Genomic DNA, 56,167 nt, shown 5'->3' with positions numbered 1-56,167 from the left:
ACATCTACAGTAACCGCTGGTATTGTGAGTGCCAAAGCTAGGTCCTTATCGCCGCGAAGAGCACAATCCTTTATACAAACCGATGCTGCCGTTAACCCTGGAAACAGTGGTGGTGCCCTGGTGAATACTAACGGCGACCTTATCGGCATCAACACGGCCATCACATCACAGACCGGTTCTTATGTAGGTTATGCCTTTGCCGTGCCCAGCAATATTGCCAAAAAAGTGGTGGAGGACATTATGGAGTTTGGCAATGTTCAAAAAGGGCTTTTGGGCATTAGGGGTGGAGACCTTAATCCAGAGGCAGCTACCGAAATGGGAATAGATGATTTGGAAGGCGTTTATATTGCAAGTGTGGAAGAGGAATCTGGGGCCGAGGAAGCTGGTTTGAAGGAAGGCGATATCATAAAGCAGGTAGACGATATCCAGGTAAGCAAGTTTTCTCAACTTACGGGGTACCTTTCCTCCAAAAGACCTGGTGACAAAGTAGAGGTTACATTGAACAGGGATGGAAAAAGCCTTGTGAAAAATGTGGTCCTAAAAAAACAACTCAGTGTTGTTTTGCCCGCTACAGGATTTACGGTTAAGAACTTGTCCAAAAAAGACAGGAAAACTTTTGGGGTCTCAAAAGGTGTTAAAATCACCAATGTCCCTGAATCTTATTCCAGATATGGTTTAATCAACAAGGTAATCATTGAATTGGATGGAGAACCCATAAACAATATTGATGATGCCAAGGAGCGTTTTGGCCAATTATCCAGATACGGCAGAACCAGCTTCACCATGATCAATGAAAATGGTGAAAAGGAACACATGATACTTCAGTAAAAGTGCTGAAAAAACACTTGAAAGCGTCTTTAAACAAGGCGCTTTTTTTATACCCAATATGTTTTACGAAAACGTTTGAAATATATAATTTAGCCGAAATTAATAAACTTCACAACCGCAACCATTTTCCATGAGCAACATTTCATCTTACGAAAAAGAACTTGCCTTTCAGGCAGATAGACGAAAAGCAACCACCGAATTCATAAAAATAATCAGCGACCTTTGGTACGATAAGGCCATTGAGGTGGTTTTGTTCAAAAATCAGATCATAGACAAAAATGTAAGCGACATCATTAACCTGCACGAATATGCGGGCGAATTTGTGCAAAAACCCATGTCCATTTTTGACTCTGTTGAAATACTGAGGGCCATAAACGACATCAACCTCCCTCCTGCCAAACTGGACATAGGAAAACTGACCTACGAGTATCATTCCAACCAAAGTGCCCATCTTAACGTAAAGGCCTTTGTTATCGACAAACTAAAGGATGCACAATCTTCCAAGGCCATTAAACCCAAAGATGTAGTGCTTTATGGTTTTGGGCGCATTGGCCGTTTGGTGGCGCGAGAGCTTATGGCAAAAACCGGTCGTGGTAGCCAGCTAAGGTTGCGCGCCGTTGTTATTCGAGGTGAACTGAACAAAGAAGTCCTTGAGAAAAGAGCAGCGCTTCTTAAAACTGACTCAGTACACGGCCCTTTTACCGGTACTGTGGATGTTGACGAAGAAAAACAGGCACTCGTTATCAATGGAACCACGGTGAATTTCATAAGCGCAAATCGGCCCGAGGATATTGACTACACCAAATATGGAATCTACAATGCCCTGATTATAGACAATACAGGAGCTTTTAGGGACAACAAGGAACTATCCAGACACCTAAAATCCAAAGGAGCCAGCAAAGTATTGCTTACCGCGCCCGGTAAAGAAGTGCCCAACATTGTGCACGGGGTCAACCACACCGACTTTGACCCCGATAAAACCAAGATCTATTCAGCTGCATCCTGCACCACCAATGCCATTACCCCAATTTTAAAAGTGGTCGAGGATTCCTTGGGCATCAAAAAAGGGCATTTGGAAACTATCCACGCTTATACAAACGACCAAAATTTGGTGGACAACATGCACAAAAAGTACCGCCGCGGTCGTGCAGCAGCCCTCAACATGGTGATTACCGAAACAGGGGCCGGCTCGGCCGTTGCCAAGGCACTCCCATCATTAAAGGGAAAATTGACCTCAAACGCAATCAGGGTTCCGGTTCCCAATGGTTCATTGGCCATTCTTAATTTGGAGGTAAAGAACAAAACATCTAAAGAAGGTATTGATACCATCATAAAAAAATATGCGCTGGAAGGTGATTTGGTGGAACAAATCAAGTATGCTTTGAGCAATGAATTGGTTTCTTCGGATATTGTAGGAACCACAGCGCCATCAATTTATGACAGTAAAGCCACCATAGTTTCGCCCGGAGGTAAAAATGTTGTGCTCTATATTTGGTACGATAATGAGTATGGATATTCCCATCAAGTGGTTCGATTGGCAAAATATATAGCAAAAGTTAGGCGTTATACGTATTATTAGTAGGGTACGAATTTGTTCAAAGAAGCAGTTTTCTTTTTTGAAATTTGCTATATTGATGTAATTTCGTCCCACCCTTAATCTAATATTTAATACGAGAACATTATTGAACATGAAGTATTTACGCATTTTATTTGCCTTAGCCTTACTTATCCCGTCCATCGCTATCCACGCCCAGGAAGAAGAATCCGCAGAAGAAACGGACAATACCCTAAGAGGTCAGCTGGAGGAACTGGAAAGGAAATCGGGAAACTATCGGGCCAATGGTATCCGTTATGAAGTCGTTAAGTTGTCAGATCTCTACGAAACCAAGAAGAACATTTTTGATTCCATAGAAACGGCCAACAAAACCATCAAAGATCTATCGGCAACCATTACAGCCAACGATGCCGAAATAGAGGACCTTAACGGCAAATTGCAGGAAACCACCAATAAACTGAACGCCGTTACCGAAGAAAAGGACAGTATTTCATTTTTTGGTGCCTTGATCAGCAAAGGGACCTATAATTTTATCCTGTGGTCCATCATTTTTGGACTGTTGTTGCTTTTGCTGTTCTTTATCTACCGATTTAGAAACAGTAATTTCTTGACGCAACAAGCCAAATCCGCACTTGCCGATCTAGAGGAAGAATACCAAAACCATAGGCGACGAGCTTTGGAGCGAGAGCAAAAAATAAGCCGCCAGCTTCAGGACGAGTTGAATAAGCAGAAAAAATAAGAGTTAGAGGCTGAATTCTAAGTTAAAAAGCAACAAACTTTTGGTTTTGTCAGGTTGAGCGGAGTCGAAACCTATTGCCTATCAGTAACACTTTAGGTTCTCGACTGCGCTCGAACTGACAGTTAACTAACTTTTAGAATTTAGTCCCTTTCTTTTTATATCAGAGTTATTGCCAGCATTCACTACTTTTGGGGCGAATTAATACTCAGCAGCCATGTCCATGCGGATAGACATTATAACGGTACTTCCCGAACTTTTAAAAAGCCCTTTTGAAGCCTCCATTTTAAAAAGAGCGATAGAAAAAGGGTTGGTAGAGGTGCATCTTCACAATTTGAGGGATTACGCCTCTGGAAACTACAAACAGATAGATGATTATCAGTTTGGAGGCGGTGCAGGCATGGTGATGATGATAGAACCCATCGATAAATGCATTTCCCAACTCAAATCCGAAAGGGAGTACGACGAAGTCATTTACATGACGCCAGATGGCAACACGCTCAACCAGGGAATGGCCAATGAGATTTCCATGAAAAAGAACATTATTGTGCTTTGTGGTCATTACAAAGGTGTGGACCAACGGGTAAGGGATATGTTTGTTACCCGTGAAATTTCCATTGGCGATTATGTGTTGTCAGGAGGTGAACTTGCGGCCGCCATATTGTGCGATGCCGTAATTCGATTGTTGCCCGGTGTATTGAACGATGAAACCTCTGCCCTTACCGATACGTTTCAGGATAATCTATTGGCTCCGCCCGTATACACACGCCCGGCGGACTACAAAGGTAAAGAGGTGCCTAAAATTTTATTGAGCGGCAACTTCCCCGAGATTGAAAAATGGCGGGAACAACAAGCTTTGGAGCGCACCCAGCAAAGAAGACCCGACCTTTTGGAGAAATAAAGCGATCAGGAGTCCAAAAACAAAAAAACCACTTGTTATTTATAAATATTGCATTACTTTTGCAATCTCAAAATCAACCTCTGACGAAATCCGTGAAAGTTGGTCTTGTAAAAAACGCTAAAAAAAACAAAAATGGAATCCTTAGTAAAATTTGTTGAAGACGAATTTGTTCCAAAAAAAGAATTTCCAAAATTTTCAGCTGGTGATACCATCACTGTTTATTACGAAATCAAAGAAGGTGAAAAAACACGTACCCAGTTCTTTAAAGGTGTAGTTATACAGCGTAGAGGAAGCGGTGCAACAGAAACTTTTACCATTCGCAAAATGTCGGGCACTGTAGGTGTGGAAAGAATTTTCCCAGTAAACATGCCAGCTTTGCAAAGAGTTGAAGTAAACAAAAAAGGTAAAGTACGTAGATCTAGAATCTTCTACTTTAGAGGTCTTACCGGTAAAAAGGCCCGTATTAAAGAAGTTAAGGGATAACCAACATCCCATACGACAAGAAAGAGCACCCAAAACGGGTGCTTTTTTTATGAACAATTGTTAATAACTTTGGTTTATACCGTGTTGATTATTAATGCTTTGAAAAGTTGCTAAATTTAATTTTACGCTCTACTTTAGTCAAAGATATGATGGTGATACCATCACGGTCATATCAAATTTTAAAGTTGACGTTCTTTAAAACTGTGGATTCCCTTTTAATTGGTAACACTACTGATCACAAAAGGAATTTCGATTTGGGAAGTGCTTTGGCAGAACCCAATGAGAAATAATAAATTTTATGTGCGAATGGAAGAGCAATTTTCCGTTTTGATAAAATTTAGGAATACAACAGCACGCTTTGCAAAATGTAGTTTAGTTGAAAAATTAAGAACATAGCAGCGTATAAACGTCGAAAGGGCGAAAGATGTAATCCAATGGATTGCAGTTTTGGTACCACCAAACAAATCTTGAGTCCTATCTGAAAGCCATATCTTTTGTAAAAAAAATGATATGGCTTTTGTTTTTTTCACAAATTCTTATCAAAAGCACACACTTTTAGCCACTTCCATTCGTGCTTCACGGCCCATAAATCGTATATTTGCAACCGCTCAAACAAATACATATAAATGGCTAAACTTTATTATACCAAAACAGACGAGGCTCCTGCCTTAGCAACATTATCATTCTTACCCATTGTAAAATCTTTTACCGAAACCGCCAATATTGCCGTAGAAACCAAGGATATTTCTTTGGCCGGTAGAATTGCCGCCGTATTTCCGGAATTGTTGAACGAGGAACAACAAGTCCCGGATGATTTGTCCATTTTGGGAGAATTGGCCAAAACTCCAGAGGCCAACATCATAAAATTGCCCAACATCAGTGCTTCCATCCCCCAGTTGAAAGAAGCCATTGAGGAATTACAAAAAAAAGGGTACAAGCTACCTGATTACCCCGATGAGCCCAAAACGGACGAAGAAAAAACCATTAAGGCCAAATACGACAAAGTAAAAGGTAGCGCGGTAAACCCGGTGCTTCGTGAGGGCAACTCGGACAGACGCGCCCCAAAGGCCGTTAAAAACTACGCCAAAGCTCACCCACATACCATGGGCGAATGGTCTTCGGATTCCAAAACCCACGTAGCTACCATGTCTCATGGTGACTTTAAGGCCAACGAAAAATCGTTGACCATGGCCCATGCCGAGGATATCCGAATTGAATTAGTGGACACAGCGGGCAATACAACCGTGCTTAAAGATAAACTTTCCCTGTTGCAAGGTGAGGTTATCGATGCCACGGTGATGAGCAAAAAAGCATTGGTAGATTTCTTGACCAAAGAAATCGCCGATGCCAGAGAAAAAAACATCTTGCTTTCCTTGCACTTTAAGGCTACTATGATGAAGGTTTCCGACCCCATTATTTTTGGACATGCTTTGAAAGTATATTTTTCTGAATTGTTCAAAACCTACGGAGATACTTTTGAAAAATTGGGAATCAACCCAAACAATGGCCTAGAGACTTTGTTGGACAAAATCGGGGAACTGCCCGAAGAGCAGCACAAAGAAATTGAAGAGGCCATCAAATCCAGCATAGAAAACGGACCCGATTTGGCTATGGTAAATTCCGACAAGGGGATTACCAACCTTCATGTACCTAGCGATATAATTATTGATGCCTCCATGCCTGCCATGATCAGAAACTCAGGTAAAATGTGGGACAAAAGCGGAGAGCTTCAAGATACCAAGGCCATTATTCCAGACAGTAGTTATGCTGGAGTATATCAGGCCACTATAGATTTTTGTAAGGCACACGGTGCTTTTGACCCCAAAACCATGGGAACTGTTCCCAACGTAGGTTTGATGGCGCAAAAAGCAGAGGAATACGGTTCACACGACAAAACTTTCGAAATTGAAACACCCGGAACCGTAAAAGTAGTCAACACAGCTGGCGAAACATTGATTGAACACGCTGTGGAGGAAGGCGATATTTGGAGAATGTGCCAAGTAAAGGATGCTCCTGTTCAGGATTGGGTAAAACTGGCCGTATCCCGTGCCAGGGCCACCAATACTCCAGCCGTTTTTTGGTTGGATGAAAACAGGGCACACGATGCCGAATTGATCAAAAAAGTAAACCTTTACCTAAAGGACCACGATACAAATGGATTGGACATCAGAATCCTTTCCCCCATCGAAGCTACCAAGTTCACCTTGAAGCGCATGAAGGAAGGAAAAGATACCATTTCTGTATCGGGCAACGTATTAAGAGACTACTTGACCGACCTCTTCCCTATTTTGGAAGTTGGTACCAGTGCCAAAATGTTATCCATTGTACCGTTGATGAACGGCGGTGGGTTGTTCGAGACCGGTGCCGGTGGTTCCGCTCCAAAACACGTAGAACAATTCTTGGAAGAAGGTCACCTTAGATGGGATTCCCTTGGGGAGTTCTTGGCACTAGCTGTTTCTTTGGAATTCTTTGGAGAAAAGAACAACAATACAAAAGCCCAAGTTTTAGCTGATGCCTTGGACAAGGCAACAGAAGAGTTCTTGAACCAGGACAGGTCTCCATCCAGAAAAGTAAACGAACTGGATACTCGGGGAAGTCACTTTTATTTGGCACTCTATTGGGCCGGGGAATTGGCCAAACAAGATAAGGATACGGAGCTAAAAGCTGTATTCAGCAAAGTGTACGATGCAATGTCCACCAACGAGGAGAAAATCACACAAGAATTGATAGATGCGCAAGGTTCCCCTGTGGATATTGGAGGGTATTACCTGCCAAACCCCGATATGGCATCAAAAGCTATGCGACCCAGTGAAACCTTGAACAAGATTCTAAGTACAATAGGATAAACAATAGCTTTATGCTCAAGGAGGCATAAAAAGCCTGTTGTCCGTCAGATCGAGTGCAGTCGAGAACCTAAAATGTTTTGATGATCAATAGGTTTCGACTGCGCTCAACCTGACAAAATTGAAATTTACTTGCTTTTGGACCTTTGGGCACGGCTTTTTTGCATCAAACAAAAAAGTACAGTAACAGTATCATTAAAATACCTACAGCCCCCTGAACCAATGTGCCTAGGGTATGTCCTCGTAGTGCCGTTTTTACCTTCATATTGGAAAATTGCGAAACTACCCAAAAATAACTGTCGTTGATATGGGAAACGGTCATGGCCCCTGCTCCAATAGCCAAAACGGCCAAAGCCTTGTCTGTAATAGAAACCAGCCCAAAAGTCTCCAGTAATGGCGCTATGATGGCCGAAGTGGTGATTATGGCAACTGTGGATGACCCTTGAGCCGTTTTAAGCACGGCTGCAATCACAAAAGCAATCAAAAGCCCACCAACCCCCGTGCTGGATTCCAAATTAATGATAGAAGCAATGTCCATGGTACGAAGAATGGCCCCAAAAGCTCCTCCTGCACCGGTTATGAGCACAATGGCGCCTGCCTGCTTAAAAGCTTCAGGCACCCATCCTTTTTTGTCTTCGGACGGCACATTCCTACCTAGGGCGAACGCAAAGAAAACACCGATGAGCAATGCAATTACAGGACTGCCCAAAAAGTTGAAAATATTGAAAACCCAACCTTCACCCAAAGGGTGTGTTGGATAATCTACAATGGATTTCATCGCAATCAAAATTATGGGAACGAGCAAGGGGAGAAAAGCTTGAAATGGTTTTACTGTAGATTGAATCTCCTCTTTTTCTTTCTGTAGATGGGCAGTTTCATCTTCCTTTAAAGATTTACCTATGAACCGTGCCCAAAAATAGCCTGAAACGGAAACGGGTATCGCAACCAACAGCCCAAAGATGAGCACCATGCCCAAATCGGCATCTAAAATGGCTGCCGCTGCCAGCGGTCCGGGTGTAGGTGGTACAAAAACATGGGCAGAATACAAACCTGTGGCCAATGCAATGGCAAAAACCAAGGCTGGGATGCCCGTTTTTTTGCTAATGGCTTTATTTAATGAAGAAAGAATAATGTAGCCCGAATCGCAATACACCGGAATGGAAATTACAAATCCAGCCAAATTCATCGCCAATGGGGAACGTTTTAAGCCAATCACTTTTAAGATGCTGTTGGCAAGAACTTGTGTGCTCCCAGTTTTTTCGAGATAAACTCCGATTACCGTTCCAAAAGCGATGATCAACCCAATGCCCGATAGTGTATTTCCAAAACCCTCGGCCATGGTGGACATGATGTTTTTGGGTGTTATCCCCAACAAAAAACCAGAAGCCACAGCAGCAATGGTCAGTGAGAAAATGGGGTGCATCTTAAATTTTACGGTAGCAATGATAATGAAGAGGACGACAACTCCAAGAACTAGTATTTCCATGGTCAATTTTTGGCGCTATTTGCTCTAAATATAAGCTAATATTCCTACTTTGGTCCCATGAGGCGAACTAACAAGGAACTTCTGGTAAAAGGAATAAAATCGTTTGGCTACACCGTGCTTGCCATGTTTATGGGGCCATTTTTAATCTACGAAGCCTTTAAAAATGAAGGGCACCCCTTTTATTGGCCTGTGTTGATATTAGGGTTTATTTGTGCTGCTTTGGCAATTTATTTAGGTTTTCGTTCAGTAAGCATTGTAATGGAGGCCATTTTCGGTAAAAAACCCAAAAACTAGTTGCCCGTGCTGGGCGGCCTGCTTTTCCATTTATTGGTGAGTTGGGCATAATCATAATCCAAGACCGATTCTTGCCGTTCCAACCTGCTTGCAGCAAAAGCACGTTGTAAAATGTCCTCTATTAAATAATCCTCATGGATTTCTTCGGGCCTAAACTCTTCCTTTAAACTGATCTTGAACAAGCTTGCCGTGGTGTTGTACCAAAATGCCCTCCACCCACTACGGAGTTCCTTTACCAAATCAAAAGCGGTTGTTCCTGTTTGACGATGAATCAGTTTTACCAAAATCTGTCCTTCGGTACGGGTCAATTTTTTTAGTTCTTCGGAAAACTCCCCTTCAATATACTTTTGCACTTTTCGGGTGTATCTACGCTGGTGCCGTCGTTTTTTGATGAGTTGCAGGCTATCATTCAGTTCCACCAATCGCTCTGCGGCCAACTTGGCATAAGGGTATACCTTCAAGGTTTTTCGTCGTAGAATGTAATAGCGAAGCTTATCATTACGGTTCGTGAACTCCAGTTTTCCAAAAATGTAGACTTCGTCAAGTTCAATGGAACTCATCAAAATGGAGTCTCCCTCAAACCGGACATAATAATCGGCAATGGAATCGTTGGCAATGGAATCCTTGGGGTTCATCAACGAATCCTTTTGCGGTTCCTGAGCTAACCCAAGGGCGTTAATTGCCAGAAAAACAACAAGAAAACAGTTACGCAGCATAACATTTCTTTCGCAATAGTCTTGCCAAAAGTAAGTATAAAGGTGTGATTTGGCTATTAAATAAAAGTGAATATTCTTATGTTTGTGTACTAAATCAGATACATGGCAAAAGAGAAGATCATCAACAAAAAATCCCTTGAATTTTTAGAAAAATACTTGAACAATCCATCCCCGACAGGTTACGAATGGGAAGGGCAGAAAATTTGGATGGATTACGTAAAACCTTATGTGGACGAATTTATTACGGACACCTACGGAACTGCGGTAGCCGTTATAAATCCAGATGCCAAATACAGGGTTGTTATCGAGGGGCATTCCGATGAAATTTCTTGGTACGTTAACTATATCACCGATGAAGGTCTCCTTTACGTTATCCGAAATGGAGGGAGCGACCATCAAATTGCCCCATCTAAATGGGTAAACATCCATACCAAAAATGGTATTGTAAAAGGTGTTTTCGGATGGCCCGCCATCCACACAAGGGACAAGGCCAAGGAAGAACCGCCGAAATTGGACAACATATTTATTGATATAGGCGCCAAGGACAAGAAAGAAGTGGAAAAAATGGGCGTGCACGTAGGTTGTGTGATAACCTACCCCGACCAATTCCAGATATTGAACAAGGACAAGTTTGTTTGTAGAGCTTTGGACAACCGCATGGGTGGTTTTATGATTGCCGAAGTGGCCCGTTTGCTCAAAACGAACAAAAAAGAGCTTCCTTTTGGACTTTACATCACCAATTCGGTGCAGGAAGAGATTGGGCTTCGTGGTGCTGAAATGATCACACAGACCATAAAACCGAACGTAGCCATTGTAACAGATGTTTGCCACGATACCACTACTCCCATGATCAATAAAAAAACGGAGGGTGAGACCAAGATTGGTGACGGCCCCGTTATCTCGTACGCACCTGCGGTACAGAACAAATTACGGGAGCTTATTATTGAAACTGCGGAATCCAAAAAGATTCCGTTCCAGCGTAATGCATCATCAAGGTACACGGGAACGGATACCGATGCCTTTGCGTACAGTAACGGAGGTGTGGCGTCCGCATTGATTTCACTGCCTTTACGTTATATGCATACTACGGTAGAAACAGTACATAAAGATGATGTAGAAAATGTTATCCGTTTGATTTACGAAACTTTATTGAACATTAAAGAAGGGGAAACTTTCAGTTATTTTGATTAATTGATTTTTTTCCATAATCCCGATATTAAAATTTGTCGCCTCGAAACTTCTTCGGGGCGACTTTTTTTTATCTTTATGTAATATGGATGAGCAAGTTGACATATTGGACGAGCACGGTAAACCAACAGGGAAATCCTGTTTAAAATCGGAAGCGCACCGAAAGGGATTGCTCCATCCTACCGTTCACGTTTGGCTCTACACATCCGATGGTCGAGTTTTGATTCAGCAAAGGGGCAGAAATAAGTCCACCCACCCTTTACTTTGGGATGTCTCCGTCGCTGGCCACGTTGCTGCAGGGGAAGAAATTGTAACCGCTGCCATACGTGAAGTTGAAGAGGAAATTGGCCTTACCATATCAGAACCCGATTTGGAACCTTTGGGCACTTATAAAGCCGTTCACAAAATTGCTGAAGATTTTATTGATGCCGAACTGCATCATATCTTTTTATGCAAGTTGAACGTTCCGTTGAATCAACTTACCAAACAGGAAAGCGAGGTCGAGGACTTGGCATTGGCACCCCTTTTTAAATTTGCCGAAGAAACTTGGGGTTTGGCCAGTGTGGGGAAATATGTGCCCCACGGCCCTACCTACTACAAAACCATCCTTAAAGCGATTAAAAGTCGGACTTAACTTTTTCCGCAAATTCTTCGAGCGAATCTAAAGCGTAATCGTTTTGGTCACCTGTCTTCATGTTCTTGACCACAAATTTACCATCGGTCAATTCTTGGTCCCCCAAAAGTATCACGTAGGGAACACCCCTTTTATCAGCATACTTAAATTGCTTCTGCACTTTGGTATCCATTGGGTATAAATCCGCCCTAAGTCCTTGTTTGCGCAGTCCAGACACCAATTTTAAGGCTGCCATCCCCTCTTTTTTTCCAAAATTGAGGCAAAGTACGTCCAACGAAGTATCCAGGCTGTCAGGGAACAGATTTAATTCTTCCAGAACCAAGTAAATACGGTCCAGTCCAAAGGAAATCCCCACACCGCTCACATCTTTGAGCCCAAAGATACCAGTAAGGTCATCATAACGGCCTCCACCGCCAATGGAACCCATTTTTACGCCTTCGGGCGCTGCCACCTCAAAAATGGCACCAGTGTAATAATTGAGCCCGCGGGCCAGCGTAACATCCAGCTGCAAACTGGCCGACTGCAACCCAACCATTTCCACGGTTGAAATAATCTCTTCCAATTCTGAAACACCCAGCATTCCAACTTCGGAATCTGCTAAGATGGCTTTTAGTTTTTCCAATTGTTCGGAAGCGGTTCCCTTCATATCAAACAAAGGCTGTGCTTTGGCTATGGCAGATTCGGAAATGCCTTTTTCCATCATCTCCGCTTTCACCTTCTCCTCTCCTATTTTATCCAACTTGTCCAAGGCCACAGTAAAATCTACCAATAAATGTTTGGCTCCGATGACTTCCGCAATCCCAGAAAGTATTTTTCGGTTGTTGATTTTGATGGTGGTACCTTTCAGTCCCAAATCGGTGAAAACAGCATCATACATCTGTACAAATTCCACTTCTTGAAGCAAGGAATTGGCGCCAACCACATCGGCATCACATTGGTAAAACTCACGGAAACGCCCTTTTTGCGGGCGGTCTGCACGCCACACAGGTTGTATTTGATACCGCTTGAACGGAAAATCAATTTCATTCTGGTGCATCACCACATAGCGGGCAAAAGGAACGGTAAGGTCGTAACGAAGGGCTTTTTCTGAAATTTTCGGCGTCAACGAGGCTGAATTCTTAGAACTATATGTTACATCATCCACTTTGGAAATAAAGTCTCCCGAATTCAATATTTTAAATATCAAACGATCGCCTTCATCCCCATATTTACCCATCAGGGTTTCCGAATTTTCGAAAGATGGAGTTTCAATCGGTTGAAAACCATAGGTTTCAAAATGTTTTTTTATGGTCTGGATGATATAGTTACGCTTGGACACCTCTGCAGGTGAAAAATCGCGGGTTCCTTTAGGTATGGATGGTTTCTTTGCCATGTGGTGTTAAATTCTCGTGCAAATATACGTTTTAGGTTGAAGATGCAGTACGCAGTAATCAGTTAACAGTTGGCAGTGGGTAGTCAAAGGTTTCGGATTACGGATTACGGGTTTCAAGCACCAAATCCCAAATTCCCTGCTTGCCGCAGGCAGGCAATAACCTAGTAACAAAATAACCCCGTAGGCAGTATGCGGTTGGCACTAATCATGTGCGTCTATTTTCTATGCGCTATTTTCATGTATCCTGTACTTGACACGAATGGCACGAATGACCACAAAACCTTTGGGCTTGATTCTTGAACTCGGTCTTAAAAAAGGAGATTCTTCAGTCGCTACGCTCACTCAGTATTACAAGTAGTCTTGACTCTTGGTTCCTGATTCTTGGACCCTTAATCAGTACTCCATGATCTGTTCAAACCATTGGTACAACTCCCCTTTGGTGATTACGGCTCCTTGTTTTATAATTTCAAATTTATCCACATTCTTATCTTCTCCGTAAGCCTTGGAAGCTGTAAGGTATTCCACAAAATCGGATTGATAGTTGCGCTTGAACCAACCAAAGCCGACCTCCGTTCTTAAATCAATCTCCGGATTCATGATCTTAACGGAAAGGAGCTTCATTTCTTTATCCGTTAGGTGAAACAAATGCATGTGCCGTTCGGAAATATTCTCCAAATATTCCACTTTGCTCAATACCCCTTCCCAAATCAAATCGCTAAAAACGTCTATTTCCTCCTCGGCAACCTCTGGTTTTTCCTTTTTTAAGTTATCCCACTCATCTGCGGTGATGGATTGGGTCGCCAGAAAGTTAATAAATTCGGGATGTAGCTCTTCAAGTTGCTCCTTGGTCAATCGTCTATACTTCATGCTGCAAAAATATAAAAGGCTTGGGAAAACCACCGTGTTTTTGACTCAAGAAAACCGTCGAATCCTTGAATTCATTACAATTTCTTTAAGTTTTGATTAACACCGATACAGCCTAGGTTTTTTGGTAAGCCTCTTTATTTATTGTAGTTTCGGAAAATAACATTTTTAATAAAAACACGTATAGAATGAGATTTTTGAAATCATTTAAAACTTTAGTGGTTTGTGTTGCAACCATAGGTGCATGTGCTTTCTCGAATGTGAACGCGCAAGAACAGGTGGAGGTCACCGATGCTGAATTGAGTAAAATTGCTTCGGCCTTCCAAGGCATTCAAAAAGTGAATATGGAAGCGCAACAAAAAGTAATGAAAACCGTTGAGGAAAGCGGTTTTGAGGCCAATAGGTTCAATGAACTTTATCAAGCTTCTGCGTCTCCAGAAAAAACGGTCGATGCCAGTGATGACGAAAAAGAACGCTTTGGAAAGCTAATGAACGAAATACAGCAGATGCAAGTCGGTTTTACCGAACAAATCGAAGAGATTATAAGTAATGAAGGCATGAGCATAGAACGTTACCAGAAAATAGCAATGGCGTTACAAAGTGATGCTGAATTACAAGGTCGTTTGAGAACAAAGTTAGCGGAACAACCGCAATAGAATTTAATTGAAGAAAAACAAAAAAGCCCTCCGAAAAAATCGGAGGGCTTTTTTAAATTAAAGGGTTTGAAGTTTACTTTGCTTCCGCAACCACTTCAAATGGGAATTCTACAATAACTTCCCTGTGTAGTCTGATAATTGCTTCGTATGGACCAACTCTTTTGATAGCTCCACCTTTAATATTGATGAATTTTCTATCAATTTGGTGTCCTTCTTTGTCCAAGGCAGCAGCAAGGTCGATGTTTGTTACAGATCCGAACAATTTATCTCCGGCACCGGCTTTTGCAGCAATCTTAATTTCCAATTGCTTCAAAGCATCAGCAACCTTAGTAGCCTCGTCGATTACTTTTTTCTCCTTGTGAGCTCTTTGCTTAAGGTTCTCCGCCAAAACTTTTTTGGCAGAAGGCGTAGCCAAATCGGCCAAACCTTGTGGGATAAGAAAGTTTCTGCCGTAACCGTTCTTTACGGTAACGATATCATCCTTAAATCCCAAATCCTGTACATCTTCTTTTAGAATAAGTTCCATTCTCTGGTGTTTTTTATTTCAACATATCGCCAACATACGGCATTAACGCTAGGTGACGGGCACGTTTTACGGCCTGCGCCACTTTTCTTTGGTATTTCAAGGAAGTACCGGTTAGTCTTCTTGGAAGCAATTTACCTTGCTCGTTCACCAACTTCATCAAAAAATCAGGGTCTTTATAATCAATGTACTTGATACCGGATTTTTTGAACCTACAATACTTCTTTTGCTTGCTGGTCTCAATGTTAAGCGGGGTCAAATATCTGATTTCCCCGTCTTTTTTTGATTTTGCTTGTTGCTCAATAGATGCCATACCCTTATGCCTTTGCTTTTAGTTTGTTTCTTCTCTTTTCCGCCCAAGCAATTGCGTGCTTGTCCAATTTAACGGTCAAAAAACGCATAACGCGCTCGTCTCTTCTAAACTCTAGCTCGTAAGGGCCTATGGCCTCACCTGGAGCTTGAAATTCGAACAAGTGGTAAAATCCACTTTTCTTGTGCTGAATGGGATAGGCCAATTTTTTTAGTCCCCAATCTTCTTTGGAGACCATTTTGGCACCATTCTTAATCAAGAAATCCTCAAATTTCTTGACTGTTTCCTCTATCTGTGTTTCAGACAGAACGGGATTCAAAATGAAAACAGTTTCGTAATGGTTCATTATAATATATTTTTAAAGGAGCGCAAAATTAACAATATTTCTTTCCCCCTGCAAGAAAAGTAGAAAAACTTCGTTTAAGTACAAGAGTTATCAACATTAAAAAACCTAATAAACCTAAATAACATATATGGCAATTTACACAACAAAATACACCATGTTTACATCTTTTGTTGTAGGTGAGCAGCTTTTTTATGTAATTTGCCGATGATTTAAAACCCTACAAATCACCCCATTCTATGAAATTAAAAAGTATAATTGTAGACGATTCCTCGATGCAGCGCATGGCCGTTGCAAAGTTGGTCAACAATCATCCACACCTTGCTTTGGTTGCTGAGTACAGCAATGCCATTGAAGCCAAAAATGGCCTTAAAAACCACGAAATCGACCTTATCTTTTTAGATGTTGAAATGCCGATCATTAATGGTTTTGACCTTTTGGAGGCCCTAGAGAACCCACCACAGGTTATTCTGATTACGGGAAAACCTGATTATGCACTTAAAGCTTTTGACTACGACGTAACCGATTACCTTCACAAACCCATTACCTTGGCACGTTTTGAAGCCTCAGTAAAAAGAGCTGTTGCCAAATACGAGCAAATGAACCGGGTTGATGAGGATGAAGAGCACATCTTTGTAAAGAGCAACCTTAAAAAACGCAAGGTAATCCTAAATGACATTAAATGGATAGAAGCATTGGGCGATTACATTAAATTGGTAACAGATGAAGCCAATATCGTAATCCTTTCCACCATGAAATCTTTTGAAAAGCAATTGCCCGCCGAAAAATTTCTACGTATCCATAAATCTTATATCGTGAATCTGGAGAAGATTGAAAAATTCAACAGCAAAAATGTTGAAGTAGGGGGCAGACAGATTCCATTGAGCAGAAACAAGAAAACAGAACTAGCCGAAGCGCTGGCCAATGTATAATTATATGTGGTCCACGTTGTAGACCAACCGTACACTTTTATACTTGGAAATAGCATTAAAGGATTTTTCAATTCTTTTAATGCTATTTTTTGTTTGTGCCAAGGACTGTTTTCGCGGAATCTTTATCATGATGTTTTTTAGATAATCCCTTCGGATTCTTGCAACGGGGGGATATTCTGGTCCAAGAATTTGTGTACCAAGTACATTGCGCAACGAACCCGCCATCCAATCCGAAGCTTCATTCAATTTATTGAAATCCTTATCCTTAAGAGTTATTTTGATAAGCCGCACCAAAGGTGGATACTTAAATTGTTCCCTTTCGTAAAACTGCTCCTTGAACATTCCATCATAATTGTTCGTGGTTACCTGCTGTAAAATTTGATGGTATGGATTATAGGTCTGAATAAGTACCTTCCCTCTTTTTTGGGTACGCCCTGCCCTACCTGCTACCTGTGTTAGCATTTGAAAACTCCGTTCATGGGCACGGAAATCGGGAAAATTGAGCATGGAATCCGCATTCATAATGCCTACTAGGCTCACATTCCTAAAATCGAGCCCCTTGGTCACCATTTGGGTTCCCACCAAAATATCCATCTCCTGGTTTTCAAAAGATGAAATGATTTTTTCATAAGCATATTTACCACGTGTGGTATCCAAATCCATTCGGCCAACGGAAACATCAGGGAACAGTTGTCCCAATTCCTGCTGAATCTGTTCCGTGCCAAAACCCTTATTATCCAAAGTTGGACTACCGCAGGCCAAACAAGCCTGTTGCAACGCCATGTGATAACCACAATAGTGGCATCGAAGCTGATTTCTGTGCTGATGGTACGTTAAGCTCACATCGCAATTGGGGCATTGGGCCACGTGCCCACAAGTGGTACATTCCACCACAGGGGCAAACCCTCTCCTATTTTGAAAAAGAATGATTTGTTCCCCTTCTTCAAGTGCCTCCGTAATGGCCTTGATGAGAACTTCGGAAAAATGCCCTTTCATTCTACGCTTTCGGGTAGCTTCTTTTATGTCCACCAGATTAATATCGGGCATCAACACATCACCAAATCTGTGTACAATGGAAGCATAACCGTATTTTTTGGTTCTGGCATTATACATACTTTCAATACTTGGAGTGGCAGAACCTAGAACAATCTTTGCTTTGTGAAGTGCTGCCAAAACCACAGCCGCGTCGCGTGCATGGTAACGTGGAGCAGGGTCAAACTGCTTAAAGGAACTTTCGTGCTCCTCGTCCACTACCACCAATCCCAAATTGGTAAAAGGCAGAAATAGCGATGACCGTGCACCAAGTACAATTTGAGCTTTTTCTGTATTTTTTAAAACGTTGTTCCAAACCTCTACCCTTTCGTGAATGCTATATTTAGAGTGGTATACGGATACTTGATGTCCAAAATAATGCCTCAGCCTATTGATCAATTGGGACGTTAATGCAATCTCTGGCAATAGATAAAGGGCCTGTTGACCGTTTTCCAGACATTTTTGAATCAGTTTTACGTAAACTTCGGTCTTTCCAGATGATGTAACTCCATGCAACAATACTGGTTTTCCTCCATCAAAACCTTTGTTGATGTCCTCCAGAGCCTTTTCTTGGTATTCATTCAAGGCAATATGCTTGGATTCTTCGGAACGCTCATCAAACTCCACCCTGTCTTTTCTAATATGGTATTCTTTCAGAATATTTTTATCGATGAGTGCTTTGATCACCGTTCGGGAAGCCCCGCTCTCCTTTTCCAGTTCGGCAATGGGTATGGGTTTGGTGCTTTTGGCTTTCAACTGGAATAAGGACAGCACTACTTGACTCTGTTTGGGTGCTCGTGTAAGCTCGTTCAATAGTTCGGCCAGTTGTTTTTCATCCTCATACTGTTCCGAAAGTTTAACGTAGCGTACCAATTTGGGCTTGTACTGCTCGTACAATTCTTCTTTCTGAAGTATAACGCCTTTGTGAACCAAGGTGTTTATCAGCTTCATCACATTTTTTTTATCCACAATATCGCTGACCTCGGAAATTTTTAAAGCGGTTTGATGCTGAAGTGCTTCGAATACCAAAAATTCATCATCCGTTAATTCCTTTTCGTCTACATCAGATTTTTTGTTGGGCAAAATAAGTGTTTCACTTTCTAACATAAATGCACTGGGCAGCGCACTTCTGATAACTTCTCCCAAGGTACACATGTAATATTTGGCCACCCATTCCCAATGCTTTAATTGTATTTGGGTCACTACGGGGTATTCGTCAAGAATTTGATAAATTTCTTTGGGTTGGTAGGCTTCAGGCGCATTTTGATGCACGTGATAGGCCAGGGCGGTATAGATCTTGGATTTACCAAAAGGAACGGCTACTCGCATTCCTTCCTGTATAAAATCCGCTTCTGCTTGCGAAATTTTATAGGTAAAGAGTTTTTCCAGAGGAATGGGAAGAACAACATCCAAAAAATAATCCATACGCTAATTCTCTAGTACCCTGTGCCATGTTTGGGTCCTGTACAAAAATGCCAAATAGCCTCTTACTTTTAGTCGATTTTTGTTATCATCATCCAACCAGACCCTTCCTTTAAAGGTCATTGCCTGTTCAGGATCAAACAGCTTATCGCCCTTATAAATACCTTTGTTGTTTTTCTCAAAACCTTCCATGATTTTCATTCCAAGGATGGGTTTGTTTTTTCGGTCTCCTTCGCATTTGGTACACAAAGCACCTTTTTTCCCTTCTTCCAAAATTTCAACAACCTTGGCATGCATTAACCCGTCTTCTTTATATATCTCAATAATGGCCTTGGTGATTCCATTGCGGTCATCAATGGTTTTCCACTTTCCAAAAACGGTTTGGGACCAAGTTATCTGACAAAACAGAAAACATATCAGATACATCCATTTATTGCTCGTTTTGCTGCTTTTCATGTCTCTTTTTTAAGGAATTAAGTGTGGCGTTCAATTCAAAACCTAATAATAATATATTGGAATTTAACCATATAAACACCATTAAAATCAATAATCCTCCCAGCGCTCCATAAAGTTCGTTGTAACGAGCGAACTTCTCAACATAAATTCCGAAAAGATATGAGGTCAATAAAAACAAAAGGGTCGTAAGCAATGCCCCCGCTGAAAAAAAACGGGCTTGCCTTCCTTCTGCGGTACCAAAATAGTAAAGTATTGCCGTTGCCAGGTACGAGATGCACAAAAAGAACAGCAGTTTTGCTATTTGGATGCCCACTGCATCTCCTTTTTCAATATCGGTTCCCAATGTCCTACCAAAAAATTCACTTGCGTTCTCCACAATGTAAAACTCAAAGTACACAAAGGCAACCGCTCCCAATATCAATAAGATGGAGAGAATGACTCCCACCATGAGCGCATAGGCATATTGGCGAAAGAAATTACGGGTGAGCTCTACGTGGTACGAGTATTCAAACCCTCCAAAAATGGCATTTACGCCATTGGCGACCAAAAATATGGACAGCAAAAAGGCCGAAGAGAGCAATCCTCCTTGTTTTTGGTCTTTTATCTGCTGGTAAATCTCACTAAAATATTCACTGGTGGCAGAAGGCAAAAAGGATTCCAAAAAGTTTAAAAACTGGGTGTCAAAATTGGCATTGCCCACACTTACGTAGGGAATGATAAAGGGTATAAGGGTCACCAAAAAGATTAGCAGGGGAAACAGTGCCAAAAAAATACTGAAAGCAATGGAGCTTGCCCTTGTGGAAAGTGCGCCTTTCACGATTCCCACCAAATACATTTCAATCAAATCATAAAGAGAGAGCCCTTCAAAAGCTTTTAGCTTTATTTTTTTCAATAAGCGCACCAGCCAATTGATCACGGGTATTTTCTCCAATTTCTCCTCTATGGCTTTGGACATTTAAACGGCTTTTAAACTTAAATCCATATTGTAAACAGAATGGGTAAGCGCTCCTGACGATATGTAATCCACACCACATTCGGCATATTTACGGATGGTGTCCTCGGTGATGCCGCCTGAAGATTCGGTGAGGCACTTCTCCCCTATTCGTTGCACAGCTTCTCGGGTTTGTTCGTAATCAAAATTATCCAAAAGGATGCGGTACACACCATCGGATTTCAATATCTCGTCCACCTCTTCCAAATTTCTGGCTTCAACAATAATCTTCAAATTTTTCCCCTTTTCCTTTAAATAATCCTGTGTTTTTTGAATGGCTTTGGTAATTCCGCCTGCAAAATCGATATGGTTGTCCTTGAGCATGATCATATCGTAGAGGGCAAACCTATGGTTTTCACCTCCACCTATTTTTACAGCCCATTTTTCAAGAGCTCTTATGCCCGGTGTTGTTTTTCTGGTATCTAAAATTTTGGTGTTGGTTCCATCCAAAAGTGAAACAAAACTCTTGGTTTTGGTGGCAATGGCACTCATACGCTGCATAGCATTAAGTACAAGCCGTTCTGCTTTTAAAATACTTTGGGAACTGCCCTCCACATAAAAAACAATATCCCCGAATTTTACCGGTGCGCCATCTTTAACCAAAACCTCCATCTTGAGTTTGGGGTCAACATAGCTAAAAACTTGTTTGGCAAATGCTACGCCAGCGATAACCCCTTCGTCTTTTACCAAAAGTTTTGCCTTGCCTTGGGCAGATTCTGGAATGCAGGCCAAGGAACTGTGGTCGCCATCACCTACATCTTCCCTAACGGCGTTGGCAATGATCAAATCCAGTTCGTTTTGAAATTGTTCTTCGGAAATCATCCAATTGTGGTTTTAACGAAAATAGTAAAAACATTGCTGTTGTTAAGTAATTTAGTTACTGAGTTATTGAGGTATTTGAACATGACACTCGTGGTTAGAAGCTAACTGGCTCAAGCCCAAGTTCAAACTCAAACTCAAACTTGCGTATAGGAATTTGGTGTAATTCGTGTCAATTAATATTGGTAATGAGAGAAAAGATTAGATAGTTTCAGCCATTCAATTACTTCGTCATTTGTTCTTGAACTTGATTTTTGTACTTGATTTTTATCGACTTACTTCTGACTTCCCTTTTTCACTATAATAATCTATTTTTGGGCATGCAGATTACTTTGATCGCCATTGGCAAAACCGATAAGTCTGAACTTGAAGAACTTATATCCGTTTACGAAAAACGGTTGAAACATTATATCAAGTTTCAGTTGGAGATAATTCCAGATATAAAAAACAGAAAAAATCTTTCCGAAGCCCAACAAAAGGAAAAAGAGGGCGAACTGATTTTGGCTCAACTACAACCTACGGACACCTTGATTTTACTCGACGAAAAAGGAAAACAATACAGTTCGATGGATTTTGCACAGTTCTTGCAAAAAAAGATGAACAGTGGAATCAAAAACCTAGTTTTGACAATAGGTGGGCCTTATGGCTTTAGTGATGCTATTTACGCCAAAAGTTCAGGTAAGATAAGTTTGTCCAAAATGACATTTTCTCACCAAATGGTACGGTTATTTATTGTGGAGCAAATTTATAGGGGTTTCACCATTCTTAGGAACGAACCTTATCATCATCAATGATTGCATATTTAAACCGCTTCACTCAAAGAGTCAAGAGATACGGATAAGCTATGGAACTGGTCAATACCATTAAAAAACAGATGACTAAATTGATAATTTTGTACCTTTGGTAAAAAGCTGAATGCAATGAATTTAGAAGCTCGAAAAATAGAATTTGTACAAGAATTTTTAACGCTTCAAAGTGAAGAAGCTGTTTCTCGTTTGGAACAACTATTGAAAAAGGAGAGAAATGCTACTGACGAGCGAATATTTGAGCCTATGACCCAAGAAGAGCTAGACAAACGAATTGACCAATCGGAATCTGATTTCCAAAACAATCGATTTAAAAACAGTTCTGAACTTTTAGCCAAATACAAATAATGCCGTTGAAAATAATTTGGTCTGAATTTGCCGAAACTAAACTTGACGAAATTTATGAGTATTACGAAAGGAAAACCAGCCCCAGTATCGCTAAAAAACTTCTGAAAGGAATTATCAATGAACCAAATAAATTGATAAGTGCACCGCAAATCGGACAAGAAGAAGAATTGTTAAAGCACAGAGAAACTGAATATCGATATTTGGTTTTCAAAAACTACAAACTGATTTATTCTTTGGATCATCAAAACGGATTTATAAAAATTGCTGACGTTTTTGACACTAGACAAAATCCAACAAAGCTAAAACAAACAAAATAAAGTCAGTTGCCAACACATGTATGTGCAATAACAGCTGAATCTCTATCAATAAAGCACCCTAAATTTAATGGTGTTCTCAATTTTCTTGAGAGCCTTGATCACATCCTTATCGTACTCCTTGTCCAAATCGGTAATCACATACCCTACATCGCTATCCGTGGATAGGTATTGACCAGAAATATTGAGACCGTATTGCGCCAATATTTCGTTGATCTTGGCCATAATGCCTGGAACATTGCGGTGAATGTGCAAAAATCGGTGTGCCTTGTTTTGTTTGGGCAATCTAATATTCGGAAAATTAACAGCGTCCACTGTATTTCCTGAATTGATGTAATCCATGATCTTGTTCGGTACAAAATCAGCAATGTCTCTTTGCGCTTCCTCGGTGCTTCCCCCAATATGTGGCGTAAGAATAACGTTGGACAAGCCTTGCAAAGGTGTTTCAAACGCTCCGTTGCTGCGTGGTTCGGATGGGTACACATCTATAGCTGCGCCACCTAGTTTTCCGCTTTTCAAGGCGCTTGCCAGTGCATCAATATCCACTACAAACCCTCTGGAAAGATTAATGAGCTTGGCACCATCTTTCATTTGGTTGATTTCTCGTTCGCCGATAAAGTTCCTATTGGCCTTGTTATCATCCACATGAAGTGTAACTACATCAGAAACGGACAACAAATCCTCCAAAGTGTCACATTTTACAGCGTTACCGAGCGCCAATTGGTCGTTAACATCGTAATAATACACCTTCATGCCCATGGCTTCGGCCAAAACGGACATTTGTTTCCCTATGTTACCATAACCTACAATACCAAGGTTCTTACCTCGTACTTCTTGTGATCCAATGGCTGTTTTGTTCCACTCGCCGTTGTGAATTTCGGTACTACGTGGAAAAATGCTACGCATTAACATAATGGTCTGCCCAATGGCAAGTTCCACCACGGAACGGGTATTACTGTATGGGGCATTGAACACAACCACACCCTTCCTTTTACTGTAATCCAAATCTATCTGCGTGGTACCGATGCAAAATGCACCGACCACCAACAATTTATCGGCCGCATCCAGTACTTTTTGGGTTACTTGGGTCTTGGACCTAATACCCAAAACATGCACCCCCTTAATACGTTCGATAAGGTCTTCCTCGGAAAGGCTGGTTTTGATCAGCTCTACCGAAAAACCTTCTTCGGAAAGGTTTTCAAAAGCTGCGGGGTGTACATTTTCCAGTAATAGGATCTTAATTCTGTTCTTGGGGTATGATAAGTTTCTTGGCAAATCGTTCACAAATAAAAATTCATCTAGGTTAGGTGCTACGTGATCAGCATTATTCGTTGCTTTTTCACGATGTACATTTTCGGTATAGGCGAAAAATTTATGGGCAATACCGGCCTCGCGCATTACATAATCGCTGTAGCCATCGCCAATAACCTGGACTTCGCCTTCCAAGTCCAAGTTTTTTAAACATTCTATTTTTCCGTTATGGGCGGCCAAAACATTGGTTTCATCAAAGCCGATGATATTCCCTTCATCGTCAAATGTAAAGGTGTTAGCATACACCCGGTCGGATGGAATGTTGTACTCTTCAACAATAGGGTCTATAAATTCCTTGAAGCCACAGGAAATTACATAGATGTGGTCGGAAAACTCGTGAAAGAATTCCTTGTTCGATGCGATTGATTTCGAAATTTTTTGACGCAGCTCCACCACCAAGTCATCCAAATCACTTTTGTTGGCATTCAACAACCGGATTCTTTGTTCCAAGGATTCTGTAAAGGAAATGTCCCCATCGATTCCCAAATTGGTTATTCGCTGTATCTCCGCGACAATCTCATCCCTTTTGGGATTGTTTTGCAACGTCATTTCCGCCAAAACATCCAAAGCCTCAACCCGTGTGAGCGTGCTATCAAAATCGAACACATATTTACGTGCTGTTTCCACCATGAGTCCTTCCAAAAAATTAAGCCACAAAATTAAACATAAATTTCATCCTTATAATCGGAACCCATCAAAAACCTTACAGATTTTCGGATAAATCAAAAATCCATTACGATTTGTTTTAAATAGCACCTATTTTTTTGCAATCACGTATGGATTGACTTTAAATTCAAGTATCAAACTCAAGTTCAAGTCTAAATTCCAATAAGCAGTACGCAGTTGGCAGTTGGCAGTTTTCAGTTTGTAGTCAAGAACGTATAGATTGTCCAGTCCGTTGTCTTGTCTCCTGTCTCTTGCCTCTTGTCTTGTCTCTTTTGTCTATCCTCAAACACTAATAAACCAAGCTACATCCCAACTATCAAAACCAACGCCTTGTCAACTTGCAGTAGATATTATATTCCTTTCCGAACATTTTAGCGAGAACTTCCTCTTCGGGTTTAATCTGAAACCGATTCATATAGGACACAAAACCCGCCGCAATAATTGTGTTGAAGGCATTGCCCAACTTTAGCCCAAAGGCCAACAGAAAAAGGAGCATTCCCAAATACATGGGATTACGGGTGAATTTATAGATGCCATTGGTTATCAATTTGGATGCTTTATTTGGGTTCAATGGATCCGTCGTAGTCTTTTTTACCAAAAATTGGATTACGGAAATCAAGATTACCAAGCTCCCAAAACCGAACAAGGACCATATTAACAGCTTTTTCCCGAAAAAATCGAACTCACCTACTGGCAAAAATCTATCCAGAACATACATTATTCCTCCAAAAACCAACATTACCAAAGCTGGCGGCACTTTTATTTTCATAAAAATCGCTTAAAACTCGAAATTACTACTTTTGAAACTCAAAATAGAATCCTTTTTGATTTGAAACTAGTTTTTGCCACCCATAACGACCATAAGCTGAAAGAAGTCCAGCAATTACTTCCTGAAAACATAGAGCTGTTATCCCTAAAGGATATTGAGTGCTTTGATGAAATTCCCGAAACAGGCGATACCTTGGAGGAAAACGCAAAAATAAAAGCAGACTTTGTGACCCAAACCCATGGTTTAAACTGTTTTTCGGACGATACCGGTTTGCTGGTCGATGCTTTGGACGGTGCACCCGGGGTCTATTCCGCCAGATATGCGGGGGAACAAAAAAGCGCCAAGGACAATATGGCAAAATTGTTATCTGAGCTAAAAGGGGCGAACGACCGTGCGGCACATTTTAAAACCGTGATCCATTTGAATCTACAAGGTAATAGTTACTCGTTTGAAGGTATCGTTGAAGGCGTCATCACAGAAGCGGAATGTGGTTCCGGCGGATTTGGTTACGACCCTATTTTTAAACCCAATGGGTTCGACAAAACCTTTGGCGAACTGCCATCCGAGACCAAAAACGCTATAAGCCACAGAGGTAGGGCCATTCAAAAATTGGTTGATTTTTTAAAAAAAGATGCCTCTTAGCTTCCACGGAATAAAATTAACGTATCTTTGCCGCTTTATTAACGCCGCCGGTATGGGCAAGGTGTTGTGATGGGCTTAAATGGGTTATACAAAAATCGCTCTATACAACACAAACATATTTGCGATTTAAGGTATACACCGCTATGACAAAATTTGAAGCCTTGGGGTTGGACAAACCCCTATTGGATGCTATTTCCGACCTCGGATTTGAATCCCCATCAGAAGTACAAGAAAAATCAATCCCAGTTTTATTGGAAAAGGAAACCGATTTGGTGGCCTTGGCGCAAACAGGAACAGGTAAAACTGCTGCGTTCGGATTTCCGATGATTCAAAAAATCCAAGAGGAAAGTAGAACCACTCAAGGATTGATCCTCTCCCCTACGCGAGAGCTATGTTTACAGATTACAAACGAGTTAAAACTCTATTCCAAGTATATAAAGGGACTTAATGTGGTAGCCATTTATGGTGGTGCCAGCATTACCGAACAAGCACGACAAATTAAAAAAGGGGCGCAGATTGTTGTGGCCACTCCTGGTCGTATGAAAGATATGATCGGCCGAAGAATGGTCGATATTTCCAAAATTGACTACTGCGTATTGGATGAGGCCGATGAAATGTTGAATATGGGCTTCTTTGAGGACATTAAAGACATTCTATCCAACACGCCAAAAGAAAAGTTGACGTGGCTTTTTTCCGCAACTATGCCCAAAGAAGTGGCTACGATTGCCAAAAAGTTTATGCACAACCCTGTTGAGATCACTGTTGGATCTAAAAATGCAGGTGCATCCACCGTACAGCATGAGTATTATGTGGTAGGTGGTCGTGATCGTTATGCAGCGCTTAAGCGTTTGGCCGATGCCAACCCTGGAATTTTCTCCGTGGTGTTCTGCAGAACCAAGAGGGATACGCAGCGTGTTGCTGAAAAATTGATCGAGGATGGGTACAATGCCGGAGCTTTGCATGGCGATTTAAGCCAGAACCAAAGGGATTTGGTAATGAACTCGTTCCGAAAAAAACAGGTGCAAATGTTGGTAGCTACCGATGTTGCTGCCCGTGGTATTGATGTAGACGATATTACACACGTAATCAACTACCAATTGCCCGATGAAATTGAAACCTACACCCACCGTAGTGGGCGTACAGGGCGTGCCGGCAAATCCGGTATTTCCATGGTCATCATCACCCGCTCCGAACTTCGCAAGATCAAAGCCATCGAGAAAAAAATTCAGCAGGAATTCATAGCCAAACAAATTCCTGATGGCATTGAAATCTGCGAGATTCAGTTGTATCATCTGGCCAACAAGATCAAGGAAACCAAAATCAATAAAGAGATTGAGAGTTACCTACCTGCCATTAACGATGTTTTGGAAGGTATTGACCGTGACGAACTCATCAAAAAAATTGTTTCCGTAGAATTTACCCAGTTTTACAACTACTACAGCAAATCCAAAGACCTTAACAGTCAGGATTCCGGTAAGGACAGAGGAACTTCCAAAGGGGATATTCCATCGGAGGGCTCAGTACGTTATTTTATCAACGTTGGGGAACGCGACGGTTACGACTGGATGTCTTTGAAAGATTTCCTTCGTGATACGCTAAAACTGGAAAAAGAGGACATTTACAATGTCGACACAAAAGACACCTTCTCGTTCTTTAATTCCGATGCACAACTGACCGAATTCATTCTTCAAACCTTTACCGAATTTAAGGTAGATGGTCGTTTTATTAATGTTGAAGTATCCAAAAACCCCGGTGGTAGCGGTGGTGGCGGAAAAGGAGGCAAAAAACGTCGCGGAAAAAAAGGCGGAGGATACCGCGGTGGGAATAAATCCTACAAAGGCGGAAAAAAAGGAAGTTACGGGAAAAAGGGAGGCAAGAAAAAGCAGGGATTTTATTAGTTAATTCTATATTAAATGGTAAGTATCTCCTATTTATTTTTCTTTGTTTAGTACTTTTATAGCTACAAAGGTTGCATGAGAAGATTACTACTTATACTATTGTCCCTAATCCCACTGCTAGGTTTTTCCCAAGTTGAAGATGGTCAAAACCAAGAGGTAAAGGAGTTTACCGCCACAGTGATCAATGCCCAAACGGAATTTCCTTTGGAAAGTGTGCACGTGGTGAACCTGAACCAAGTAAAAGGCACCATTACAAACCAGAATGGTAAGTTTACCATACCTGCGGCGGTCAACGATACGCTTTACTTTTCGTATTTAGGATTTAAAACCCAAAAAGTACGGGTAACCAACGATATGTTCCGGTTTGGAAATACCGAAATTGCATTGACAGAATTGGCCTATGCACTTGAAGAAGTGGTTGTAAGACCATACCAGCTTACGGGCTATCTGGAAATTGATGTCAAGAACCTTCCTGTGAACAATAATGCGTACCAGTACAGTATTTCTGGTCTCAATACCAGCTACGAAGCAGGGAATAAAAGTCCGAGTGCGGTAACCAAGGTTTTGGGGGCCATTCTTAATCCAGCAGACCTCTTGCGAAATCTTTTTGGAAAAAAACCACGGCAAATGCGCAAGTTGCGGCAAATTAAAGAGGACGACAATATTAGGGATCTTTTGGCATCAAAGTTTGATAGGGAAACCCTTACCGAACTGCTGCAATTGGAAAAAGTGGATATTGAGGACATCCTCAACAACTGCAACTATTCCAAATCATTCATCAAAACAGCGAACGACCTTCAAATTTTGGATGCAATTTCCAGCTGCTACGAAGAGTACAAAGTGCTAAACAGAAACCAATAACGACCAACTTAACCCTGCTCTTGGGATAGTATTGCCCCGCTATAAATAAATTTCATATTTACGTGTGCATTTTATAGCTTTAAACAAAATCCCGATCCATGAAAAAACTACTTGTTGTATTGTCAGTTCTACCTTTGTTTATTGGCTGCAAGCAAGTTGAAAAAAAGCAGCAAGAAACCCATGTAGTTGAAAAAGTGGCGCCCAAAAAGGAGGTGCCCTTTGTTTGGGAAGGTGCCAATATTTATTTTCTGTTGACGGATCGTTTTAATAACGGAAACCCTGAAAACGATGTGAATTTAGACAGAACCGAGGAAACTGGGGTCTTAAGAGGTTTTGAAGGAGGCGACATTGAGGGAATCACACAAAAAATTGAAGAAGGCTATTTTACCGACTTGGGGATCAATGCCATTTGGTTTACGCCCGTGGTGGAACAAATTCACGGAGCAACCGACGAAGGAACTGGTAAAACGTATGGCTATCACGGTTACTGGGCTAAGGATTGGACTTCCATTGACCCTAACTTCGGAACACGGAAAGACTTGGAAAAACTGGTAAAAACAGCGCACGGGAAAGGAATTCGTGTTCTTTTGGATGTAGTTTTGAACCATACCGGACCTGTTACGGAAAAAGATCCTGTTTGGCCCGATGATTGGGTGAGAACCAATCCAAAATGTGAGTTTACCACCTATGAAAACACCACAGCTTGCACCTTGGTGGAGAATTTACCGGATATCCTTACCGAAACCGATGAAGCTGTGGAACTGCCCGATGCCCTTTTGGCCAAATGGAAAGATGAGGGACGTTTGAGCAAGGAACTGGACGAACTCCAACTCTTTTTTGAACGCACTGGGTACCCAAGAACTCCAAAATACTACATCATCAAATGGCTTACGGATTATATTAATGATCTAGGGGTTGATGGTTTCCGTGTAGACACTGTGAAGCACGTGAATGAAAACGCTTGGGCAGACCTTTACAAAGAGGCGAACTACGCATTTGAATCATGGAAGAAAAAGCATCAGCATAAAATATTGGACGATAATCCATTTTATATGGTCGGCGAAGTCTATAACTATGGTATTTCGGGTGGTCGAGAATTTGATTTTGGGGACAAAAAAGTGGATTTTTTTGACTATGGATTTAAAAGTCTCATCAATTTTGAGCTCAAAAACGATGCGGACAAGAGTTACGAGGCCATCTTTAAAAAATATAGCAAACTGCTTCAAACCAAACTAAAGGACAGGAGCGTTCTCAACTATTTAACCTCACACGATGATGGTGCCCCCTACGACAAGGAAAGAACAAAACCCTATCGCACGGCCAATGTGCTATTACTTACACCTGGCGCATCGCAGGTGTATTATGGCGATGAGACCGCTAGAAATTTAATTATTGATGGCACCGAGGGAGACGCCACCTTACGCTCGTTTATGAACTGGGAAGATTTGGACAGCCTGCCCGAAACACAAAAAATTCACAAACACTGGCAAAAATTGGGTCAGTTCCGAGCAAACCACCCTGCCATTGGAGCAGGTAAACACAAACGATTGGCCAAATCGCCCTATGTATTTTCAAGGACGTATGTCAATGGGAAATATCGAGACAAAGTAGTTGTGGGGTTGGATTTGCCTAAAGGAAAAAAGTCGCTTTGGGTAAAAGGATTCTTTGGTGACGGTACCATCTTGTACGACACCTATTCCGAGACCGAAGTTACCGTGGCCAACGGAAAAGTGCTATTGGATAATGATTATGACATTGCCCTGCTGGAACTTGTGGAATAATCCCTATTGCCTAGAGTGCAGTGCGATTCGGTTCCCCTCTGAATCTAAAAAAACCGCCATGTACCCTATTTCGGGACTTATCTGTGTCTTGGGTTGAACAATTTTACCTCCGTTCGGTTCAATACGGTCGAGTTCGTTTTGAACGTCTAAACTATTGAAGTAAATCAACGCCCCTTTGCTTTTACTGGGTTTGTACCAATCCTTGTTATGAATCAGTGAGCCTGAAGCGCCTGGTTTTCCATGATCTGCAGGAAACCATCCCATTTTGGTGCCTCCAAAGTCCTGTAACTTTATATCAACTTGAAAAACCGCATCATAAAACGATTTTGCTCGTTCCATATCCTTAACGGGAATCTCGAACCAGCCTACCATATTAAAATCCATAGCCTATTTATTTTCCAATATTTTCTTTAAACTCGCCAGACCTTCTTCAAAATCTTTTCCCACCGCCTTGTCCATGTTCATGAACAGCATCATAATGCTCATCGGGAATTTGTTCTTTCCAGAAAAGCCCCAAACTACTTTAGTCCTATCCTTCTCCACCTCTTTGGTAACGATATAAGCATCCGAAGTGGATTTAAATGGTTTTAAGAATCGAAGCTCGGACTCAATTCGCTCACCTTCCACAATTTTGGTGATTTCCTGCTCCCCCTTCCCTACTTCTTTGTTGCCTTCCCAATAGTTAATGGCTCCTACCTCACCATCCGTTCCCGTAAACTTTTTTTTCATATCGAGATCACGTTTACCCCATGGAGACCATTCATCCTGTCGTTTTAAGGATTTGAGATACTCAAAAACAACGCTTTTAGGTTTGTAAATTTCTATAGAGCGGGAGACATTGTAGTTTTTTGGGGCGATAGCTGCCAAAATAATGATCAACAACACTATACCTAAGACAATATATAGCACTATCATAGCTGTAATTTATTGGTTATCAACTAAAAATACGAAATTTATTTACTTGGAAAGGTATCTTTTTATAATCCCCTCAACATCTTTTATGGATTTTTTGGTCCAATCCAATCGTTTTTCAAACACCTCTATATCGGTTAATTGCCAATTTAGGTCGGAATCGCGCACTTTTTGTGCCAATTGTTGGATGATGATGGCCGCAGAAACGGAAACATTCAGGCTCTCGGAAAACCCGACCATTGGAATTTTAAGGAATCCGTCGGCCTGCTGCATTACTTCTTCTGACAACCCTTCTTTTTCGGTTCCAAAGAAAATTGCCGATTTCATGGTTGGAAAAAAATCAGGCAGGATAGTGGAATCGTTGTGCGGTGTAGTGGCGATTATTTGATAACCATCCTCCTTTAATTTGGAGATACAATCGGTCGTGGTTTGGTAGCGATGCACATCTACCCACTGTTCGGCTCCCATGGCTATATTTTTGTCCAAACGTTTGCCAAAACGATCCTCTATCACATGTACATCCTGTACCCCAAAAACATCACAACTGCGAATTATGGCACTTGTATTGTGCAATTGATATACATCTTCCACCGCTACGGTAATATGTTTGGTCCGTTGTTGAAGCACATCCAAAAAACGCTGTTTTCGCTCTTCGGTAAGGTAGGTTTCCAAGTATGTCAACAAATCATGGTCAAACATAAAACCAAGATAGGAAAAATTGGAATTTTGGTTTCTTGAAAAATGGATTTGTTATCTTAGGACGAACGTATTTTTTATAAGTTGATTTTAATTTTGAAAATGCTTGATTAACCAAAAAATGATTTTTTTAAAAAACATATTCAAATCAAACAAAAGGAATGAGGAAAAAACTCCTCCTAATAATGAAAAATCAACCGAATTTGGTCTTGGCGAATTTGATTTAAATGATTTTCCCGAACAAGACAGAAGTAAGTCATTTTATTTTCATGAATACAACAAGCCAGATGGCGAGTGGGTTGAAATTGATGAGCCTATTTGCAAAATCCGTATAGGTGAAATGAGCGGATTTGCATTTAAATCGGCAAGTGTTATGGCTTCAGAATCTGGAATTTTAGAACATACTTTAAAAAAAGGAGATTTAATTTCAAATGGCAACATTTTCTATAAGCTACATCAAAAAGGAAAATATGTAAATGAAAACACAACCGATAATGTTGAGTTTAAGTCATACTTTTTAAAAGGTAAATCATTTTCATTCCAAAAATGGCTTGTAGAAGATGGATCCTACGTTCAGAAAGGTTCTGATATTTATGAATATTCAAGGTCTATTCTTGCTAATGCACAGTTAACTAGATTAGGAGGTAAACCTAAAGATAATGAACTAAAACATAAAGCCGAAAAAAGTGGATATATAGATTTGTATTTAAAAACACCTTCACTTCATATTACTGAAAACGAATTAATGTACGTTATTAGAAAAAATGATAAAGAAAGAATTAATAGAAAATTCATAAACGAGCCAAACATTATTAAAGACGAGTTTACCAACTCAACTATTATTAAGTGGGAAAAAGTAAGTTCGAGATTTCAAATAAGTGCAGGAGTTAAGACAAAATCGGACAATTTAATCACAGATTTTCTTTTCAGTTTTAACTACATAGATAATGCTGACCAAATCGTATTTCATTTTGACCCAAAACAAATAAAACCAAAACAATCCGACAAAGTCTTTTTCTTATTTGAAAACGGAGAACAAATTCAGTATGAACTAACTGAAAATCCAGTTTTATCAAAAAACCGTCTAAATGAGAAAATTATAGAATACAAAGGTTTAATAACCAAAACAGAGCTTGAATTATTTGCCAATTCCAATTTCAAGAAGTGGAAAATTTCGTTGGTAAGCGATAAAAGAGAAATTTTGGGAGGAGAAATTGGTGGAGATGACTTTTATCCAACAAAAAACAATATTCAAATTGTAATCAAAAAATTTGCATCAGAATATATTGATTTGGTAAAAGAAACAATCCCAAATTATGAACCAACTGAATTAAAACAAGTTAAACCTGAAAAAGAAAATATAGCGGACTTTTGCTTTGTTTATTTAATGCACGACACGAGTAATAGCTATTATAAAATTGGAATTTCAAATAGTCCAGAATACAGAGAAAGAACTTTACAAAGTGAAAAGCCAACAATTGAAATGATTGCCTCGAAGAAATTCCCTGTCAGAAAAATTGCCGAGAGTATTGAAAAGGCTTTACACAGCACTTATTCTGAAAAAAGATTAAGAGGAGAATGGTTTGAATTAAACGACAATGATGTCGAACATATAAAAGAAACATTAAAATAAGCCAAGGGCTAGCTCGGGTCCCCAAGGCTCACTTAAAAAACAAGCCTCAAAATATGACGATGAACACCAAAAACGTAGTTTTTTTAACTATTTGCTCCCTGTTCGGGGCATGTAGCTTTGCACAAGAACCCAAAGAAGCACACAACAACCCAATTTTTGAAGGATGGTATGCCGACCCCGAAGGCATTGTATTTGGAGATACATACTGGGTCTACCCCACATTTTCCGACGATTATGACAAGCAATTGCATTTTGATGCCTTTTCTTCCAAAGATCTAGTGCATTGGGAAAAGCACGAGCGCATATTGGATACCACCAAAATCAAATGGCTCAGACAGGCATTGTGGGCACCGTCCATCATAGAAAAAGACAACAAGTATTATCTGTTTTTTGGAGCCAATGACATTCAACGGCCAGGAAGAAGTTCCTATGATCCCAATAACGATATTAACCATTATGGGGGAATCGGTGTAGCCGTTGCGGACAGTCCCGAAGGCCCTTTCGAAGATTATTTGGGCGAACCTTTGATTTCAGACTTTTACAACGATGCCCAACCCATTGACCAATTTGTTTTTAAGGATGTGGACGGCACCTATTATTTTTTCTATGGAGGTTGGAGCCATTGCAACCTTGGCATACTCAATGAAGATTTTACGGGCTTTGAGCCTTGGGAAGATGGTAGTCTGTTCAAAGAAATTACGCCCGAAGGTTATGTGGAAGGCCCGTTCATGTTTTTGCGCAATGGTATTTACTATTTTATGTGGTCCGAAGGGAATTGGACCGATGGCAGTTACAAAGTGGCCTACGCCATGGCAGACAAACCAACAGGCCCCTATAAACGCATCGGAACCATTTTGGAATCCAAGGAAGGGGATATCGCCACGGGAGCAGGACATCATTCCGTAATTAACAAACCTGGTACGGACGAATGGATCATTGTATACCACAGAAGACCTATTCCCAACAAAGACCGCGACCACAGGGTTACTTGTATGGACAAGATGGAGTTCAACCCCGATGGCACCATAAAACCGGTAAAAATGACTTTTGAGGGTGTTGGAAAAAAATAATTGGAGAAATAGTACAGTGAAAATCTTTTCTTTAATCAAACCAAAAGAAGAATACCTTGGGGTAAACGTTGGTTTATTGGATTTAAAAAAGATTCTTGAACGTAATGGTAAGAAGTTTCATTTCGCATGGGAATCTGAAAATAACTTTATAATAAGTCTTAAGTTTTCCTTCGGAACAAACCTTCTATTCGACACTAATTATTCAGGGACGAAAAGTGATATTATAGCCACTGGCATTTTGTCGAAATTAACTGAGGAGAAAACCAAAATAACGCTAAAAACGAAAAGTAAAAACGGACTTATAATTTTATTCTTGTTGCCTACAGTACTTATAATTTTCTTTAACTTCATCTTTGAACTGGGCCTTCCCATACCACTTTACTTTATTTTTCCCTTACTTTTTATTCTAGTTTTAAATATGATTAAGAGTGAAGAAAAAAGACTAATAAAAAATTTCAAGTCTTTTTTGGACAACGAATTGAAATATTAACATCCTCAAAAGAATATCTTTTTTGAGGATAATTCTATTTTCGAACAAGAAATAATCTCTTTATGGGAAGACCTATTCAAATTGCCGAAAGTACTAAATGACAAAACTTCTTAAACCAGTTTAACTTTTATCAGAATCATACTGGATACATTTGTTTTGATTAATAATTTTAATTGATTATCAAAATGTTATGAGAAATTTACTTCCCATTTTACTAAGCGTTATACTTTTTAACTGTAACACAAATACTCCTAAAAGTTCTGATAAAAATGAAGATAACGGGCTTCAAACAGGAATTTCACATTCTGATACATTGACAAAACATTTAAAACCGTTCAAAGAAAATCTGCCAACAATTGGACTTTTAATGTACAATGGTGTCCTTCAAAGTGAGGTTGTAGCAACTTCTGACGTATTCGCAAAACCATCAGCTGATGGAAAACAACTCTTCAACGTTATCACTATAGCCGAAACGGACAATCCAATAACCACCGAGGAAGGAATGCACTTTGTTCCCGATTATACTTTTGACAACTGTCCAAAATTGACTGCATTGTTCGTGCCAAGTGCCTACGATATGTATGCGCAGGTACACAATGAAAAAATCGTGGAATTCATCAGAAGAAAGAATGAAGAAACCAAATACACAGTCAGTAATTGTGCTGGAGCACAGTTAATTGGTGCATCTGGAATTGCAGATGGAAAGAAAATTGTAACTTGGATTGGTGGCGGCACACAATTACAAAAAGATTATCCCAACTTAAAAGTTCAAAACGACAGTTTGGTGACTTTTGTCCGAGACGGAAAATTTTTATCTTCAAACGGAAATCTGGCAAGTTACATATCGGCATTGAACCTTTTGGAAACCATGACAAATGAGGAACACCGAAAATTTGTGGAGAGCTACCTTTATTTGGACCGTCTTCAAAATTGGAAAAAATGATGGGCTAACATAAAACCAAAAACATGCTCAAACCAAAAATCGTAGTACTAACCGGGGCAGGGATGAGCGCTGAAAGCGGACTGAAAACCTTTCGGGACGAAAACGGTCTTTGGGAAGGCCATGATGTGATGGAAGTAGCATCGCCACAAGGATTTGCCCGTAATCCTGAGTTGGTGCTCGAATTCTACAACCAGCGAAGACGGCAATTGTTGGAGGTTGCTCCCAATGCAGGCCATAAGGCTCTGGCCGAATTAGAACAAGATTTTGATGTGAGTATTGTAACCCAAAACGTGGATAATCTGCACGAAAAGGCTGGGAGTTCCCATGTAGTGCATTTGCACGGTGAACTGTTCAAAGTGCGAAGTACCGTAAACGAAAACCATGTGTTGGATTGGAAAAAAGATTTGGTTTTAGGCGACACGGACGACAAAGGGCACCAGCTACGCCCCCATATTGTCTGGTTTGGCGAAATGGTACCAATGTTGGAAACTGCCGCGCAAATCACCCAACAGGCCGAAATACTTATTATTGTGGGAACCTCTATGCAAGTGTATCCAGCGGCAAGTTTAATCCATTACGCGCCAAATAAAACCCCAATTTACTTTATAGATCCAAAGCCCAACATCCGTTCATCGGATTTTGAAAACCTTACCATAATCTCCAAAACAGCAGCAGAGGGAATTCCCGAATTGGTGGAACAGTTTTTTAATAGTTGGCCCTAGTTTCTTTTGCCCAGGCTACCAATACATTTATTTGCTCCTCAGACAATTTCGCATCAGCATGGGTCCATGTGTATTCCTTTAAAGGCATTTTTCCCTCTTCCACCTCTTCGATGAGTTCTTCCAGTTTGTGGTCCTTTTTTTCAGCATCGTAGTTGGCCCAATCGGAAAAATTCAGATGCTCCTTGCCCTCTTCTATATGATCTGCCAACCAATAGGAAACCGGGGCAATGTTATTGTACCACGGATACACTGTGTTCGCACTATGGCAATCGTAACAGGCTGTTTTTAGAATCTTCTTGACTTCGGCAGGAGGTTGGGTCTCCGTTTCAAAGGCAGCCACATAATCGCCTTCAGCTACATTTTTTTCAGGTCGGTAAAATTGCATTCCTACCAATACAACCAAAAGAACAATTGCTATTTTTTTCACTATTTTCATCACCTACAGGATTTTAGTAAATATATTGATTTTTTGTGACCGAAGAGGAACTCCATATCAAACTTAGTTCAGGTAGAATATCAAAACTTGAAATAGATGTTTTGGTTCAGCAATTGAAGAAAGAACCCCGACTGGCCAAGGCACTTTTTAAACAGGTATTGTTGGAAGACAAAGCAGGAAGTTTCAATGCGAGCTGGACCTTTGATCATTTAATGCGAAAAGACCCCTCCTTGATTCTCCCCTTTTTTGAAGATTTTGTGAATGGTTTGTCAAAATTAAAAACCGAATCTTGTATAAGACCCATTGCACACGTTTGTGAAATGATCTGCGAAGCCTACTTTAAGAAAAAAGACCCCGTTTTTGTCCAAAGTATTACCGACGACCAATTGGAAAAAATAATGACATCCTGTTTTGATTGGCTCATTGGCCCTATGAACATGGCACCCAAGGTATTTTCCATGACAAGTCTGTACTACTTAGGTTTAAAATTTGATTGGGTACACCCCGAACTCAAACTGGTTCTGGAAGACAGTTACGCCACAGGAACTACGGGCTACAAAAACCGAGCAAAAAAAACGCTGGATAAGTTGGCCGAATTGGGTGTTTAAAACACAGCGTTTAAGTATCTTTGATGCTTTCAAAATTTTCTTGACCATGTCGCTGACACAACTAAATGCCATTTCGCCGATTGACGGTAGATATAGAAACAAAACCAAGGCCCTTAAAGATTATTTTTCTGAAGAGGCCCTGATCAAATACCGTGTTCAAGTCGAAATTGAATACTTTATCGCCCTTTGTGAGGTTCCTTTATCCCAACTGGCTGATTTCAACAAGGCTTTGTTCCCCGAATTACAAAAAATTTACCAAGAGTTTTCTGCGGAAGATGCACAGGCAATAAAAGATATTGAAAAGACCACCAACCACGATGTAAAAGCGGTTGAATACTTCATCAAGGAAAAGTTTGATGCATTAAATCTTCAAAAATACAAGGAGTTTATCCACTTTGGGTTGACTTCACAAGATATCAACAATACTGCGATACCGCTATCCATCAAAGAAGCTATGAACGATGTATACGTTCCTTCTTATTTAGAGGTTTTGGAGAAATTGAAGGAGCTTGCCAAAGCATGGGAAAACATCCCCATGTTGGCAAGAACACACGGACAACCGGCCTCCCCTACCCGTTTGGGCAAGGAAATCGACGTTTTTGTCGTACGTTTTAAAGAGCAGTTCAATTTATTGAACGATATCCCCAGCGCCGCTAAATTTGGTGGAGCTACTGGTAACTACAATGCCCACAAAATAGCCTACCCCAATAACGATTGGAGAGCCTTCGGAAAACAATTTGTACAAGAAAAATTAGGTTTGCACCACTCTTTCCCCACTACTCAAATTGAGCATTACGATCACATGGCCGCTTTGTTCGATTGTCTTAAACGCATCAACACTATTTTGATTGATTTGGATCGAGATATGTGGACCTATATTTCCATGGACTACTTCAAACAGAAAATCAAAAAAGGGGAAGTGGGTTCATCGGCTATGCCACACAAGGTAAACCCTATAGATTTTGAGAATTCTGAAGGAAACCTGGGGTTGGCCAATGCTATTTTTGAGCATTTATCCGCCAAATTGCCGATTTCCAGATTACAACGTGATCTTACGGACAGTACCGTACTACGTAATGTTGGGGTGCCGTTTGCACACACCTTGGTTGGATTTCAGTCCACTTTAAAAGGATTGAACAAACTGGTATTGAACCAAGCCAAGTTTGATAAAGACCTGGAAGACAATTGGGCCGTTGTTGCAGAAGCCATCCAGACTATTTTGAGAAGGGAAGGTTATCCCAACCCATACGAAGCATTGAAAGGTTTAACACGTACCAATGAGAAAATCAATCAAAAATCCATTGCCGATTTTATTGAAACGTTGAATGTTTCCGATGCCATTAAAGCCGAGTTAAAACAAATTACCCCAGCAAATTACACAGGAGTTTAAGTACTTGTCATTCCTGCGAAAGCAGGAATCTAATCATCAATCCATATAGCTAGTCCCTTAGACTGCGCACTGCGCGCAAGATAAACTAAACGCGAGAACTTAAGGCATCTCGACTGCGCTCGATGTGACACGCTTACCATCGGTTTTGTTTAGGAACTACATACACTCTTAACTGTCATTCTGAAGGATGGGAACGACTGGAGAATCTCCTTTCGCAAGTACAATTCACAAGGCCAAGAGCAAAAAACATCTGTGGCCATTCGTGAAATCCGTGTTAAAACCTTTAACCCTTTGCCATTGACCTGAAAAAACCAAGAATCCAGCTATCCGTTTATCCCTCTTTATGGATTTCCACTTGATGTGGGTATGGGATTTCAATACCAGCTTCATCCAAGGCCAATTTGCAATTTTCGTGGGTCGCAAAATACACGTCCCAATAATCATCTGGCTCGCAAAAAGGCCTAACCGCAAAATTCACGGAGCTGTCCGCCAACTCCAACACATTTACTGAGGGCGCTGGGTCTTTTAGCACCTTTGGATTGGATGTCAACACCTCCAACAATACTTCTTTGGTTTTTTTGATGTCCTCACCATAGCCCACTCCTATTACGGTATCGACACGAATTTTACCCTCTGCGGTATAGTTGATGATGTTCCCGTTGGCCATGGCACCATTTGGGACAATGGCAAGCCTGTTTTGTGGGGTCACCAGTTTTGTGGTAAAGATTTCGATTCCCTTTACTTTTCCCAAAACACCTTGTGCCTCGATCAAATCGCCAATTTTGTATGGTTTAAAAATCATGATGAGCACACCTCCCGCAAAATTGGAAAGCGACCCCTGCAAAGCCAACCCAACAGCAAGACCAGCGGCAGCAATTACAGCGGCAAAAGTTGTAACATCAACTCCTAAGCGAGAGATTACGATAATAATCAAGAATACTTTTAGCGCCCATGAAAATAAGTTCAACAAGAATTTTTGGAGCGATTCATCGTACTTGCTCTTGGACATTACTTTTCGGGTTCCACTAATGATTTTCTTAACCACCCACATACCAATAATGTAGATAACAAGTGCCGTAATCAGTTTTGGGCCAAATTCTTTGGCAAGTTCAATACCATAGTCAAACCATTCTTGTGCTTTTTCCATTATGCTAGAGTTTTGTTAGTGTTCTTATTATGAGACACTAAGATACTAAACTAGGTCACGTTTTTGATCTTCCTAAAAAGAAAAAGGGTGACAAACGCCACCCCCCCTTAGAAATTTATGATGATTGGTCTTAGCCTTTTAGAAAATCTCCAATTTCACCAAGCCCTTCTCCTTTGTAATCGGATTTTTGTATGGCTTGCATTAATTGAATGATATGCGCGGGGTTCATATTCTTACCAAGTACCCTTACTAAGGCAAAGCCTTTATCTTCACTATCCCCATAAATAATTACTTCATCAATGGCGTCCTCATCTCCTAAATATTTGATGACTCCCTTGCCATATTTTGAATTGATTTTCATGAGCTCCACAAACTGGTCGCCCTTTAAGATTTCGCGTACTTTTTTCTTTTCAACCTTATACTCCACTTCATTATCGGCATTCTTTTTAAAGGCCAATAAATTGAATTTACGAAGTGATTCAATAGCTTCTTTTTGAGTTGGGTTCAACTCTTCCTCGTTCAGCTTTAAGATGCTTGCGGGAACATCTATGGACAAAAAGTTTGGGTTCTCCGAATTGTCCACATAATACTCTTGCAGGCTTTGCTGCGAAGCGCACGAAGCCAGAAGCACTGCTCCGGCCACCAACATGGTTTTAACAATATGTTTCATCTGTTCTTTTTTTGATTGATTTTATAAACTGATAATCAGTTGACAATAATTAGTTGGAACTTGTTGCGTTTTGTTACAGTATCCAACCGATTATTGCCAACCGATGTCTTAATTAATTCTTTTTACTTGCCTCGTTGAGTTCTTCCGGTAAGTTCATTTTTTTGGTCAATGAACCAATTTTGTTCAAATCAATATCACCGGTAAGTGATAAAATTACAGTCTCGAACTTTCTGCCATCGGCCTCAACGTTATTCATACCTGTCACGAACATGAGCAGTTCGCTCACATGATCCGCATCCTTGCCCTCTTTGATGTAGAACTTGACATTGGCATCTTTGTCCTTTACCCGCATCAACTCTTCCATTTTGGAGGATTTTAGGTAGCTGTCCACGGACGACTTCATGTCCTCACCGATTTTCTTATCCTCGGTAGTGAAGACCTTTAAGCTTTGTAAGCTACTGGCAATATTCATAAAGTCCTGAGCTTCGGGGTCATCTACCTCTACATCAATCTTTGCCAATAGGTTGAACATGCTTTTGTTCACCACTACGGATGTTACATCGTCCAAATCTTCAAATTTGTCAAAAAGGGATTGTGAAAATCCGGCCAAAGGCAATACTGCCATTACTGTTATTAAAATATACTTTCTCATCTTTTCGTTTTTTAATTGTTGTTGTAAATCTTCTCTTTTGCTTCTTCGAACTCTTTTAGATAGGCCACCTTTTCTGTTCCTCGGCCAAAATTTTCTGCTAAGAGCTCAAAAGCTTTTTTGGTTTCCTCGTAGGCGAACTCCGCCTTTTCTTGTTCCAAACGCTTAGTTTCTTGGTACTGATTACCAAAATAAATGCCAAAGGCAAGAACTACTGCCGCTGCAACGGATAGCCACTTGTAATAGTTTACTCTAGGTTTTAATGGTACCTGCTTGGTGTACTTTTCTTCCTTGGCCTTGGAAAAGTAGTTGAACATGGGTTTGTACTGTTCCAAATGAGGTGCTACCTCTTCTTGTGAAAAATACTCCCTGAGTGCTCTTTCTTCGTCCACTGTGGCAGTGGCCTCGAAATACTTCTCCAATATTTTTTCTATGTTACCCAATTCCATAGTTATGTTTTTTTATTAATTCTTCCCTTACTGTTTTTCTCGCCCTCGACAGTGCTACGCGCACTGCTGTGGGTTTCATGTCCAAGAGTTCGCATATCTCGTCGAACTCGTATTGCTCCACATCCCGTAGCTGCAATATCATTTTTTGTTGTTCTGGCAGGTCTTCCATAATCCGTTCCATCCAACTTACGCTGTCCTCGGCCTCCATTTGTTTTTGTAAGGAGGTGTTTTCATCACTATAGTTGCTATGAACCAATTTTAGGTTTCCTGCTTGCTTGGACTTTAACCGGTCCAAACAAAAGTTTTTGGTCATGGTCATGGCAAAGGCCTCAACATTTTTGTACTTCTCCATGGACTCATTCTTTGACCATAACTTCAACAAAATTTCTTGAGTGGCATCTTCCGCTTCTTCCCTAGAGACCAACAGGCGTTTTGCGAGCCTGTACAGTTTGTCTTGAAAAGGCAAAACCACATTTAAGAATTCTGTTTGTTTCATTTGGTTGTCTAAGTTGCTTTTGTGTCTTTCTTATCGACCTACACTATCACGACGATACATATCGAAATTTGTTACAAAAAATTTGCAATCTCCTTATATAAAGGTATTTTGCAAGGCGAATTTGCATGATTGTTCATGTAATTTTACTCAATTCAACCTACACCCTTGATAAATTTGGAATAAAGTTTGAGTAAATTCATTAAAAAATAAGTTATGAAAAAGTATTTCTTCCTGTTTTTGGGATTGTCCGTTTTGTTTATGTCGTGTAGTGATGATGATGGAATCAAAAACGGACCTTCTCCCGATCCAGACCCAACTGCAGATGTGGCTGCCCAAGACTTTATGTGGAAGGCCATGAACCTTTGGTATTTTTGGCAAGCTGATGTTCCTGACCTTGCTGATGATAGGTTCTCCACCAACGCCGAATACACTGCTTTTTTGGAGAATAATTCTAATCCTGAAAATTTTTATTATAGCATTTGTAACAGACACGAAGAAATTTATGGTGAAGAAACTGCCATAGACCGATTTAGTTTTGCCAACGAAGATTATACCGAACTGGTAAGCAGTCTCTCGGGCATATCCCAAAGCAATGGTTTAGAGTTTGGATTGGGACTTATTGGCGATACCGATAACGTTTTTGGATTTGTACAATATATTTGGCCAGATTCGGATGCTTCTACTAAGGACATACAAAGAGGCGAATTTTTTACGAGAGTCGATGGAGTTCAACTAACCGTAAACAACTATATCAACCTACTTTTTGGTGATAATAGTACTTACACGCTCGGAATGGCAACTGTGGCCGATAACACAATTTCTGACAGTGACAAAGAAGTTTCGCTTACCAAAATAGAGAATCAGATTGAAAACCCCATTTTGGTTGCTAAAACATTAGATGTAAACGGTACTAAGGTCGCCTATTTAATGTACAACCGCTTTTTAAGCAGTTTTAACGAAGATTTAAATGATGCCTTTGCAAAATTTAAGGCCGATGGAGCCACCGAACTGGTTTTGGACATGCGTTATAACCCAGGTGGCTCAGTTAACACATCTCGCCTTTTGGCCAGTATGATCTATGGCACCAATACTAGTGATGTGTACATAAAACAACGTTGGAACGCCAAGATACAAGCCGAGTTTTCCGATGAATTTCTGACTGACTACTTCGCAAATTCTACGGGAGCGAGTGCCATTAACTCTTTAAATTTGAGCAGAATATTTGTGATTGCCACAGGTGATTCTGCTTCGGCAAGTGAATTGGTGATGAACGGCCTGGACCCATATATCAATGTAATCCATATTGGTGAAACAACACGTGGCAAGAATGAATTCTCCATTACTTTGGTTGATGATAGCGAAAACAATTTTATCTATAATAGCGATCGTGAAGGGAATATAAACTCACAAAATTCTTGGGGATTACAACCTTTGGTCGGTAGAAATGAGAATGCGGATGGTTTTTATGATTACACTAGCGGCTTAAGCCCCGAGATTGAACTCAGTGAAGATTTAACCAACCTTGGGGTTTTGGGAGACGTAAACGAGCCACTTTTGGCCCGTGCACTCCAAGAAATTTCTGGTGCATCTGCCAAAATCGACTTTACGGTGGAAATGCCCGCAGAATCTTTCACCTCATCAAGGTTACATACCCCATTAAAGGATAATATGTTTTTGGACAAACCTCTTCCCACAAATTTGGAGTTGGAATAAAAAAACCTGTTTAAAAAACATCTAAACCGTTATTGAGCTTAACACGGAAACCCACAGCCCTGACCCTGAAATAAGTTGAGGGCAAGCAGTTTTTGGCATTACAAATAATTGATTGTAAACTGTTTATCGTTGATTACATATTAACCTATGGAATCCACTTATCCTTGCCAAAATCGGGCTTGCGCTTTTCCAAAAACGCATTGCGGCCCTCCTTGGCCTCATCGGTCATGTAAGCCAAACGAGTGGCCTCTCCTGCAAACACTTGCTGTCCCACCATACCATCGTCGGTGAGGTTCATGGCAAATTTTAGCATTTTTATGGAGGTCGGTGACTTGGCCAAGACTTCCTGAGCCCATTGGTAAGCAGTGTCCTCCAATTCCTTATGCGGAATTACAGCATTCACCATACCCATTTCGTAGGCTTCTTGAGCAGAATAGTTTCTTCCCAAAAAGAAAATTTCCCGCGCTTTTTTTTGCCCCACCATTTTAGCAAGGTAGGCCGAACCATAGCCTCCATCAAAACTGGTAACATCAGCATCGGTTTGTTTAAAAATGGCATGCTCTTTACTGGCCAGTGTCATATCGCACACCACATGCAGGCTATGCCCCCCTCCAACGGCCCATCCGGGCACTACGGCAATTACCACTTTGGGCATAAAACGAATCAAACGTTGTACCTCTAGAATATTTAAACGGTGATATCCATCGTCGCCAACATAGCCTTTATGACCGCGTGCTTTTTGATCCCCGCCACTGCAGAATGCCCATTTACCATCCTTGGATGAAGGTCCTTCACCAGAAAGTAGCACGACCCCAATAGATGTATCTTCCTGGGCATCGTAAAATGCCTTGTAAAGTTCGCTTGTGGTTTTTGGGCGGAACGCATTGCGTATATCCGGACGGTTAAAGGCGATACGTGCCACGCCATTACATTTTTTATAGGTGATATCCTCGAATTCCATGGCGGTCTGCCAGTTGGGTGATTCCATAATAAACTTTTTATACCACAAATAACGGAAATTCTACGTTATTGTCATTGAGAAGTGCCTCCAGAGCTTGTTATAGGGCAAAACCTGATATAATCAAAAAATTGTTGCTTTCTGCACATCCTCTTTACTTAGGGGCAAACCACAACATAACAGTAATTTTACTTATGTAACTTTGCCTTTCCAAAGGCGTTGTTCATGAAAAAAATAAGCCACAATTCATTTTTTGACCACCTTAACCAATATGTACCCGTTTCGGAAAAAGCGTTTGGCAAGATTTTGTCGTATTTTGATGAACGTTGTTTGGACAAAAAGGAAATACTGATGCATGCCGGGGGGCCGTGTACCCATATCCACCTTGTGCTCAACGGCTGTATGCACATGTACTTTATCAATGAAAAAGGTGTGGAACGTACCGTTCAGTTTGCGTTGGAAAATTGGTGGCTCTCAGACTTCTTGGCCTTTCAGAACAAAACCAACACCGATTTTAATATACAAGCGGTAGAGAATACCCGGATTCTATCCATCAGCCATGAGAAACAAGAACAATTGCTCCATGAATTTCCCATACTTGAACGTTATTTTAGAACAATCTACCAAATTGCATACGGGGCCTCTCTAAATAAGGTGAAGTATATGTTTGGATTATCAAAAGAGGAAATCTACCTCCACTTTACAGAGCATTTCCCGGAATTTGCACAACGTGTGCCCCAATATTTAATTGCTTCTTTTTTGGGGTTGACTCCAGAATATGTAAGTGAAATACGGGCAAAAAAGCGTTCTTAAACCCGTTTAAGTTTTCTGTTTGTTTCTCTGAATACCTTAGCATCAACATTATAAAAAACAATCATGGAAACAAGAATTCAAATTGACGAGACGGAACCATTGGCCTTTAAAGCTATGCTTGGGCTTGAAAATTACATGCAACAAAGCCAGTTGGACAAAATTCACTACGAGTTGATAAAAATTAGGGCCTCACAGCTCAACGGCTGTGCGTTCTGTATAAATATGCACACCAAAGATGCCCTGACACTGGGCGAAAACCCAAAAAGATTACTTTTATTGGATGCTTGGTGGGACACGGACCTTTTCTCCGAGGAAGAAAGGGTGATCTTAAAAACTACGGAAGAAGTTACCATGGTACACAAAAATGGGCTAAGCCGAGAAACATACGAAAAAGCCGTAAAGCTATTCGATGAACATTATTTTTCGCAGATTATTATGGCCATTGTTACCATAAACGCTTGGAACCGTATTGCAATAAGCACCCACAAACCTTTACAAGATTAAAAAAGTCATCAAACTACCTTCGCTAAAGGCTACTAAAGAGTCCTCCCCCAACCCCTCCAACGGAGAAGAGAATAGTTCCTCCCCTTTGGGGAGGTTAGGTGGGGACAAAACGTGAAATAAAAACTACCTTTGAGGCAAGCCCGCGAGGCGTTCAAACGAACAAACCTTAGCACATTTGGATACAGAGCATCGGAAAATTAGCCCCATTTAATGGGATTAAATCCTATATTAGTGTTCCACAATACATCAAAACTTTGATATGAGGACCAGGCATACTTTTTTATTTGTTTTGCTGATACTTTCATGCTCATGTAAAAACTTTAATGCAGAAAAAAATGATTCCGGACCCAAATCCCAAGATTTTAATACCGTTGCCATCAATAATGAATATCAAATAAACATTCCGCGTTTCATGAAGGGCTCCACTGGATTGAATGAAGAAGCTTCCCTTCAGTACCAAAGCCTACTCCAGGAGGCATATCTTCTGGTAATTGATGAGCCAAAATCAAGATTTGAAGAAGTATATAGGGATTTAGGGCAGTACGATGAGCAACTTTCCACAATACAGAATTATAGGGATGCCCGGTTAAAAATACTCTCTCGAACCACTGAAATCAATAGTAGATCCAAACCCCGACCTTTCAAAATAAACGGTTTGAGTGCGGAATTTATAGAAATTGATGCCAATGTTAATGGTGTCTCCGATGAAATCTCTTATTTTTTGACCTTTGTTGAAGGGAATGACAGGGTTTATATGATTATGGCCTGGACCCTGAAGGACAAAAAAATGGAACATAAAAAAACCTTTAAAACGATTGCCGAATCTTTTGAACTGATTGATTAGGAAACCGTCTTAAAGGTTTATGTCCTATTACCCGTTGTGCATTATGATTGAAATTCGTCAGTTCGAGTGATTTTCTTTCGAAAAATCGTATCGAGAACCAGAATTTCAAGTCAAAACCCGATTCTCGATACAAAATTCCTTTGGAATTTCACTCGAATTGACGGCTTTTGTCATAAGAAACCTTCAAAATACACAACAAGTATACTATTGATATAACTTACTTGCTCAAATACATTTTTCGTCTGGAATACAAGTTATAGAATTCATCATCTTTCAAGCTATCAATAAATAAAATGCTCTCCCCGGTACTCTTCATTTCAGGCCCCAAGTTTTTGTTCACGTTAGGGAACTTATTGAAAGAGAATACAGGTTGTTTTATAGCGTACCCATCCAAATGTGGCCTAAAGTCGAAATCCTTTATTTTCTTATCGCCCAACATTACTTTGGTAGCATAGTTTACATAAGGTTCGCCATAAGCCTTGGCAATAAAGGGAACTGTACGCGATGCCCGTGGGTTTGCCTCAATAATGTAAACAATGTCATCTTTTATGGCAAACTGTATATTGATCAACCCTACCGTGTTGAGTGCCAACGCAATCTTTTTGGTATGGTCCTTAATCTGTTGCATTACAAATTCACCAAGGTTGAACGGTGGCAATGTAGCATTGGAATCACCTGAGTGAATTCCGCAGGGTTCTATATGCTCCATAATACCGATAATGTACACATCTTCACCATCGCAAATCGCATCTGCTTCAGCTTCAATGGCGCCATCCAAATAATGATCCAGCAACAGTTTGTTGTTTGGTATCTTTCTCAACAAATCAACTACGTGGGCCTCCAATTCCTCTTTGTTGATAACGATTTTCATTCCTTGTCCACCTAACACGTAGGATGGTCTTACCAACAACGGGAACTTAAGTTCCTCGGCCAAATCCAAGGCTTCATCTGCGGTTTCTGCCACACCGAATCTTGGGTAAGGAATGTTGTTATCCTTCAATAATGTGGAGAAACTTCCTCTATCCTCTGCCAAATCCAAGGACTGGAAGCTGGTCCCGATGATGTTGATTCCGTATTTATCCAATTTTTCGGCAAGCTTCAATGCGGTTTGCCCTCCCAACTGTACAATTACGCCTTCTGGTTTTTCGTGAAGGATGATATCGTAGATATGTTCCCAGAAAACAGGCTCAAAGTAAAGCTTGTCCGCGGTATCAAAATCCGTGGAAACGGTTTCCGGGTTACAGTTGATCATAATGGTCTCATAACCACATTCGGCGGCAGCCAAAACACCGTGAACACAACAGTAATCGAACTCGATTCCTTGACCAATTCGGTTTGGACCGGAGCCGAGAACCACTACCTTTTTCTTATCGGTGACCACACTATCGTTGGCCACATATCGCTCACCATCGGGTGTCTCTATTTCCTCTTCAAAAGTAGAATAGTAGTAAGGCGTTACCGCTTTAAACTCAGCAGCGCAAGTATCTACCAATTTGTACACTCGATTGATGTTCAAATCCATACGCTTGCTGTGCACTTCACTCTCCCAACAATCCAACATGTGGGCAATTTGTCTATCCGCAAAACCTTTTTGCTTCGCTTCCAACAACAATGCTTTTGGCAAGCTCTCTATGGTGTATTTTGATATTTCCATCTCCAAGAAGTGCAATTCCTCGTATTGTTTTAGGAACCACATGTCTATTTTGGTGATTTCGTGGATGCGTTTTAATGGGATACCGAGTTGAATGGCATCGTAGATTACGAAAACCCTGTCCCAACTTGGCACTCTTAATTTTTCAATAATGGTTTCGTAATCCTTGTACCCTTTTCCATCTGCACCCAATCCGTTTCGTTTGATCTCCAGTGACTGTGTAGCCTTGTGCAGGGCTTCTTGGAACGATCGTCCGATACCCATTACTTCTCCTACGGACTTCATTTGAAGGCCAAGGGTTCTGTCGGAACCTTCGAATTTATCAAAGTTCCAACGTGGTATTTTTACGATGACGTAGTCCAATGTAGGCTCAAACAATGCCGATGTGGACTTGGTAATCTGGTTGTCCAATTCATCCAATGTATAGCCAATGGCCAATTTCGCAGCGATTTTTGCAATCGGATACCCTGTTGCTTTGGAGGCCAAAGCTGAAGATCGGGAAACCCTTGGGTTGATCTCGATTGCAATAATATCTTCTTTCTCATCTGGACTCACGGCAAACTGAACGTTACATCCACCTGCGAAGTCCCCTATACTGCGCATCATGTGGATGGCCATATCCCGCATGCGCTGGAACGTCCTATCGGACAAGGTCATCGCAGGAGCCACGGTAATGGAATCCCCTGTATGGATGCCCATGGGGTCCATATTCTCAATGGTACAGATGATGACTACATTGTCGTTCTTGTCACGTAGCAACTCCAATTCATATTCTTTCCAGCCCATCAAAGCTTTATCTATCATTACTTCGTGAATGGGAGAAACTTCCAGGCCATAGCTCAACATATCGTCAAACTCTGCGGGATCGTGTACTATAGCTGCTCCTGCCCCTCCAAGCGTAAAGGAAGCTCGAATTACCAACGGAAACCCGAATTCTTGGGCAATTTCCTTTCCTTTTAGAAACGATGTTGCGGAAGCCTGTGGTGGCATACCTATACCAATTTTGAGCATCAACTCCCTAAACTTTTCACGGTCTTCGGTAATGTTGATGGCGTCGATGTCCACCCCTATGATTTTTACTCCAAAATCTTCCCAGATACCTTTGTCATCGGCCTCGATACAAAGGTTCAATGCGGTTTGTCCGCCCATAGTTGGCAATACCGCATCAATATTTGGATGTTTTTTGAGTATTTCAATGATCGACTTCGTTGTCAATGGTTTTAGATAAACGTGGTCCGCCATAGTTGGGTCCGTCATAATGGTGGCGGGATTGCTATTTATCAAAATGGTTTCGATACCGTCTTCCCTAAGCGACCGAAGTGCTTGGGAACCTGAATAATCGAACTCGCATGCCTGACCGATAATGATTGGGCCAGAACCAATAATCAAAATGGAATTTAAATCTTTTCTTTTGGGCATTTTCTTTAGGGGTTTCTCGTTATCTGCTTATATGTCAAAAAAAAGGTGTTACTGGAAAAGTAACACCTTTAATTTAAATAATAAATACTATCATTATTTTTTATGTCTTGGCTCAGAGGAAACAGTTAATCTCTTTCTTCCCTTGGCTCTTCTTCTCGCAAGAACTTTTCTACCATTGGCAGTCGCCATGCGCTCCCTAAAACCATGCTTGTTTCTTCTCTTCCTTTTGGATGGTTGATACGTTCTTTTCATTTCCGAACTGTTTTATGGATTTTGATGTCGGGAAATTTGTTTTCCCTAAAAAATTCTGGGCGCAAATATACGAAGACTTTTTACTTTGGCAAGTCCAAACTTAAAATATTTAATTAAGTTTTTAGTACTTTTGCGAGCGCTTAACAACAGGTAAAAATCACTAGACCGTATGTTCAATAAAAATATCAAGCTCGTTATTGCCGTTCTTATCATAGCTTATGCTGTTTACCAGTTTGTGGAAGGCAACATTGGCAACGGAATTGCATTGATCTTGCTATCCTTCGTTTTCATTTTTCTTTATTTTAGAAATGAGTTTATCCTATTGGCCTTTCTTAAAATGAGAAAGCAGGATTTGGACGGTGTGCAACGGTGGCTTGATAAGATAAAGAACCCCGAGTCTGCTTTGATCAAAAAACAAGTGGGATATTACAACTACCTGCACGGTATTATCTACTCTCAAAAAAACCTGACGCAGGCCGAAAAGTACTTTAAAAAAGCCTTGAAATTTGGTCTCACCATGGATTACGATGTGGCTATGGCCAAATTGAGCTTGGCGGGCATCGCCATGCAAAAGCGCAGAAAGCGTGAGGCCACCCAATTGTTAAAAGAGGCCAAGAAATTGGACAAGAACAACATGCTTACCGATCAGATCAAGATGATGCAGCAGCAGATGAAGAAGATTTAGGGTTCTTCCCAAGCTTCCTCATTATCTCTTTTCTTAAATTAGGGTTGAAAATTTTGTCAAACCAGATTTTGCCCTCGTCAATTTTATCGGCTTTTAATGACTTGAATACTTGTGCTGAATTACCGTCAATTATTACGGTGTTTCTTTTATTAATTGATAAATTCATTAAAAAATGAATTACATACTATTACATTGGGTGTAAAAATTCAGGTCAAATTTAAACTATACGGATATTTTAATTAAATTTGTACGTATAATAAGTTTGGGTTATGGACACAAAACTAACTTTAAAGCTTAATCAAGAAATAATTGAACGAGCAAAAGAATATGCTGCAGATAAAAAAATGAGCTTGTCCAGAATTGTGGAAGCTTATTTGCAATCTTTGACATCTGACAAGAAAGGTTCAGATGTAGAAATTTCTCCATTCGTTAAAAGTTTATCTACTGGAGTCAAAATCCCTGCTGACTTAGATTCCAAAACAGCATATTCCGATTATTTATTGGAGAAATACAAATAGATGAGAAAAAGATTGTTTCTCGATACGAATGTAATTCTTGATTTACTTGGAGAAAGAGACCCTTACTATGATTCCATAGCTAAAATTGCTACACTGGCCGATAAAGACGTGCTAACTTTAGTTGTCTCACCCATATCGTTTGCAACTTTAAACTACTTTCTATCAAAATTTGAATCTGCACAAATTGCTAGGGGAAAATTAAGGAAATTTAAAATCTTATGTACAATCTGCGAACTAGATGAACACATCATTGAAAAAGGGCTGAATTCCGATTTTAAAGATTTCGAAGATGCGCTACAATATTTTAGTGCTGTGGATTCTGATTGCGATATTATTATTACTAGGAACGGAAAAGACTTTAAAAAGTCTTTGTTGCCAGTTATGACTGCGGATGAATATTTGCAGAGCATAAAATCAACATAACATCACCTATTCGAAATGGTAACTGTGCCGCTAAAAACAACTAGAGGTCTATACCAACAAATCCGTAATCTATAAGCGTTAGTTCCAAACCCTACTTCCCCGTGCTCCCCACTCGGTAATACCCTTTGTTCGGGATTTCGATCGTATACTTTTTACGGGAAGCATTGTTCAAGTGCGGTTCGCGCAACCATGGATTATGTCGCTTCAATACTTTATAATTGATTTCGTAAAGTTCTGCAAAATCGGCCCAGTTGCTTACCGCTGTGTCTACTTCAACCGTAAAAGTTGGGGCCTTTTCGTACATATCCTCTTCATCCAACTGAAAACCATACTTGTCGCGATTTGATAATATTTCCTTTATGGCCAAAATACGGAACACATAGCGTCCTGTCTCCTGCCCCAACAGCAAATCGTAATAATCGTCCACTTGCTGAATGTCCATATATTTTTGAATACCGGCAGGGCCAGCGTTGTATGCAGCAGCGGTCAAGGTCCAGGTTCCAAAACGGTCTTTCCACTTGTTAAGGTAATCACAGGCCACTTGCGTCGCTTTTTCCACATGGTAACGTTCATCTACGTTATCGTTTACCTCAAGACCATATTCCCTTCCGGTTCCCCTCATGATCTGCCAAAAACCAGTAGCTCCGGCAGGCGACACCACATTTTGCAAACCACTCTCGGCTACGGCCAAATATTTAAAGTCATCCGGAATACCATTCTTTTTAAGAATGGGCTCAATAATCGGGAAGTATTTATTGGCTCGCTTCATCAACAAAAGAGCGTTGGATTGCCAATAAGTGTTCACCAAAAATTCACGATCAACACGCTCCATAATTTCCGGGTCTTCTTGCGGAACCGGTTCGCCCGCAAAATTAAGGTCTTCGGGAATTTCTATGGCACTGATCTGGTAGGTATCCGCCACATTCTTGTCCGTAGTTTCAGCCTCGGATTCCTTAATCAAAGGTTTTTCTTCCATTTCGGTCGACTGCACAGCAAAAATCAATGTGCTTCCAACAGCGATCAGTCCTATAATAGCGAGTATGTTTTTGATGTATTTCATAGCAATTAATTTTAAGAGTACTGTAAAGATACTATTATATAGATAAAATTATTTCAAAATAATTGTGGGAAGATGCTCATTGAACCACTTGGCACGATGAATGATCATGGTGTGGGTACCATTTTTAACCGTAATGCAATTTTTGATATTGGCTATTGGAAAAACAGCGTCACGTTCTCCTTGAATATGCACAACATTGTCTGCGGGAACTTCTTGATCCCAATTTACGATTTGATCTATGGACCAATCAATATAATATTTATCCCGGATGGATAAATACTTTTCATACAGGTGCAAACGCTTGGTTACCGTTTCACCAAAAGCGTATTTCGCCAATAGTTCCACATTGTTTACCAAGCCTGTGGGCAGCAATTTGTGCACTTTGGTATACTTGGCAAAAATCATTCTCTTGGGAAGTTCGTGCTTGCTTTTTACAGAAGATACCACAATTACTTTTCGAACAGGGATAATTTTGGCCATCTCCTGCACCAACATACCACCAAAGGAAACTCCCAACAAAACAGGGTCGGGTTCCTCAATCTTTTCGCACATCTTTTTGGCATATTCCATAAGACCGATTCCCTTTTCAGGTATAAACCACTCCAAAGTATGAACTGTAAATTGATCTTCCGGAAGTTGTATTCCTTCAAAAATGGATGCATTGGCAGCCATTCCTGGCATTAGGTAAACAGGGGTTTTATTATCGGACATATTATACCAAATATCGGCAAGGACTAGGAAATTAGCAATATTTTGACTAATTTTGTATCCCTTTTGCAGCTAACCCCGCTTATGAATACAATTTTTCAATCAGGGGAACATTAAAATACCTTTTTCAGGGTATTACGAGTCGTTAAAAAACAAGTACTATATGACAACATTGGAAATCACTGACAATAGTTTCTTGCGTCAATTTGAAACTACCGTCAATGGGCATTTAGCCAAAATTGAGTACTCTTCACAAGAGCGCAAAGTATTTTTGACCAAACTGGTTATTCCAGAAGAAATTACAGAAGAGGGATTTAAAGAGGATTTCATCAAAGCCGTTTTAAACGAAATTCAGGAAAACAACCTTAGAGTTGTACCTACAAGCCCTCAAATTGCAGGTTTTTTAAGAAAAAATAGGCAATACAAGGAAATGTTACCAGTTGGTATTCGCATCTGATCAAGCCAACCATCAGTTAAAGCATTTAAACCTCCTAAATCGGGAGGTTTTTTTATGCCATGATTTCGGTGGACACAAATTCGAATCGCACCAGACCGTCATCATCAATATCGGTGAGCTTTATTTGGTGCAAGGTATTCACAAACGTAGGATCCCATGGTGCTTTTACCTTTACATAATTTTCGGTAAACCCATGTATGTAGCCCTTTTTATTCTCTCCCTCGAACAAAACAGTACGTACAGTCCCCAATTGACTCTCATAAAAAGCCCTACGCTTTTTGGCGGATAGTCCACGGAGCATCTTGCTTCGTTTGCTACGTACTTTTTTGGGAACCACTTTGTCCATTCCAGCGGCCACGGTATTGTCCCTTTCAGAATAGGTAAATACGTGCAGATAAGAAACATCCAGTTCATTCAAAAAATGATAGGTCTCCAAGAAATGCTCGTCGGTCTCTCCTGGAAAACCTACGATTACATCCACCCCAATGCAGGCATGGGGCATGGTTTCTTTGATACGTTTTACCCTATCCACATACAAATTGGATAGATAACGGCGGCGCATCTTCTTTAAAATAGCATCACTACCGCTTTGCAATGGCACGTGAAAATGGGGCACAAAGGAATTGCTCTGGGCCACAAAATCTATGGTTTCGTTCTTGAGCAAATTAGGCTCAATAGAAGAGATACGAAGACGGTGGATGCCTTCGATGGTGTCCAAAGCCTTTACTAAATCCAAAAAGGTATGCTCGTGCTTTTTATTCCCAAACTCGCCTTTTCCGTAATCACCTATGTTCACTCCCGTTAAAACAATCTCTTTGATGTCTTGCGAGGCAATTTCCTTGGCATTGTTCAACACATTGTCCAAGGTATCGCTACGGGAAATTCCACGGGCCAAGGGAATGGTGCAATAGGTACATTTATAATCACATCCATCCTGAACCTTTAAAAAAGCACGGGTACGGTCGCCAATGGCATAACTGCCCACATAAAAATCGGCATCTTCTATCTCACAGGAATGCACCTCTCCCCTATCGTTTTTGGTCAAATCGTTCAGGTAATCGGTTATCTTGA

The 56,167-nt window shown here is 40.7% G+C and carries 60 protein-coding genes (2 of these 60 only partly in view); 32 read left to right on the top strand and 28 right to left on the bottom strand.

The genetic code is table 11. The features are described 5' to 3' along the window. The 6 genes from AC13CS_RS09200 to AC13CS_RS09175 all read left to right on the top strand — a co-directional run. Positions 1–828: the 3' portion of a trypsin-like peptidase domain-containing protein gene (locus tag AC13CS_RS09200; protein ID WP_293163962.1), read on the top strand. Its footprint begins 570 nt before the window's first position; 828 of the gene's 1,398 nt are visible here — the last part of the coding sequence; its start codon lies off the left edge, out of view; it ends in the stop codon at positions 826–828. A 130-nt stretch (positions 829–958) separates the two neighbouring features. Beyond that, positions 959–2,407: a glyceraldehyde-3-phosphate dehydrogenase gene (locus AC13CS_RS09195; RefSeq protein ID WP_293163965.1), complete on the top strand. Its 1,449-nt coding sequence runs from the start codon at positions 959–961 to the stop codon at positions 2,405–2,407. Positions 2,408–2,516: 109 nt separating this feature from the next. Beyond that, a complete protein-coding gene (locus tag AC13CS_RS09190; protein ID WP_293163968.1) occupies positions 2,517–3,122 on the top strand; it encodes a tRNA (guanine-N1)-methyltransferase in 606 nt (201 codons plus the stop codon). A gap of 220 nt (positions 3,123–3,342) precedes the next feature. Continuing rightward, positions 3,343–4,020: a tRNA (guanosine(37)-N1)-methyltransferase TrmD gene (gene trmD, locus AC13CS_RS09185; protein WP_293163971.1), complete on the top strand. Its 678-nt coding sequence runs from the start codon at positions 3,343–3,345 to the stop codon at positions 4,018–4,020. A gap of 132 nt (positions 4,021–4,152) precedes the next feature. Beyond that, the gene (rplS, locus tag AC13CS_RS09180) at positions 4,153–4,503 is read left to right on the top strand and encodes a 50S ribosomal protein L19 (protein WP_100818991.1); all 351 of its coding nucleotides are present in this window, start codon (positions 4,153–4,155) and stop codon (positions 4,501–4,503) included. A gap of 626 nt (positions 4,504–5,129) precedes the next feature. After that, positions 5,130–7,349, top strand: coding sequence for an NADP-dependent isocitrate dehydrogenase (locus AC13CS_RS09175; protein ID WP_293163976.1), 2,220 nt, complete (start codon positions 5,130–5,132; stop codon positions 7,347–7,349). Positions 7,350–7,512: 163 nt separating this feature from the next. Here AC13CS_RS09175 and AC13CS_RS09170 read toward each other — a convergent pair whose 3' ends face one another. Next, a complete protein-coding gene (locus tag AC13CS_RS09170) occupies positions 7,513–8,832 on the bottom strand; it encodes a GntP family permease (protein ID WP_293163979.1) in 1,320 nt (439 codons plus the stop codon). A 57-nt stretch (positions 8,833–8,889) separates the two neighbouring features. Here AC13CS_RS09170 and AC13CS_RS09165 point away from each other — a divergent pair, with 57 nt between their 5' ends. Continuing rightward, a complete protein-coding gene (locus tag AC13CS_RS09165; protein WP_293163981.1) occupies positions 8,890–9,126 on the top strand; it encodes a DUF6095 family protein in 237 nt (78 codons plus the stop codon). Here AC13CS_RS09165 and AC13CS_RS09160 read toward each other — a convergent pair. Then, on the bottom strand, positions 9,123–9,842 hold the full coding sequence (locus AC13CS_RS09160) for a DUF4294 domain-containing protein (RefSeq protein WP_482888725.1): 720 nt from the start codon (positions 9,840–9,842) through the stop codon (positions 9,123–9,125). The two genes, AC13CS_RS09165 and AC13CS_RS09160, sit on opposite strands and share 4 nt — an antisense overlap. Positions 9,843–9,944: 102 nt before the next feature. Here AC13CS_RS09160 and AC13CS_RS09155 point away from each other — a divergent pair, with 102 nt between their 5' ends. Further along, the gene (locus AC13CS_RS09155; protein WP_293163986.1) at positions 9,945–11,033 is read left to right on the top strand and encodes a M42 family metallopeptidase; all 1,089 of its coding nucleotides are present in this window, start codon (positions 9,945–9,947) and stop codon (positions 11,031–11,033) included. An 82-nt stretch (positions 11,034–11,115) separates the two neighbouring features. Then, complete coding sequence (locus AC13CS_RS09150; RefSeq protein WP_293163989.1) at positions 11,116–11,664, top strand: NUDIX domain-containing protein; 549 nt, start codon at positions 11,116–11,118, stop codon at positions 11,662–11,664. Here the strand turns inward: AC13CS_RS09150 and hisS are convergent. Beyond that, the gene (gene hisS, locus AC13CS_RS09145; RefSeq protein ID WP_293163992.1) at positions 11,648–13,036 is read right to left on the bottom strand and encodes a histidine--tRNA ligase; all 1,389 of its coding nucleotides are present in this window, start codon (positions 13,034–13,036) and stop codon (positions 11,648–11,650) included. The genes AC13CS_RS09150 and hisS overlap by 17 nt on opposite strands. Positions 13,037–13,429: 393 nt before the next feature. Further along, on the bottom strand, positions 13,430–13,903 hold the full coding sequence (locus AC13CS_RS09140; protein ID WP_293163995.1) for a DUF6495 family protein: 474 nt from the start codon (positions 13,901–13,903) through the stop codon (positions 13,430–13,432). A gap of 185 nt (positions 13,904–14,088) precedes the next feature. On the opposite strand from AC13CS_RS09140, the gene AC13CS_RS09135 reads away from it, so the two are divergent. Next, complete coding sequence (locus tag AC13CS_RS09135; RefSeq protein WP_293163998.1) at positions 14,089–14,556, top strand: DUF4168 domain-containing protein; 468 nt, start codon at positions 14,089–14,091, stop codon at positions 14,554–14,556. Between the two features lie 73 nt (positions 14,557–14,629). On the opposite strand, the gene rplI is transcribed toward AC13CS_RS09135, so the two are convergent. The 3 genes from rplI to rpsF are packed head-to-tail and all read right to left on the bottom strand — an operon-like array spanning position 14,630 to position 15,735. Next, a complete protein-coding gene (rplI, locus tag AC13CS_RS09130) occupies positions 14,630–15,082 on the bottom strand; it encodes a 50S ribosomal protein L9 (RefSeq protein ID WP_293164000.1) in 453 nt (150 codons plus the stop codon). 13 nt (positions 15,083–15,095) lie between these two features. Beyond that, positions 15,096–15,392, bottom strand: a complete 297-nt coding sequence (gene rpsR, locus AC13CS_RS09125) for a 30S ribosomal protein S18 (protein WP_014031368.1) — start codon at positions 15,390–15,392, stop codon at positions 15,096–15,098. A gap of 4 nt (positions 15,393–15,396) precedes the next feature. Then, positions 15,397–15,735, bottom strand: a complete 339-nt coding sequence (gene rpsF, locus AC13CS_RS09120) for a 30S ribosomal protein S6 (protein WP_293164002.1) — start codon at positions 15,733–15,735, stop codon at positions 15,397–15,399. A gap of 236 nt (positions 15,736–15,971) precedes the next feature. Here rpsF and AC13CS_RS09115 point away from each other — a divergent pair, with 236 nt between their 5' ends. Further along, on the top strand, positions 15,972–16,664 hold the full coding sequence (locus AC13CS_RS09115; protein ID WP_014031370.1) for a LytR/AlgR family response regulator transcription factor: 693 nt from the start codon (positions 15,972–15,974) through the stop codon (positions 16,662–16,664). On the opposite strand, the gene priA is transcribed toward AC13CS_RS09115, so the two are convergent. Genes priA through nadC form a run of 4 tightly spaced genes read right to left on the bottom strand, consistent with a single transcriptional unit; the run spans position 16,665 to position 21,387 of the window. After that, a complete protein-coding gene (gene priA, locus AC13CS_RS09110; protein ID WP_293164006.1) occupies positions 16,665–19,121 on the bottom strand; it encodes a replication restart helicase PriA in 2,457 nt (818 codons plus the stop codon). 3 nt (positions 19,122–19,124) lie between these two features. After that, entirely contained in the window at positions 19,125–19,574 is a 450-nt protein-coding gene (locus AC13CS_RS09105; RefSeq protein ID WP_293164009.1) for a DUF2147 domain-containing protein, read from the bottom strand. Further along, entirely contained in the window at positions 19,549–20,529 is a 981-nt protein-coding gene (locus AC13CS_RS09100) for a YihY/virulence factor BrkB family protein (RefSeq protein WP_163626733.1), read from the bottom strand. Before AC13CS_RS09100 ends, AC13CS_RS09105 begins: the two co-directional genes overlap by 26 nt. Continuing rightward, positions 20,530–21,387 carry a carboxylating nicotinate-nucleotide diphosphorylase gene (gene nadC / locus AC13CS_RS09095; protein ID WP_293164015.1) on the bottom strand — a complete coding sequence of 286 codons (858 nt, stop codon included), beginning with the start codon at positions 21,385–21,387 and terminating at the stop codon, positions 20,530–20,532. 317 nt (positions 21,388–21,704) lie between these two features. Between nadC and rlmH the strand changes: the two genes are divergently transcribed. The 3 genes from rlmH (at position 21,705) to AC13CS_RS09080 (ending at position 22,855) form a co-directional block, all read left to right on the top strand. Then, positions 21,705–22,178, top strand: coding sequence for a 23S rRNA (pseudouridine(1915)-N(3))-methyltransferase RlmH (rlmH, locus tag AC13CS_RS09090; RefSeq protein WP_293164018.1), 474 nt, complete (start codon positions 21,705–21,707; stop codon positions 22,176–22,178). A 126-nt stretch (positions 22,179–22,304) separates the two neighbouring features. Continuing rightward, entirely contained in the window at positions 22,305–22,538 is a 234-nt protein-coding gene (locus AC13CS_RS09085; protein WP_163626730.1) for a hypothetical protein, read from the top strand. Beyond that, the gene (locus AC13CS_RS09080; protein WP_163626729.1) at positions 22,538–22,855 is read left to right on the top strand and encodes a type II toxin-antitoxin system RelE/ParE family toxin; all 318 of its coding nucleotides are present in this window, start codon (positions 22,538–22,540) and stop codon (positions 22,853–22,855) included. The genes AC13CS_RS09085 and AC13CS_RS09080 overlap by 1 nt, the downstream gene beginning before the upstream one ends. Before the next feature lie 45 nt (positions 22,856–22,900). Here the strand turns inward: AC13CS_RS09080 and serA are convergent, their stop codons facing one another. Together serA and AC13CS_RS09070 are read right to left on the bottom strand one after the other, a co-directional pair. Beyond that, entirely contained in the window at positions 22,901–24,793 is a 1,893-nt protein-coding gene (serA, locus tag AC13CS_RS09075; RefSeq protein WP_293164027.1) for a phosphoglycerate dehydrogenase, read from the bottom strand. Between the two features lie 352 nt (positions 24,794–25,145). Next, the gene (locus AC13CS_RS09070) at positions 25,146–25,598 is read right to left on the bottom strand and encodes a methyltransferase family protein (protein WP_293164030.1); all 453 of its coding nucleotides are present in this window, start codon (positions 25,596–25,598) and stop codon (positions 25,146–25,148) included. A 60-nt stretch (positions 25,599–25,658) separates the two neighbouring features. On the opposite strand from AC13CS_RS09070, the gene AC13CS_RS09065 reads away from it, so the two are divergent. The 4 genes from AC13CS_RS09065 (at position 25,659) to AC13CS_RS09050 (ending at position 30,780) form a co-directional block, all read left to right on the top strand. Then, complete coding sequence (locus AC13CS_RS09065; protein ID WP_293164033.1) at positions 25,659–26,240, top strand: non-canonical purine NTP diphosphatase; 582 nt, start codon at positions 25,659–25,661, stop codon at positions 26,238–26,240. A 143-nt stretch (positions 26,241–26,383) separates the two neighbouring features. Continuing rightward, on the top strand, positions 26,384–28,138 hold the full coding sequence (locus tag AC13CS_RS09060; protein WP_293164036.1) for a DEAD/DEAH box helicase: 1,755 nt from the start codon (positions 26,384–26,386) through the stop codon (positions 28,136–28,138). Between the two features lie 75 nt (positions 28,139–28,213). Beyond that, positions 28,214–28,999 (top strand): carboxypeptidase-like regulatory domain-containing protein, encoded by a 786-nt coding sequence (locus AC13CS_RS09055; RefSeq protein ID WP_293164039.1) that lies wholly within the window; start codon positions 28,214–28,216, stop codon positions 28,997–28,999. A gap of 98 nt (positions 29,000–29,097) precedes the next feature. Beyond that, entirely contained in the window at positions 29,098–30,780 is a 1,683-nt protein-coding gene (locus AC13CS_RS09050) for an alpha-amylase family glycosyl hydrolase (protein ID WP_293164043.1), read from the top strand. A 3-nt stretch (positions 30,781–30,783) separates the two neighbouring features. On the opposite strand, the gene AC13CS_RS09045 is transcribed toward AC13CS_RS09050, so the two are convergent. Genes AC13CS_RS09045 through AC13CS_RS09035 form a run of 3 tightly spaced genes read right to left on the bottom strand, consistent with a single transcriptional unit; the run spans position 30,784 to position 32,391 of the window. Then, positions 30,784–31,164, bottom strand: a complete 381-nt coding sequence (locus AC13CS_RS09045; RefSeq protein ID WP_293164046.1) for a VOC family protein — start codon at positions 31,162–31,164, stop codon at positions 30,784–30,786. 3 nt (positions 31,165–31,167) lie between these two features. After that, a complete protein-coding gene (locus AC13CS_RS09040) occupies positions 31,168–31,695 on the bottom strand; it encodes an SRPBCC family protein (protein WP_293164049.1) in 528 nt (175 codons plus the stop codon). 42 nt (positions 31,696–31,737) lie between these two features. Next, positions 31,738–32,391 (bottom strand): TrmH family RNA methyltransferase, encoded by a 654-nt coding sequence (locus AC13CS_RS09035; protein ID WP_293164052.1) that lies wholly within the window; start codon positions 32,389–32,391, stop codon positions 31,738–31,740. 118 nt (positions 32,392–32,509) lie between these two features. Between AC13CS_RS09035 and AC13CS_RS09030 the strand changes: the two genes are divergently transcribed. The 4 genes from AC13CS_RS09030 to AC13CS_RS09015 all read left to right on the top strand — a co-directional run bounded on the left by AC13CS_RS09030 (position 32,510) and on the right by AC13CS_RS09015 (position 37,246). Further along, positions 32,510–34,021 (top strand): GIY-YIG nuclease family protein, encoded by a 1,512-nt coding sequence (locus AC13CS_RS09030; RefSeq protein ID WP_293164055.1) that lies wholly within the window; start codon positions 32,510–32,512, stop codon positions 34,019–34,021. A 59-nt stretch (positions 34,022–34,080) separates the two neighbouring features. Further along, positions 34,081–35,091, top strand: coding sequence for a glycoside hydrolase family 43 protein (locus AC13CS_RS09025; protein ID WP_293164058.1), 1,011 nt, complete (start codon positions 34,081–34,083; stop codon positions 35,089–35,091). Positions 35,092–35,771: 680 nt separating this feature from the next. Next, positions 35,772–36,524, top strand: coding sequence for a DJ-1/PfpI family protein (locus AC13CS_RS09020; RefSeq protein WP_163626720.1), 753 nt, complete (start codon positions 35,772–35,774; stop codon positions 36,522–36,524). A 23-nt stretch (positions 36,525–36,547) separates the two neighbouring features. Continuing rightward, a complete protein-coding gene (locus AC13CS_RS09015) occupies positions 36,548–37,246 on the top strand; it encodes an SIR2 family NAD-dependent protein deacylase (protein ID WP_293164067.1) in 699 nt (232 codons plus the stop codon). Here AC13CS_RS09015 and AC13CS_RS09010 read toward each other — a convergent pair. Continuing rightward, positions 37,230–37,682, bottom strand: a complete 453-nt coding sequence (locus AC13CS_RS09010; protein WP_293164069.1) for a heme-binding domain-containing protein — start codon at positions 37,680–37,682, stop codon at positions 37,230–37,232. The genes AC13CS_RS09015 and AC13CS_RS09010 overlap by 17 nt on opposite strands. Positions 37,683–37,717: 35 nt before the next feature. Between AC13CS_RS09010 and AC13CS_RS09005 the strand changes: the two genes are divergently transcribed. Next, entirely contained in the window at positions 37,718–38,290 is a 573-nt protein-coding gene (locus AC13CS_RS09005; RefSeq protein WP_293164072.1) for an adenylosuccinate lyase, read from the top strand. A gap of 46 nt (positions 38,291–38,336) precedes the next feature. Beyond that, positions 38,337–39,680 carry an adenylosuccinate lyase gene (gene purB / locus AC13CS_RS09000; protein ID WP_293164075.1) on the top strand — a complete coding sequence of 448 codons (1,344 nt, stop codon included), beginning with the start codon at positions 38,337–38,339 and terminating at the stop codon, positions 39,678–39,680. A gap of 331 nt (positions 39,681–40,011) precedes the next feature. On the opposite strand, the gene AC13CS_RS08995 is transcribed toward purB, so the two are convergent. From AC13CS_RS08995 to AC13CS_RS08975, 5 genes are all read right to left on the bottom strand, one after another. Continuing rightward, positions 40,012–40,827 carry a mechanosensitive ion channel domain-containing protein gene (locus AC13CS_RS08995; RefSeq protein ID WP_293164078.1) on the bottom strand — a complete coding sequence of 272 codons (816 nt, stop codon included), beginning with the start codon at positions 40,825–40,827 and terminating at the stop codon, positions 40,012–40,014. 130 nt (positions 40,828–40,957) lie between these two features. Then, entirely contained in the window at positions 40,958–41,497 is a 540-nt protein-coding gene (locus AC13CS_RS08990; RefSeq protein ID WP_293164081.1) for a DUF4252 domain-containing protein, read from the bottom strand. 112 nt (positions 41,498–41,609) lie between these two features. Then, positions 41,610–42,149, bottom strand: a complete 540-nt coding sequence (locus tag AC13CS_RS08985; protein ID WP_293164083.1) for a DUF4252 domain-containing protein — start codon at positions 42,147–42,149, stop codon at positions 41,610–41,612. Between the two features lie 11 nt (positions 42,150–42,160). Continuing rightward, positions 42,161–42,595 (bottom strand): hypothetical protein, encoded by a 435-nt coding sequence (locus tag AC13CS_RS08980; RefSeq protein ID WP_293164085.1) that lies wholly within the window; start codon positions 42,593–42,595, stop codon positions 42,161–42,163. Next, entirely contained in the window at positions 42,582–43,091 is a 510-nt protein-coding gene (locus tag AC13CS_RS08975; protein ID WP_293164087.1) for an RNA polymerase sigma factor, read from the bottom strand. The genes AC13CS_RS08980 and AC13CS_RS08975 overlap by 14 nt, the downstream gene beginning before the upstream one ends. A gap of 213 nt (positions 43,092–43,304) precedes the next feature. Here AC13CS_RS08975 and AC13CS_RS08970 point away from each other — a divergent pair, with 213 nt between their 5' ends. Continuing rightward, entirely contained in the window at positions 43,305–44,804 is a 1,500-nt protein-coding gene (locus AC13CS_RS08970; RefSeq protein WP_293164090.1) for a S41 family peptidase, read from the top strand. A gap of 145 nt (positions 44,805–44,949) precedes the next feature. On the opposite strand, the gene AC13CS_RS08965 is transcribed toward AC13CS_RS08970, so the two are convergent. Further along, positions 44,950–45,792 (bottom strand): 1,4-dihydroxy-2-naphthoyl-CoA synthase, encoded by an 843-nt coding sequence (locus AC13CS_RS08965; RefSeq protein WP_014031397.1) that lies wholly within the window; start codon positions 45,790–45,792, stop codon positions 44,950–44,952. A gap of 195 nt (positions 45,793–45,987) precedes the next feature. Here AC13CS_RS08965 and AC13CS_RS08960 point away from each other — a divergent pair, with 195 nt between their 5' ends. The 3 genes from AC13CS_RS08960 (at position 45,988) to AC13CS_RS08950 (ending at position 47,923) form a co-directional block, all read left to right on the top strand. Further along, positions 45,988–46,575 carry a Crp/Fnr family transcriptional regulator gene (locus AC13CS_RS08960; protein WP_293164094.1) on the top strand — a complete coding sequence of 196 codons (588 nt, stop codon included), beginning with the start codon at positions 45,988–45,990 and terminating at the stop codon, positions 46,573–46,575. A 63-nt stretch (positions 46,576–46,638) separates the two neighbouring features. Then, positions 46,639–47,079, top strand: a complete 441-nt coding sequence (locus tag AC13CS_RS08955) for a carboxymuconolactone decarboxylase family protein (protein ID WP_293164096.1) — start codon at positions 46,639–46,641, stop codon at positions 47,077–47,079. Between the two features lie 259 nt (positions 47,080–47,338). Continuing rightward, positions 47,339–47,923 (top strand): hypothetical protein, encoded by a 585-nt coding sequence (locus AC13CS_RS08950; protein WP_293164098.1) that lies wholly within the window; start codon positions 47,339–47,341, stop codon positions 47,921–47,923. 217 nt (positions 47,924–48,140) lie between these two features. On the opposite strand, the gene carB is transcribed toward AC13CS_RS08950, so the two are convergent. Beyond that, positions 48,141–50,993: a carbamoyl-phosphate synthase large subunit gene (gene carB, locus AC13CS_RS08945; protein ID WP_163626706.1), complete on the bottom strand. Its 2,853-nt coding sequence runs from the start codon at positions 50,991–50,993 to the stop codon at positions 48,141–48,143. A 93-nt stretch (positions 50,994–51,086) separates the two neighbouring features. Beyond that, on the bottom strand, positions 51,087–51,245 hold the full coding sequence (rpmH, locus tag AC13CS_RS08940) for a 50S ribosomal protein L34 (RefSeq protein WP_072882462.1): 159 nt from the start codon (positions 51,243–51,245) through the stop codon (positions 51,087–51,089). A 169-nt stretch (positions 51,246–51,414) separates the two neighbouring features. On the opposite strand from rpmH, the gene AC13CS_RS08935 reads away from it, so the two are divergent. The 3 genes from AC13CS_RS08935 to AC13CS_RS08925 all read left to right on the top strand — a co-directional run bounded on the left by AC13CS_RS08935 (position 51,415) and on the right by AC13CS_RS08925 (position 52,871). Next, positions 51,415–51,930 (top strand): tetratricopeptide repeat protein, encoded by a 516-nt coding sequence (locus tag AC13CS_RS08935; RefSeq protein WP_293164102.1) that lies wholly within the window; start codon positions 51,415–51,417, stop codon positions 51,928–51,930. Positions 51,931–52,199: 269 nt separating this feature from the next. Beyond that, on the top strand, positions 52,200–52,448 hold the full coding sequence (locus AC13CS_RS08930; RefSeq protein ID WP_014031405.1) for a DUF6364 family protein: 249 nt from the start codon (positions 52,200–52,202) through the stop codon (positions 52,446–52,448). Next, positions 52,449–52,871: a type II toxin-antitoxin system VapC family toxin gene (locus AC13CS_RS08925; RefSeq protein ID WP_014031406.1), complete on the top strand. Its 423-nt coding sequence runs from the start codon at positions 52,449–52,451 to the stop codon at positions 52,869–52,871. It abuts the gene before it with no gap. 91 nt (positions 52,872–52,962) lie between these two features. On the opposite strand, the gene AC13CS_RS08920 is transcribed toward AC13CS_RS08925, so the two are convergent. Both AC13CS_RS08920 and AC13CS_RS08915 read right to left on the bottom strand, forming a co-directional pair. Then, positions 52,963–53,931, bottom strand: coding sequence for a lytic transglycosylase domain-containing protein (locus AC13CS_RS08920; RefSeq protein WP_293164107.1), 969 nt, complete (start codon positions 53,929–53,931; stop codon positions 52,963–52,965). Between the two features lie 48 nt (positions 53,932–53,979). Next, the gene (locus tag AC13CS_RS08915; RefSeq protein WP_293164109.1) at positions 53,980–54,642 is read right to left on the bottom strand and encodes an alpha/beta hydrolase family protein; all 663 of its coding nucleotides are present in this window, start codon (positions 54,640–54,642) and stop codon (positions 53,980–53,982) included. 160 nt (positions 54,643–54,802) lie between these two features. Between AC13CS_RS08915 and AC13CS_RS08910 the strand changes: the two genes are divergently transcribed. Further along, the gene (locus tag AC13CS_RS08910; protein WP_163626701.1) at positions 54,803–55,096 is read left to right on the top strand and encodes a GNAT family N-acetyltransferase; all 294 of its coding nucleotides are present in this window, start codon (positions 54,803–54,805) and stop codon (positions 55,094–55,096) included. Positions 55,097–55,148: 52 nt separating this feature from the next. Here the strand turns inward: AC13CS_RS08910 and mtaB are convergent, their stop codons facing one another. Continuing rightward, positions 55,149–56,167: the 3' portion of a tRNA (N(6)-L-threonylcarbamoyladenosine(37)-C(2))-methylthiotransferase MtaB gene (gene mtaB / locus AC13CS_RS08905; RefSeq protein WP_293164112.1), read on the bottom strand. Its footprint extends 310 nt past the window's final position; the window shows 1,019 of its 1,329 coding nt (coding positions 311–1,329); its start codon lies off the right edge, out of view; its stop codon occupies positions 55,149–55,151.

It is taken from the genome of Flagellimonas sp. B-3, assembly GCF_056857835.1.
The sequence above is the reverse complement of the archived record's forward strand: the minus strand, read 5'-3'. Positions and strand labels throughout refer to the sequence as shown.

What these genes read in the sequence shown, in the direction of transcription:
- AC13CS_RS09195 (WP_293163965.1), top strand. Translation starts at nt 959, where the DNA reads ATGAGCAACATTTCATCTTACGAAAAAGAACTTGCCTTTCAGGCAGAT.
- AC13CS_RS09190 (WP_293163968.1), top strand. Translation starts at nt 2,517, where the DNA reads ATGAAGTATTTACGCATTTTATTTGCCTTAGCCTTACTTATCCCGTCC.
- trmD (WP_293163971.1), top strand. Translation starts at nt 3,343, where the DNA reads ATGCGGATAGACATTATAACGGTACTTCCCGAACTTTTAAAAAGCCCT.
- rplS (WP_100818991.1), top strand. Translation starts at nt 4,153, where the DNA reads ATGGAATCCTTAGTAAAATTTGTTGAAGACGAATTTGTTCCAAAAAAA.
- AC13CS_RS09175 (WP_293163976.1), top strand. Translation starts at nt 5,130, where the DNA reads ATGGCTAAACTTTATTATACCAAAACAGACGAGGCTCCTGCCTTAGCA.
- AC13CS_RS09170 (WP_293163979.1), bottom strand. Translation starts at nt 8,832, where the DNA reads ATGGAAATACTAGTTCTTGGAGTTGTCGTCCTCTTCATTATCATTGCT.
- AC13CS_RS09165 (WP_293163981.1), top strand. Translation starts at nt 8,890, where the DNA reads ATGAGGCGAACTAACAAGGAACTTCTGGTAAAAGGAATAAAATCGTTT.
- AC13CS_RS09160 (WP_482888725.1), bottom strand. Translation starts at nt 9,842, where the DNA reads ATGCTGCGTAACTGTTTTCTTGTTGTTTTTCTGGCAATTAACGCCCTT.
- AC13CS_RS09155 (WP_293163986.1), top strand. Translation starts at nt 9,945, where the DNA reads ATGGCAAAAGAGAAGATCATCAACAAAAAATCCCTTGAATTTTTAGAA.
- AC13CS_RS09150 (WP_293163989.1), top strand. Translation starts at nt 11,116, where the DNA reads ATGGATGAGCAAGTTGACATATTGGACGAGCACGGTAAACCAACAGGG.
- hisS (WP_293163992.1), bottom strand. Translation starts at nt 13,036, where the DNA reads ATGGCAAAGAAACCATCCATACCTAAAGGAACCCGCGATTTTTCACCT.
- AC13CS_RS09140 (WP_293163995.1), bottom strand. Translation starts at nt 13,903, where the DNA reads ATGAAGTATAGACGATTGACCAAGGAGCAACTTGAAGAGCTACATCCC.
- AC13CS_RS09135 (WP_293163998.1), top strand. Translation starts at nt 14,089, where the DNA reads ATGAGATTTTTGAAATCATTTAAAACTTTAGTGGTTTGTGTTGCAACC.
- rplI (WP_293164000.1), bottom strand. Translation starts at nt 15,082, where the DNA reads ATGGAACTTATTCTAAAAGAAGATGTACAGGATTTGGGATTTAAGGAT.
- rpsR (WP_014031368.1), bottom strand. Translation starts at nt 15,392, where the DNA reads ATGGCATCTATTGAGCAACAAGCAAAATCAAAAAAAGACGGGGAAATC.
- rpsF (WP_293164002.1), bottom strand. Translation starts at nt 15,735, where the DNA reads ATGAACCATTACGAAACTGTTTTCATTTTGAATCCCGTTCTGTCTGAA.
- AC13CS_RS09115 (WP_014031370.1), top strand. Translation starts at nt 15,972, where the DNA reads ATGAAATTAAAAAGTATAATTGTAGACGATTCCTCGATGCAGCGCATG.
- priA (WP_293164006.1), bottom strand. Translation starts at nt 19,121, where the DNA reads ATGGATTATTTTTTGGATGTTGTTCTTCCCATTCCTCTGGAAAAACTC.
- AC13CS_RS09105 (WP_293164009.1), bottom strand. Translation starts at nt 19,574, where the DNA reads ATGAAAAGCAGCAAAACGAGCAATAAATGGATGTATCTGATATGTTTT.
- AC13CS_RS09100 (WP_163626733.1), bottom strand. Translation starts at nt 20,529, where the DNA reads ATGTCCAAAGCCATAGAGGAGAAATTGGAGAAAATACCCGTGATCAAT.
- nadC (WP_293164015.1), bottom strand. Translation starts at nt 21,387, where the DNA reads ATGATTTCCGAAGAACAATTTCAAAACGAACTGGATTTGATCATTGCC.
- rlmH (WP_293164018.1), top strand. Translation starts at nt 21,705, where the DNA reads ATGCAGATTACTTTGATCGCCATTGGCAAAACCGATAAGTCTGAACTT.
- AC13CS_RS09085 (WP_163626730.1), top strand. Translation starts at nt 22,305, where the DNA reads ATGAATTTAGAAGCTCGAAAAATAGAATTTGTACAAGAATTTTTAACG.
- AC13CS_RS09080 (WP_163626729.1), top strand. Translation starts at nt 22,538, where the DNA reads ATGCCGTTGAAAATAATTTGGTCTGAATTTGCCGAAACTAAACTTGAC.
- serA (WP_293164027.1), bottom strand. Translation starts at nt 24,793, where the DNA reads ATGGTGGAAACAGCACGTAAATATGTGTTCGATTTTGATAGCACGCTC.
- AC13CS_RS09070 (WP_293164030.1), bottom strand. Translation starts at nt 25,598, where the DNA reads ATGAAAATAAAAGTGCCGCCAGCTTTGGTAATGTTGGTTTTTGGAGGA.
- AC13CS_RS09060 (WP_293164036.1), top strand. Translation starts at nt 26,384, where the DNA reads ATGACAAAATTTGAAGCCTTGGGGTTGGACAAACCCCTATTGGATGCT.
- AC13CS_RS09055 (WP_293164039.1), top strand. Translation starts at nt 28,214, where the DNA reads ATGAGAAGATTACTACTTATACTATTGTCCCTAATCCCACTGCTAGGT.
- AC13CS_RS09050 (WP_293164043.1), top strand. Translation starts at nt 29,098, where the DNA reads ATGAAAAAACTACTTGTTGTATTGTCAGTTCTACCTTTGTTTATTGGC.
- AC13CS_RS09045 (WP_293164046.1), bottom strand. Translation starts at nt 31,164, where the DNA reads ATGGATTTTAATATGGTAGGCTGGTTCGAGATTCCCGTTAAGGATATG.
- AC13CS_RS09040 (WP_293164049.1), bottom strand. Translation starts at nt 31,695, where the DNA reads ATGATAGTGCTATATATTGTCTTAGGTATAGTGTTGTTGATCATTATT.
- AC13CS_RS09035 (WP_293164052.1), bottom strand. Translation starts at nt 32,391, where the DNA reads ATGTTTGACCATGATTTGTTGACATACTTGGAAACCTACCTTACCGAA.
- AC13CS_RS09030 (WP_293164055.1), top strand. Translation starts at nt 32,510, where the DNA reads ATGATTTTTTTAAAAAACATATTCAAATCAAACAAAAGGAATGAGGAA.
- AC13CS_RS09025 (WP_293164058.1), top strand. Translation starts at nt 34,081, where the DNA reads ATGAACACCAAAAACGTAGTTTTTTTAACTATTTGCTCCCTGTTCGGG.
- AC13CS_RS09020 (WP_163626720.1), top strand. Translation starts at nt 35,772, where the DNA reads ATGAGAAATTTACTTCCCATTTTACTAAGCGTTATACTTTTTAACTGT.
- AC13CS_RS09015 (WP_293164067.1), top strand. Translation starts at nt 36,548, where the DNA reads ATGCTCAAACCAAAAATCGTAGTACTAACCGGGGCAGGGATGAGCGCT.
- AC13CS_RS09010 (WP_293164069.1), bottom strand. Translation starts at nt 37,682, where the DNA reads ATGAAAATAGTGAAAAAAATAGCAATTGTTCTTTTGGTTGTATTGGTA.
- purB (WP_293164075.1), top strand. Translation starts at nt 38,337, where the DNA reads ATGTCGCTGACACAACTAAATGCCATTTCGCCGATTGACGGTAGATAT.
- AC13CS_RS08995 (WP_293164078.1), bottom strand. Translation starts at nt 40,827, where the DNA reads ATGGAAAAAGCACAAGAATGGTTTGACTATGGTATTGAACTTGCCAAA.
- AC13CS_RS08990 (WP_293164081.1), bottom strand. Translation starts at nt 41,497, where the DNA reads ATGAAACATATTGTTAAAACCATGTTGGTGGCCGGAGCAGTGCTTCTG.
- AC13CS_RS08985 (WP_293164083.1), bottom strand. Translation starts at nt 42,149, where the DNA reads ATGAGAAAGTATATTTTAATAACAGTAATGGCAGTATTGCCTTTGGCC.
- AC13CS_RS08980 (WP_293164085.1), bottom strand. Translation starts at nt 42,595, where the DNA reads ATGGAATTGGGTAACATAGAAAAAATATTGGAGAAGTATTTCGAGGCC.
- AC13CS_RS08975 (WP_293164087.1), bottom strand. Translation starts at nt 43,091, where the DNA reads ATGAAACAAACAGAATTCTTAAATGTGGTTTTGCCTTTTCAAGACAAA.
- AC13CS_RS08970 (WP_293164090.1), top strand. Translation starts at nt 43,305, where the DNA reads ATGAAAAAGTATTTCTTCCTGTTTTTGGGATTGTCCGTTTTGTTTATG.
- AC13CS_RS08965 (WP_014031397.1), bottom strand. Translation starts at nt 45,792, where the DNA reads ATGGAATCACCCAACTGGCAGACCGCCATGGAATTCGAGGATATCACC.
- AC13CS_RS08960 (WP_293164094.1), top strand. Translation starts at nt 45,988, where the DNA reads ATGAAAAAAATAAGCCACAATTCATTTTTTGACCACCTTAACCAATAT.
- AC13CS_RS08955 (WP_293164096.1), top strand. Translation starts at nt 46,639, where the DNA reads ATGGAAACAAGAATTCAAATTGACGAGACGGAACCATTGGCCTTTAAA.
- AC13CS_RS08950 (WP_293164098.1), top strand. Translation starts at nt 47,339, where the DNA reads ATGAGGACCAGGCATACTTTTTTATTTGTTTTGCTGATACTTTCATGC.
- carB (WP_163626706.1), bottom strand. Translation starts at nt 50,993, where the DNA reads ATGCCCAAAAGAAAAGATTTAAATTCCATTTTGATTATTGGTTCTGGC.
- rpmH (WP_072882462.1), bottom strand. Translation starts at nt 51,245, where the DNA reads ATGAAAAGAACGTATCAACCATCCAAAAGGAAGAGAAGAAACAAGCAT.
- AC13CS_RS08935 (WP_293164102.1), top strand. Translation starts at nt 51,415, where the DNA reads ATGTTCAATAAAAATATCAAGCTCGTTATTGCCGTTCTTATCATAGCT.
- AC13CS_RS08930 (WP_014031405.1), top strand. Translation starts at nt 52,200, where the DNA reads ATGGACACAAAACTAACTTTAAAGCTTAATCAAGAAATAATTGAACGA.
- AC13CS_RS08925 (WP_014031406.1), top strand. Translation starts at nt 52,449, where the DNA reads ATGAGAAAAAGATTGTTTCTCGATACGAATGTAATTCTTGATTTACTT.
- AC13CS_RS08920 (WP_293164107.1), bottom strand. Translation starts at nt 53,931, where the DNA reads ATGAAATACATCAAAAACATACTCGCTATTATAGGACTGATCGCTGTT.
- AC13CS_RS08915 (WP_293164109.1), bottom strand. Translation starts at nt 54,642, where the DNA reads ATGTCCGATAATAAAACCCCTGTTTACCTAATGCCAGGAATGGCTGCC.
- AC13CS_RS08910 (WP_163626701.1), top strand. Translation starts at nt 54,803, where the DNA reads ATGACAACATTGGAAATCACTGACAATAGTTTCTTGCGTCAATTTGAA.